The sequence below is a fragment of the Roseateles sp. FW301-B2 genome, from assembly GCF_058788955.1.
The window spans coordinates 53,786-108,720 of record NZ_JBYTBE010000004.1 but is presented as its reverse complement, the minus strand read 5'-3'; the positions used below and the strand labels follow the sequence as shown (position 1 = coordinate 108,720).

Annotated in this window: 50 protein-coding genes (2 of these 50 running past the window's edge); 23 read left to right on the top strand and 27 right to left on the bottom strand. The window is 69.0% G+C overall.

Annotated features, from left to right (window positions below; genetic code table 11):
• Window positions 1-828 carry the 5' portion of a 16S rRNA (cytidine(1402)-2'-O)-methyltransferase gene (gene rsmI / locus AC3WQY_RS04730; protein WP_492706245.1) on the bottom strand. 90 nt of this gene lie to the left of the window's left edge, so only the first 828 of its 918 coding nucleotides appear in the window; it begins with the start codon at window positions 826-828; the stop codon falls past the left edge of the window.
• Between rsmI and AC3WQY_RS04725 the strand changes: the two genes are divergently transcribed.
• The 3 genes from AC3WQY_RS04725 to AC3WQY_RS04715 are packed head-to-tail and all read left to right on the top strand — an operon-like array spanning window position 821 to window position 2,489.
• Window positions 821-1,204 (top strand): YraN family protein, encoded by a 384-nt coding sequence (locus AC3WQY_RS04725; RefSeq protein WP_492706243.1) that lies wholly within the window; start codon window positions 821-823, stop codon window positions 1,202-1,204. The genes rsmI and AC3WQY_RS04725 overlap by 8 nt on opposite strands.
• Before the next feature lie 30 nt (window positions 1,205-1,234).
• A complete protein-coding gene (locus AC3WQY_RS04720; protein WP_285230845.1) occupies window positions 1,235-1,819 on the top strand; it encodes an SIS domain-containing protein in 585 nt (194 codons plus the stop codon).
• A gap of 31 nt (window positions 1,820-1,850) precedes the next feature.
• A complete protein-coding gene (locus AC3WQY_RS04715; RefSeq protein ID WP_492706241.1) occupies window positions 1,851-2,489 on the top strand; it encodes a BON domain-containing protein in 639 nt (212 codons plus the stop codon).
• Between the two features lie 3 nt (window positions 2,490-2,492).
• Here the strand turns inward: AC3WQY_RS04715 and AC3WQY_RS04710 are convergent, their stop codons facing one another.
• The 3 genes from AC3WQY_RS04710 to AC3WQY_RS04700 all read right to left on the bottom strand — a co-directional run bounded on the left by AC3WQY_RS04710 (window position 2,493) and on the right by AC3WQY_RS04700 (window position 5,670).
• The gene (locus tag AC3WQY_RS04710) at window positions 2,493-3,392 is read right to left on the bottom strand and encodes an NAD(P)-dependent oxidoreductase (protein WP_492706239.1); all 900 of its coding nucleotides are present in this window, start codon (window positions 3,390-3,392) and stop codon (window positions 2,493-2,495) included.
• A gap of 10 nt (window positions 3,393-3,402) precedes the next feature.
• The gene (locus AC3WQY_RS04705) at window positions 3,403-4,539 is read right to left on the bottom strand and encodes a PilT/PilU family type 4a pilus ATPase (protein WP_285230842.1); all 1,137 of its coding nucleotides are present in this window, start codon (window positions 4,537-4,539) and stop codon (window positions 3,403-3,405) included.
• 87 nt (window positions 4,540-4,626) lie between these two features.
• Window positions 4,627-5,670, bottom strand: a complete 1,044-nt coding sequence (locus AC3WQY_RS04700; RefSeq protein ID WP_492706236.1) for a type IV pilus twitching motility protein PilT — start codon at window positions 5,668-5,670, stop codon at window positions 4,627-4,629.
• Window positions 5,671-5,696: 26 nt separating this feature from the next.
• Here AC3WQY_RS04700 and AC3WQY_RS04695 point away from each other — a divergent pair, with 26 nt between their 5' ends.
• The 10 genes from AC3WQY_RS04695 to AC3WQY_RS04650 all read left to right on the top strand — a co-directional run bounded on the left by AC3WQY_RS04695 (window position 5,697) and on the right by AC3WQY_RS04650 (window position 19,586).
• A complete protein-coding gene (locus tag AC3WQY_RS04695) occupies window positions 5,697-6,395 on the top strand; it encodes a YggS family pyridoxal phosphate-dependent enzyme (RefSeq protein ID WP_492706234.1) in 699 nt (232 codons plus the stop codon).
• Window positions 6,392-7,813 (top strand): aminotransferase-like domain-containing protein, encoded by a 1,422-nt coding sequence (locus AC3WQY_RS04690; RefSeq protein ID WP_492706232.1) that lies wholly within the window; start codon window positions 6,392-6,394, stop codon window positions 7,811-7,813. The genes AC3WQY_RS04695 and AC3WQY_RS04690 overlap by 4 nt, the downstream gene beginning before the upstream one ends.
• 65 nt (window positions 7,814-7,878) lie before the next feature.
• Window positions 7,879-8,565: a c-type cytochrome gene (locus AC3WQY_RS04685; RefSeq protein WP_492706230.1), complete on the top strand. Its 687-nt coding sequence runs from the start codon at window positions 7,879-7,881 to the stop codon at window positions 8,563-8,565.
• Complete coding sequence (locus tag AC3WQY_RS04680; RefSeq protein WP_492706228.1) at window positions 8,562-9,779, top strand: c-type cytochrome; 1,218 nt, start codon at window positions 8,562-8,564, stop codon at window positions 9,777-9,779. The genes AC3WQY_RS04685 and AC3WQY_RS04680 overlap by 4 nt, the downstream gene beginning before the upstream one ends.
• Window positions 9,780-10,108: 329 nt before the next feature.
• The gene (locus tag AC3WQY_RS04675) at window positions 10,109-11,662 is read left to right on the top strand and encodes a methyl-accepting chemotaxis protein (RefSeq protein ID WP_492706226.1); all 1,554 of its coding nucleotides are present in this window, start codon (window positions 10,109-10,111) and stop codon (window positions 11,660-11,662) included.
• Window positions 11,663-11,704: 42 nt separating this feature from the next.
• The gene (locus tag AC3WQY_RS04670; RefSeq protein WP_492706224.1) at window positions 11,705-12,040 is read left to right on the top strand and encodes a TonB family protein; all 336 of its coding nucleotides are present in this window, start codon (window positions 11,705-11,707) and stop codon (window positions 12,038-12,040) included.
• Window positions 12,041-12,282: 242 nt separating this feature from the next.
• On the top strand, window positions 12,283-13,920 hold the full coding sequence (locus tag AC3WQY_RS04665; protein WP_492706222.1) for a methyl-accepting chemotaxis protein: 1,638 nt from the start codon (window positions 12,283-12,285) through the stop codon (window positions 13,918-13,920).
• A gap of 137 nt (window positions 13,921-14,057) precedes the next feature.
• Window positions 14,058-16,913 carry an ATP-binding protein gene (locus AC3WQY_RS04660; RefSeq protein ID WP_492706220.1) on the top strand — a complete coding sequence of 952 codons (2,856 nt, stop codon included), beginning with the start codon at window positions 14,058-14,060 and terminating at the stop codon, window positions 16,911-16,913.
• Between the two features lie 65 nt (window positions 16,914-16,978).
• Window positions 16,979-17,944 (top strand): ribosome biogenesis GTPase YlqF, encoded by a 966-nt coding sequence (gene ylqF / locus AC3WQY_RS04655; RefSeq protein WP_285230832.1) that lies wholly within the window; start codon window positions 16,979-16,981, stop codon window positions 17,942-17,944.
• 67 nt (window positions 17,945-18,011) lie between these two features.
• Window positions 18,012-19,586: a methyl-accepting chemotaxis protein gene (locus tag AC3WQY_RS04650; protein WP_492706217.1), complete on the top strand. Its 1,575-nt coding sequence runs from the start codon at window positions 18,012-18,014 to the stop codon at window positions 19,584-19,586.
• Between the two features lie 4 nt (window positions 19,587-19,590).
• Here the strand turns inward: AC3WQY_RS04650 and AC3WQY_RS04645 are convergent, their stop codons facing one another.
• The 7 genes from AC3WQY_RS04645 to AC3WQY_RS04615 are packed head-to-tail and all read right to left on the bottom strand — an operon-like array spanning window position 19,591 to window position 26,987.
• Window positions 19,591-20,454 carry a beta-keto acid cleavage family enzyme gene (locus AC3WQY_RS04645; protein ID WP_492706215.1) on the bottom strand — a complete coding sequence of 288 codons (864 nt, stop codon included), beginning with the start codon at window positions 20,452-20,454 and terminating at the stop codon, window positions 19,591-19,593.
• Complete coding sequence (locus AC3WQY_RS04640) at window positions 20,455-22,374, bottom strand: acetyl/propionyl/methylcrotonyl-CoA carboxylase subunit alpha (RefSeq protein WP_492706213.1); 1,920 nt, start codon at window positions 22,372-22,374, stop codon at window positions 20,455-20,457.
• Entirely contained in the window at window positions 22,367-22,519 is a 153-nt protein-coding gene (locus AC3WQY_RS04635; RefSeq protein ID WP_492706211.1) for a hypothetical protein, read from the bottom strand. Before AC3WQY_RS04635 ends, AC3WQY_RS04640 begins: the two co-directional genes overlap by 8 nt.
• Entirely contained in the window at window positions 22,516-23,319 is an 804-nt protein-coding gene (locus AC3WQY_RS04630) for an enoyl-CoA hydratase/isomerase family protein (RefSeq protein ID WP_492706209.1), read from the bottom strand. The genes AC3WQY_RS04635 and AC3WQY_RS04630 overlap by 4 nt, the downstream gene beginning before the upstream one ends.
• Window positions 23,320-23,324: 5 nt before the next feature.
• A complete protein-coding gene (locus AC3WQY_RS04625; protein WP_492706207.1) occupies window positions 23,325-24,473 on the bottom strand; it encodes an acyl-CoA dehydrogenase family protein in 1,149 nt (382 codons plus the stop codon).
• Window positions 24,474-24,492: 19 nt separating this feature from the next.
• Complete coding sequence (locus AC3WQY_RS04620; RefSeq protein WP_492706205.1) at window positions 24,493-26,103, bottom strand: acyl-CoA carboxylase subunit beta; 1,611 nt, start codon at window positions 26,101-26,103, stop codon at window positions 24,493-24,495.
• A complete protein-coding gene (locus AC3WQY_RS04615; RefSeq protein ID WP_492706203.1) occupies window positions 26,100-26,987 on the bottom strand; it encodes an SDR family oxidoreductase in 888 nt (295 codons plus the stop codon). Before AC3WQY_RS04615 ends, AC3WQY_RS04620 begins: the two co-directional genes overlap by 4 nt.
• Window positions 26,988-27,138: 151 nt before the next feature.
• On the opposite strand from AC3WQY_RS04615, the gene AC3WQY_RS04610 reads away from it, so the two are divergent.
• Genes AC3WQY_RS04610 through AC3WQY_RS04590 form a run of 5 tightly spaced genes read left to right on the top strand, consistent with a single transcriptional unit; the run spans window position 27,139 to window position 32,455 of the window.
• Window positions 27,139-27,438: an SCP2 sterol-binding domain-containing protein gene (locus tag AC3WQY_RS04610; RefSeq protein ID WP_285230824.1), complete on the top strand. Its 300-nt coding sequence runs from the start codon at window positions 27,139-27,141 to the stop codon at window positions 27,436-27,438.
• Window positions 27,439-27,449: 11 nt separating this feature from the next.
• Complete coding sequence (locus AC3WQY_RS04605) at window positions 27,450-27,899, top strand: MerR family transcriptional regulator (protein WP_285230823.1); 450 nt, start codon at window positions 27,450-27,452, stop codon at window positions 27,897-27,899.
• Window positions 27,896-29,086, top strand: coding sequence for an acyl-CoA dehydrogenase family protein (locus AC3WQY_RS04600; RefSeq protein WP_492706200.1), 1,191 nt, complete (start codon window positions 27,896-27,898; stop codon window positions 29,084-29,086). Before AC3WQY_RS04605 ends, AC3WQY_RS04600 begins: the two co-directional genes overlap by 4 nt.
• A 19-nt stretch (window positions 29,087-29,105) precedes the next feature.
• Window positions 29,106-30,311, top strand: coding sequence for an acetyl-CoA C-acetyltransferase (locus tag AC3WQY_RS04595; protein ID WP_492706198.1), 1,206 nt, complete (start codon window positions 29,106-29,108; stop codon window positions 30,309-30,311).
• A 5-nt stretch (window positions 30,312-30,316) separates the two neighbouring features.
• Complete coding sequence (locus AC3WQY_RS04590) at window positions 30,317-32,455, top strand: 3-hydroxyacyl-CoA dehydrogenase NAD-binding domain-containing protein (RefSeq protein ID WP_492706196.1); 2,139 nt, start codon at window positions 30,317-30,319, stop codon at window positions 32,453-32,455.
• A gap of 14 nt (window positions 32,456-32,469) precedes the next feature.
• Here the strand turns inward: AC3WQY_RS04590 and AC3WQY_RS04585 are convergent, their stop codons facing one another.
• Both AC3WQY_RS04585 and AC3WQY_RS04580 read right to left on the bottom strand, forming a co-directional pair.
• Window positions 32,470-33,618: a YbfB/YjiJ family MFS transporter gene (locus AC3WQY_RS04585; protein ID WP_492706194.1), complete on the bottom strand. Its 1,149-nt coding sequence runs from the start codon at window positions 33,616-33,618 to the stop codon at window positions 32,470-32,472.
• Between the two features lie 35 nt (window positions 33,619-33,653).
• Window positions 33,654-34,697: an HD domain-containing phosphohydrolase gene (locus tag AC3WQY_RS04580; protein WP_285230818.1), complete on the bottom strand. Its 1,044-nt coding sequence runs from the start codon at window positions 34,695-34,697 to the stop codon at window positions 33,654-33,656.
• A gap of 215 nt (window positions 34,698-34,912) precedes the next feature.
• Here AC3WQY_RS04580 and AC3WQY_RS04575 point away from each other — a divergent pair, with 215 nt between their 5' ends.
• A complete protein-coding gene (locus tag AC3WQY_RS04575) occupies window positions 34,913-35,734 on the top strand; it encodes a M90 family metallopeptidase (RefSeq protein WP_492706192.1) in 822 nt (273 codons plus the stop codon).
• A gap of 14 nt (window positions 35,735-35,748) precedes the next feature.
• On the opposite strand, the gene infA is transcribed toward AC3WQY_RS04575, so the two are convergent.
• The 5 genes from infA to AC3WQY_RS04550 form a co-directional block, all read right to left on the bottom strand.
• On the bottom strand, window positions 35,749-36,009 hold the full coding sequence (infA, locus tag AC3WQY_RS04570) for a translation initiation factor IF-1 (protein ID WP_285230816.1): 261 nt from the start codon (window positions 36,007-36,009) through the stop codon (window positions 35,749-35,751).
• A 199-nt stretch (window positions 36,010-36,208) separates the two neighbouring features.
• The gene (locus tag AC3WQY_RS04565) at window positions 36,209-36,907 is read right to left on the bottom strand and encodes a CBS domain-containing protein (RefSeq protein ID WP_285230815.1); all 699 of its coding nucleotides are present in this window, start codon (window positions 36,905-36,907) and stop codon (window positions 36,209-36,211) included.
• Window positions 36,907-38,076: a GGDEF domain-containing protein gene (locus AC3WQY_RS04560; RefSeq protein ID WP_492706188.1), complete on the bottom strand. Its 1,170-nt coding sequence runs from the start codon at window positions 38,074-38,076 to the stop codon at window positions 36,907-36,909. The genes AC3WQY_RS04565 and AC3WQY_RS04560 overlap by 1 nt, the downstream gene beginning before the upstream one ends.
• Before the next feature lie 92 nt (window positions 38,077-38,168).
• Complete coding sequence (locus AC3WQY_RS04555; RefSeq protein ID WP_492706186.1) at window positions 38,169-38,675, bottom strand: hypothetical protein; 507 nt, start codon at window positions 38,673-38,675, stop codon at window positions 38,169-38,171.
• Between the two features lie 133 nt (window positions 38,676-38,808).
• Window positions 38,809-39,279 (bottom strand): Lrp/AsnC family transcriptional regulator, encoded by a 471-nt coding sequence (locus AC3WQY_RS04550; RefSeq protein WP_285230812.1) that lies wholly within the window; start codon window positions 39,277-39,279, stop codon window positions 38,809-38,811.
• A 121-nt stretch (window positions 39,280-39,400) separates the two neighbouring features.
• Between AC3WQY_RS04550 and AC3WQY_RS04545 the strand changes: the two genes are divergently transcribed.
• Window positions 39,401-42,964 carry an indolepyruvate ferredoxin oxidoreductase family protein gene (locus AC3WQY_RS04545; protein WP_492706182.1) on the top strand — a complete coding sequence of 1,188 codons (3,564 nt, stop codon included), beginning with the start codon at window positions 39,401-39,403 and terminating at the stop codon, window positions 42,962-42,964.
• Here AC3WQY_RS04545 and AC3WQY_RS04540 read toward each other — a convergent pair.
• The gene (locus tag AC3WQY_RS04540) at window positions 42,961-43,959 is read right to left on the bottom strand and encodes a GlxA family transcriptional regulator (RefSeq protein ID WP_492706180.1); all 999 of its coding nucleotides are present in this window, start codon (window positions 43,957-43,959) and stop codon (window positions 42,961-42,963) included. The genes AC3WQY_RS04545 and AC3WQY_RS04540 overlap by 4 nt on opposite strands.
• A gap of 59 nt (window positions 43,960-44,018) precedes the next feature.
• Here AC3WQY_RS04540 and AC3WQY_RS04535 point away from each other — a divergent pair, with 59 nt between their 5' ends.
• Window positions 44,019-45,266: an MFS transporter gene (locus tag AC3WQY_RS04535; protein ID WP_492706175.1), complete on the top strand. Its 1,248-nt coding sequence runs from the start codon at window positions 44,019-44,021 to the stop codon at window positions 45,264-45,266.
• On the opposite strand, the gene AC3WQY_RS04530 is transcribed toward AC3WQY_RS04535, so the two are convergent.
• A complete protein-coding gene (locus tag AC3WQY_RS04530; RefSeq protein WP_492706173.1) occupies window positions 45,253-45,894 on the bottom strand; it encodes a 2-hydroxychromene-2-carboxylate isomerase in 642 nt (213 codons plus the stop codon). The genes AC3WQY_RS04535 and AC3WQY_RS04530 overlap by 14 nt on opposite strands.
• A gap of 181 nt (window positions 45,895-46,075) precedes the next feature.
• Here AC3WQY_RS04530 and AC3WQY_RS04525 point away from each other — a divergent pair, with 181 nt between their 5' ends.
• Window positions 46,076-46,786 (top strand): DVUA0089 family protein, encoded by a 711-nt coding sequence (locus AC3WQY_RS04525; RefSeq protein ID WP_492706171.1) that lies wholly within the window; start codon window positions 46,076-46,078, stop codon window positions 46,784-46,786.
• Window positions 46,783-47,907 carry a DNRLRE domain-containing protein gene (locus AC3WQY_RS04520; protein WP_492706169.1) on the top strand — a complete coding sequence of 375 codons (1,125 nt, stop codon included), beginning with the start codon at window positions 46,783-46,785 and terminating at the stop codon, window positions 47,905-47,907. Before AC3WQY_RS04525 ends, AC3WQY_RS04520 begins: the two co-directional genes overlap by 4 nt.
• Window positions 47,908-47,934: 27 nt before the next feature.
• Here the strand turns inward: AC3WQY_RS04520 and AC3WQY_RS04515 are convergent, their stop codons facing one another.
• The 7 genes in view from AC3WQY_RS04515 to AC3WQY_RS04485 are tightly spaced (at most 43 nt apart) and all read right to left on the bottom strand, a layout consistent with a single transcriptional unit that may run on beyond the window.
• Window positions 47,935-49,065: an acyl-CoA dehydrogenase family protein gene (locus AC3WQY_RS04515; protein ID WP_492706167.1), complete on the bottom strand. Its 1,131-nt coding sequence runs from the start codon at window positions 49,063-49,065 to the stop codon at window positions 47,935-47,937.
• Window positions 49,066-49,074: 9 nt separating this feature from the next.
• Window positions 49,075-49,743 carry an SDR family oxidoreductase gene (locus AC3WQY_RS04510; protein ID WP_492706165.1) on the bottom strand — a complete coding sequence of 223 codons (669 nt, stop codon included), beginning with the start codon at window positions 49,741-49,743 and terminating at the stop codon, window positions 49,075-49,077.
• Window positions 49,744-49,786: 43 nt separating this feature from the next.
• On the bottom strand, window positions 49,787-50,965 hold the full coding sequence (locus tag AC3WQY_RS04505; RefSeq protein WP_492706163.1) for an acetyl-CoA C-acyltransferase: 1,179 nt from the start codon (window positions 50,963-50,965) through the stop codon (window positions 49,787-49,789).
• Between the two features lie 30 nt (window positions 50,966-50,995).
• The gene (aceK, locus tag AC3WQY_RS04500) at window positions 50,996-52,801 is read right to left on the bottom strand and encodes a bifunctional isocitrate dehydrogenase kinase/phosphatase (protein ID WP_492706161.1); all 1,806 of its coding nucleotides are present in this window, start codon (window positions 52,799-52,801) and stop codon (window positions 50,996-50,998) included.
• A gap of 19 nt (window positions 52,802-52,820) precedes the next feature.
• Window positions 52,821-53,501, bottom strand: coding sequence for a carbonate dehydratase (gene can / locus AC3WQY_RS04495; protein ID WP_492706159.1), 681 nt, complete (start codon window positions 53,499-53,501; stop codon window positions 52,821-52,823).
• 35 nt (window positions 53,502-53,536) lie between these two features.
• Window positions 53,537-54,715, bottom strand: coding sequence for an isovaleryl-CoA dehydrogenase (locus tag AC3WQY_RS04490; protein WP_285235503.1), 1,179 nt, complete (start codon window positions 54,713-54,715; stop codon window positions 53,537-53,539).
• Between the two features lie 17 nt (window positions 54,716-54,732).
• Window positions 54,733-54,935 carry the final stretch of a PaaI family thioesterase gene (locus AC3WQY_RS04485; RefSeq protein ID WP_492706157.1) on the bottom strand. It continues 247 nt past the right edge of the window, so 203 of the gene's 450 nt are visible here — the last part of the coding sequence; its start codon lies off the right edge, out of view; the stop codon is at window positions 54,733-54,735.

The window sequence follows — 54,935 nt, the reverse complement described above, 5'->3', positions numbered from 1 at the left end:
CTGCTTGAGCGGCAGCTCGGCGCTCAGCAGCGCCAGCGCGCGCAAGGCCAGCTCGGGCAGCTCGGCATCGCCGGCCACCACCACCGCCGCCGCATGCAACACCAGCACGAATTCGCCGCGCTCGCGCTGCGCGTCCGCCGCCAGCCAGGCCGGCATCTCGCCGGCCTTGGCGGTGTGCACCGTCTCGAACTGCTTGGTGAGCTCCCGGCACAGGGTCAGGTCTTGCCCGGGGCAGAGTTCGGCCAGCAGATCGACCACCGCCCTGATGCGGTGCGGCGCCTCGAACAGCACCTGGCTGTAGGGCTGTCCCGCCAGCGCCTGGGCCGCGCTGCGGCGCTCCTGCGCCTTGGTGGGCAGGAAGCCGACAAAGCGGAATCCGGCCGAGGCCGCATCGCCGCTGGCGCTCAACGCCGTCACCACGCTGCTGGCGCCGGGAATGGGCAGCACGCGCAGGCCGGCGGCGGCCACCGCCGCCACCAGCACCGCGCCGGGGTCCGAGACCGCCGGCGTGCCGGCATCGCTGATATAGGCCAGCCGCTCGCCGCGCCGCAGGCGCGCCACCACCTGGGCCGCGCCCTCATGCTCGTTGTGCTGGTGCACCGCGATCAAGGGCTTGTGCAGGCCCAGATGCCGCATCAGGCCGGCGCTGACGCGCGTGTCCTCGCAGGCCACCGCATCCACCAGCCCCAGCACATGGGCGGCACGGAAGGACATATCCGCCAGATTGCCGATGGGCGTGGCCACCACATACAGCGTGGCGGCGGGATACTGCTGCATGCCAGCCGCCGCAGCGGCGGCCTGCATCAGCAGGGAGGCGTCTATGTTCAAGTGGAGCTCCACGAAAGCGCAGGGCGATGCGGCCGAAGACCGCGCCCTGCATTACCTCCAGCAACAGGGCTTGAGGCTGGTGAGGCGCAATTATCGGGTGGCGCGCGGGCCGCATGCGCGCGGCGGCGAGGTCGACCTGATCATGCTGGACCGCGATGGCACGCTGGTATTCGTGGAGGTGCGGGCACGCGCCAGCGCCAGCCATGGCGGCGCGGCGGCCAGCGTCACCGGCACCAAGCAGCGTCGCATCGTGTTCGCGGCCCGGCATTACCTGCTGCGCCAGGCCACGCCGCCACCCTGCCGTTTCGACGTGCTGGCGCTGGACGGCGAGAGCATCACTTGGTTACCTGCCGCCTTCGACGCCGAGCAAGGGTAGACCCTGCTTGCTCGCTTATGATGCCGCCACATGCTTGAACAACGCATACAGCAACAATTCTTCGAAAGCGCCGACCTGCTCTACCAAGTGGCCGAGGCGCTGTCCCGCCCCGTCGCCACCGCGGCGCAAATGCTGGTGGACGGCATCACCGGCGGCGGTCGCGTGCTGTGCTGCGGCCTCGGCGCCTCGGCGCTGGATGCCAGCTACCTGGCGGCCCTGTTGGTGGGCCGCTTCGAACAAGACCGGCCCGGGCTGGCCGCCTGGAGCCTCGATGCCCAGGCGCAGCTGGGCACCAGCACCCCCGACAGCGCCGCCGCGCTGACGCGCCAGATCCAGACCCTGGGCCATCCCGGCGACCTGCTGCTGCTGTTCGAGGCCCAGGCCGCCAACGCCCATGCGCTCAAGCCGCTGCTGGACGCGGCGCATGCGCAGGACATGAGCGTGATCGCCCTCACCGGCAGCCAGGACGAGGAAATCCGCGGCCTGCTGCTCGACACCGATGTGCAGCTGAAGGTGCCGCACAGCCGCCAGGCCCGCGTGGCCGAGGCGCATCGCCTGCTGGCGCATTGCCTGTGCGACGCCGTCGATCTGCAACTTCTGGGCGCCGGCGAATGAGCCGCGCCCCCACCACCTACCAGAGCCGCCCATGACCCCGTCGAACTCCAGCCCCACCCGCCGCCTGGCCCTGCTTGCCACGCTCGCCGCAGCTCTGCTGGGTAGCGCCTGCGCCCCCCTGGTGGTGGGCGGTGCGATGGTGGGCGGTGCGCTGATGGCCACCGACCGCCGCACCTCGGGCACGCAGGTGGAAGACGAGGGCATCGAGTTCAAGGTCGGCGCCCGCCTGCGCGAGCAACTGGGCGATCGCGTGCACATCAACGTCAACAGCTACAACCGCATGGTGCTGTTGACGGGCGAGACCCGCAACGACGAAGACCGCGCGCGCGCCGAGCAGATCGCCGCCCAGGTGGAGAACGTCAACCGCGTGCTCAACGAGGTGGGCGTGGGCATGCTGAGCTCGATCTCCAGCCGCTCCAACGATGTCTTCATCGCCGGCAAGGTCAAGGCCAGCCTGCTGGATGCACGCGACCTGATGTCCAACGCCTTCTACACCGTGGTGGAGCGCGGCAATGTCTACCTGATGGGTCGCGTCACCGAGCGCGAGGCGCATCGCGCCAGCGAAGTGGCGCGCGGCGTCAGCGGCGTGCAGAAGGTGGTGCGCGCCTTCGAGATCATCAGCGAGGAAGAGCTTGCGCGCATCACGCCCAAGCCCGCACCGACCAAATAGGCCTTACTTCAGCCGCTTGATCAGGCTGGAGGTATCCCAGCGCCCGCCGCCCAGGGCCTGCACATCGGCGTAGAACTGGTCCACTACCGCGGTGACCGGCAGGCGCGCACCGTTGCGGCGCGCCTCGTCCAGCACCAGGCCCAGATCCTTGCGCATCCAGTCCACCGCGAAGCCGAAGTTGAACTGGTCGTCCACCATGGTCTTGCCGCGGTTGTCCATCTGCCAGCTCTGCGCCGCGCCCTTGCCGATCACGTCCAGCACCTGCTTCATGTCCAGGCCCGCCTTCTGACCGAAGGCGATCGCCTCGGCGAGGCCTTGTACCAGCCCGGCGATGCAGATCTGGTTCACCATCTTGGCGAGCTGGCCGGCACCGGGCGCGCCCACCAGGGTGACCGCGCGCGCAAACGCCAGCGCCACCGGCTGGGCCGCCGCGAAGGCTGCGGCATCGCCACCGCACATCACGGTGAGGGCGCCATTCACCGCGCCCGCCTGGCCACCCGACACGGGCGCATCCACGAACTGCAGGCCGCTGGCGCGCGCGGCGGCGTGCAGCTCGCGCGCCACCTCGGCCGAGGCGGTGGTGTGATCGACGAACACCGCGCCGGCTGCCATGCCGGCGAAAGCGCCCTGCTCACCCAGCACCACCGAGCGCAGATCGTCGTCGTTGCCGACGCAGGCAAACACAAACTCGGCGCCGGCCGCCGCTGCCGCGGGCGTGGCCGCGCTCGCGCCGCCATATTCCTTCACCCAGGCCTCGGCCTTGGCCGGCGTGCGGTTGTAGACGGTGACGCGATGGCCGGCGCGCGCCAGGTGGCCGGCCATGGGATAACCCATCACGCCAAGGCCGAGAAACGCCACCTTGCGCGGCGGGATGGGGTCGTAGTTGCGAGTGGGTGCGTTCATGCACCCAACTCTAAACGATCGTCAGGTGCTCGGTGCCGGAGGAGAGGTCGCCGCTGCGCGCGCGTTCGCTGTTCAGCTTGATCTGCAGGCGCAGATCGTTCACCGAGTCGGCGTTGCGCAGCGCGTCTTCGTAGTTGACGCGGCCGAACTCGTAGAGATCGAACAGGGCCTGGTCAAAGGTCTGCATGCCCTGCTCGCGCGAGCGCTTCATGATCTCCTTGATCTCGCCCACCTCGCCCTTGAAGATCAGGTCGGAGATCAGCGGCGTGTTGAGCAGGATCTCCACCGCGGCGACGCGGCCCTTGCCCTCGCGGCGCGGCAGCAGGCGCTGCGAGATGATGGAGCGCAGATTCAGCGACAGATCCATCAGCAGCTGGGCGCGCCGCTCCTCGGGGAAGAAGTTGATGATGCGGTCGAGCGCCTGGTTAGCGCTGTTGGCGTGCAGGGTGGCCATGCAGAGGTGGCCAGTCTCGGCAAAGGCCACCGCATGCTCCATGGTCTCGCGGTCGCGGATCTCGCCCATCAGGATCACGTCGGGCGCCTGCCGCAGCGTGTTCTTCAGCGCCATCTCCCAGTTGTCGGTATCGATGCCCACCTCGCGCTGGGTGACGATGCAGTTCTTGTGCGGATGCACGAACTCGACCGGGTCCTCGATCGTGATGATGTGGCCGTAGGTGCTCTCGTTGCGATGGTCGATCATCGCCGCCAGCGTGGTGCTCTTGCCCGAGCCGGTGGCGCCCACCACGATCACCAGGCCGCGCTTGGTCTGCACCACCTCGTTGAGGATGGGCGGCAGCTCCAGCGAGGCGATCGTCGGCAGCGAGGCCGGGATGGTGCGCAGCACCAGGCCCACATGGCCCTGCTGCATGAAGGCATTGCAGCGGAAGCGCCCCACGCCCTGCGGCGAGATGGCGAAATTGCATTCCTTGGTGCGCTCGAACTCGGCCGCCTGCTTGTCGTTCATGATGGAACGCGCCAGCTGCAGGGTGTGCTGGCCGGTGAGCGGCTGCGGCGAGACCTTGGTGACCTTGCCATCCACCTTGATGGCGGGCGGGAAGTCGGCGGTGAGGAACAGATCCGAGCCCTTGCGCGACACCATCAGGCGCAGCAGATCATTGATGAACTTTGACGCCTGATCGCGTTCCATACGGGTCCTTCAGTTCGGGCTTGCTGGAAAATTTTGCCGTCACTCACATGGCTGATGCCATATGAGTGACGTCGAACTTCCCGGGCCTCAGCCCGGGAAGTTCTCGGGGAACTTGGCCTTGGCGCGCGCCTCGGCGGGCGCGATCACATTGCGCCGCACCAGGTCGGTGAGATTCTGGTCCAGCGTCTGCATGCCCTGCTGGTTGCCGGTCTGGATGGCCGAGTACATCTGTGCCACCTTGTTCTCGCGGATCAGGTTGCGGATCGCCGAGCTGCCCAGCATGATCTCGTGCGCCGCCACGCGGCCGCTGCCGTCCTTGAGCTTGCACAGGCTCTGCGAGATCACCGCCACCAGCGATTCCGACACCATCGCGCGCACCATTTCCTTCTCGGCCGCGGGGAACACGTCGACGATACGGTCCACCGTCTTGGCGGCCGAACTGGTGTGCAGGGTGCCGAACACCAGGTGGCCGGTCTCGGCCGCGGTGAGCGCCAGGCGGATGGTTTCGAGGTCGCGCATTTCACCCACCAGCACCGCATCCGGGTCCTCGCGCAGCGCCGAGCGCAGCGCGTTGGCGAAGCTCAGCGTGTGCGGGCCGACCTCGCGCTGGTTGATCAGGCACTTCTTTGATTCGTGCACGAACTCGATCGGGTCCTCGATCGTCAGCACGTGGCCGTACTCGCTCTCGTTCAGGTGGTTCACCATCGCCGCCAGCGTGGTGGACTTGCCCGAGCCAGTGGGCCCGGTCACCAGCACCAGGCCGCGCGGCTTGAGCGCCAGATCGGCAAACACCTTGGGGCAGTTGAGCTGCTCCAGCGTGAGGATCTTGGACGGGATGGTACGGAACACCGCACCGGCGCCGCGGTTCTGGTTGAAGGCATTGACGCGAAAGCGCGCCAGGCCCTGGATCTCGAAGGAGAAGTCGACCTCCAGCGTTTCCTCATAGGCCTTGCGCTGCGAGTCATTCATGATGTCGTAGACCATGTCGTGCACCTGGCGGTGCTCGAGCGGCTCGACATTGATGCGGCGCACATCACCGTGCACGCGGATCATCGGCGGCAGGCCGGCCGAGAGGTGCAGGTCGGAGGCCTTGTTCTTGACCGAGAATGCCAGCAGTTGGGTAATGTCCATGATTGGGGCAGAAAGCGTGGGCCATTATGGCGACGATCTCCGAGAACATACAAGAACTGCACCAGCGCATTGCCAGGGCCTGCGAGGCCGCCCATCGCCCCGTGCAAAGCGTCACATTGCTCACCGTCAGCAAGACGTTTCCAGGCGACGCCGTGCGCGCCGCCCATGCGGCCGGCGAGCGCTGCTTCGGTGAGAACTATGTGCAGGAGGGGCTCGACAAGATCGCCGAACTCGCCGACCTGCGCGGCGCGCTCGAGTGGCATCTGATCGGGCCGCTGCAAAGCAACAAGACGCGCGTGGTGGCCGAGGCCTTCGACTGGGTGCACAGCGTCGATCGGCTCAAGATCGCGCAGCGCCTGTCCGAGCAACGCCCGGCCGGGCTGGCGCCGCTGCAGATCTGCCTGCAGGTGAACATCAGCGCCGAGGCCAGCAAGAGCGGCATCAGCCTGGCCGAGCTGCCGGCGCTGGCCGCGCAGGTGGCGGCGCTGCCGCGCCTGCGGCTGCGCGGCCTGATGGCCATTCCCGAACCCGCGGGCGATTTCGAGGCGCAGCGCCGGCCGCATCGCGCCCTGGCCCAGGCCCTGGCCGAGCTGAATCGGCAAGGCCTGACCCTCGACACGCTGAGCATGGGCATGAGCGCCGACCTCGAAGCCGCCATCGCCGAGGGCGCCACCATCGTGCGCGTGGGCTCGGCCATCTTCGGCAGCCGCGCCGCCAGGGCGTGAGCACCGGCCCGCGCTACCTGGCCCTGGCCGACGAGCTCGGCGCGCTGATACACAGCGGCGCGCTGCGCGCCGGCGACCGCCTGCCCTCGGTGCGCCAGACCTGCCAGACCCGGCATCTGAGCCCGGCCACGGTGTTCCAGGCCTATTACCTGCTGGAGTCACGCGGCCTCGTCAGCGCCGCGCCGCGCTCGGGCTATTTCGTCAACGCGCTGCCGCTTGGCGCCAGCCCGCGCACCTCGCAGCCCTCGGCGCAGCCCGGGCCGGTGGCGGTGAGCGAGCTGGTGTTCGAGGTGCTGGGCGCCTCCAGCGCCGCCGCGCTGCTGCCGCTGGGCTCGGCCTTCCCGGCGGCCACGCTGTTCCCGCTCGAGCCGCTGCGGCGCGCCCTGCAGGCCGGCATGCGCAAGCTCGAGCCCGCCCAGATCACCGCCGAGCTGCCGCTCGGCCACGAGGGGCTGCGGCGCCAGATCGCGCTGCGCTATCTGCGCCTGGGCATCAGCGTGGCGCCGGACGAGATCGTGCTGACGAATGGTGCGCTGGAAGCCCTCAACCTGTGTCTGCAGGTGCTGACGCGACCGGGCGATGCGGTGCTGATCGAGGCGCCAGGCTTCTACGCCGCGCTGCAGGCGCTCGAGCGCCTGGGCCTGCGCGCCATCGAAGTGCCCACCCATGCCGGCGAGGGTGCCGATCTGGATGCCATGGCCGCGCTCATCGCCGAGCACCGCCCCAAGGCCTGCTGGCTGATGACGAGTTTCCAGAACCCGCTCGGCAGCCTGATGCCGGCCGACAAGAAACGCGCCCTGGTGGCGCTGCTGGCCGGCGCGGGCATCCCGTTGATCGAGGACGATGTCTATGCCGAGCTGCACCACGGCCCCGACGCCGCGCTGCCGGCCAAGGCCTATGCGCCGCAGGGTCAGGTCTTGCATTGCGGCTCCTTCTCCAAATGCCTGGCGCCGGGCTACCGGGTCGGCTGGGCCGCGCCCGGGCCCTATCTGCGCCAGCTGCAACGCCTCAAGCTGATGAGCAGCCTGGGTGTTTCGCTGCCGGCCCAGGCCGGCCTGAACGAGTACCTGCAGGGCGGCGCCTACGATGCACATCTGCGCCGCCTGCGCGCCGCGCTGGCCAGCCAGCAGCAGGCCATGCTGGCCGCCCTGCAAGCGCAGCTGCCGGCGGGCGCGCGCATGACCCGGCCGCGCGGCGGCTACTTCATCTGGGTGGAACTGCCGGCGGCCTGCGACGCGCTGCTGCTGCAACGCCAGCTGCTGGCCGAAGGCATCAGCACGGCGCCGGGGCCGATCTTCTCGGCGCGCGCCGAGTTCCGCCATTGCCTGCGCCTGAACAGCGGCCACCCCTGGGATGCGCGCATGGCGGCCGGCATCGCGCGCCTGGGCGCGCTGGCCAAGGCACAGCTGGCGCACTGATCCGGTCGCGCCGGGCCGGCACTGATCCTGTGCGGGTCGGCCGCCGGCTGGCAAGATGCCGGCCCATGCCCCGACTGATTCTGCTCTGGCTGCTGGCCCTGCTGCCGCCGCTGGCCGGCGCCCAAGCGCCGTTCGAAGACAGCATGGCCCAGCGCATGCAGGCCTGCACCCTCTGCCATGGCAAAGAGGGGCGCGCCGCGCCGGACGGCTACTACCCGCGCATCGCCGGCAAGCCGGCCGGTTATCTTTACCAGCAGCTGCTGGCCTTCCGCGACGGCCGTCGCCACTACGGCCCGATGCGCGAGCTGCTCGCGCCGCTCAGCGACGCCTATCTGCAGGAGATCGCGCAGCACTTCGCGCAACTGGAGCTGCCCTATGCGGCGGCTCAACCCGCCGCCCTGCCGGCGCAAGACCTGGCACGCGGCCAGGCCCTGGTGCGCCAGGGCGACGCGAGCCGCGGCCTGCCCGCCTGCAGCGCCTGCCATGGCGAGGCGCTGTTGGGTGCCCAGGCGCGCATCCCCGGCCTGCTGGGCCTGCCGCGCGACTACCTGAACGGCCAACTCGGCGCCTGGCGGGCCGGCCAGCGCCGCGCCGCCGCGCCCGACTGCATGGCGGAGATCGCCAAGCGCCTGCGCCCCGAGGAGATCAACGCCATCTCGCATTGGCTGGCCGGCCAGACCGTGCCCGTGGGGGGCAAGCCGGCGCCCAGCCCGCCCATGCCCGCGCCGATGCGCTGCGGAGGCCTGCCATGAGCTGGCGCCATGCGCTCGCCGCGCTGGCGCTGTGCCTGCTGGCCGGCCCGGCCAGTGCCGCGCCCGACACGGCACAGATCGAGCAGGGCGCCTACCTGGCACGCGTGGGCAACTGCATGGGCTGCCACACCCAGGCCGGCGGCCAAGCCTATGCGGGCGGGCGCGCCATCCCCACGCCCTTTGGCACGGTGTTCGCCCCCAACCTGACCCCCGACCCGGCCACCGGCCTGGGCCGCTGGAACGCCGAAGATCTCTGGAACGCCCTGCACCATGGCCGCAGCCGGGATGGGCGCCTGCTCAGCCCCGCCTTTCCCTACGACAACTACACCCTGCTGAGCCGCGCCGACAGCGACGCCATCCACGCCTATCTGCGCAGCCTGCCGGCGGTGGTGGCGCCGGCACGCGCCCATGGCTTGCGCTTCCCCTACAACACGCAGGCCGCGCTACGGGTCTGGCGCGCGCTCTTCTTCCGCCCCGGCGAATACCGCCCCGAGCCTGGCCGCGACCCGGCCTGGAACCGCGGCGCCTATCTGAGCCAGGGCCTGGCGCATTGCAGCGCCTGCCACGGCCCGCGCAATGCGCTGGGCGCAAGACCTGGCCCCGCGGACTTCAGCGGTGCCGCCCTGCCCGGCATGGGCTGGTACGCGCCCTCGCTGCACGACCGGCGCGAGGCCGGCGTGGCCGGCTGGGCCGAGGCCGATCTGATGCAATGGCTGAAGACCGGCACGGCCGCGCCCGGCAGCGCCCTCGGGCCGATGGCCGAGGTGGTGCTGGGCAGCACCCGCCACCTCAGCGAGCCGGACCTGCGCGCGATGGCGCGCTATCTGCAATCCCTGCCGCCGCAGGCACGGCCGCGGCCGCCGGCCCAGGCCGCCGCGCCCGCGCTGCGCGCGCAAGGGCGAAGCGCCTACCTCGACCATTGCGCCAGCTGCCATGGCCGCGATGGCGAGGGCCGCCCCGGCGCCTATCCGGCGCTGCGCGGCAATCGCACCGTGCTGATGGAGCCGCCCACCAACCTGCTGCGCGTGATGCTGCAGGGCGGCTTCGCGCCCGCCACGCCGGGCCATCCGCGCCCCTACGGCATGCCGCCCTTTGCGGGCCAGTTGAACGAGGCCGAGCTGGCCGCGATCGCCAGCTATATCCGCCAGGCCTGGGGCAACCAGGCAGGCGCCGTGCAGGCCCTGCAGGTGCTGCAGCACAAGGCCACGCGTTAACCCTTAGACGCGATCAAGCAAGCCCCCGAACGGGGGATCAAGGCTCGGCCGAGCGCGGAAAACGTCACGGCGCCGAATTGTTGCAATGTGTCACGGCGCGGCGCGCGCCGGCACACTCCGGGCTGCTGTTGAGGCGGCCGCCAGGGCGCTCACAACAGCCGTCATGCAACCCGTTTCGCACACGGCCGAAGATTCCGCGACAGATGTCACAGCGCCAGATTCCCTCCCGTGTTTACCCGTATCCAGCAGCCGCACAAGGGCTCCGACAACCGGCTGCAGGCTGATCGCCTGCAGCGAACCTACAAGACTCCGACCTGAGGGAACTTCTGATGAAGCTTCTGTCCCAACTGCGCATCGGGCAACGCCTGGCGCTGAGCTACACCCTGCTGATCCTGCTGCTGATCGCGATCGGCAGCTATGGCGCCTACAGTGCCAACCGCCTGTCCAAGGATCTCGACCGCACCGCCAATTCCAGCCTGGTGAAGATCGCCAGCGCCAACGCCCTGGAAGGCAATGTCAACGTGGTGGCACGCGCCGCCCGCGACCTGCTGCTGCTGGACGAAGCGCGCCAGATCAAGAAGCAGAACGCCGCCATCGAAGCCGCGCTGCAGGACAGCGAGAAGCAGCTCGCCGGCCTGGAAGCCACGCTGGACGGCGCCAAGGAGAAGGACTTGATGGGCCAGGTGCGCGAGCGCCAGGGCAAGTTCTTCGCCGCCGTGGCCAGGTTCCAGAAGGTGCAGAAGGACGCCTCGCCCGATGAGGCGCGCGAAAGCCTGATCACCGATGTGCGCCCGGCCCAGCAGGCCTACCAGGACGGCCTCAAGGGCCTGGTCGATCTGCAGTTCGAAAGCGCCAGCGACCTGGCCAAGTCGGGTGCCGAGATCGCCAGCAACTCCGTCATCGTGACCGCCGTGCTGGTGGTACTGGCGGTGCTGATCGGCGGCGGCGGTGGCATCACCATCGCGCGCTCCATCGTGGTGCCGGCGCGCCAGGCCAAGGACGTGGCCCAGGCCATCAGCGCGGGCGATCTGTCGCAGCACATCGAGGCCGACGGCCAGGACGAACTCAGCCAGATGCTGCACGCCATGCGCGACATGCAGCTGGCGCTCTCGGGCGTGGTCAGCAGCGTCAGCTCGGCCGCCGGCGAGGTGGCACAGAACTCCAGCGAGATCGCCGGCAGCAATGTCGACCTCTCCGACCGCACCGCGCGCTCGGCCGCCAGCCTGCAGAACACCGCCGCCTCGGTGGAGCAGATCGCCTCCAACCTGCACGGCGCCAGCGAACTCACCCGCAAGGCCGCCGGCATCGCCACCAAGGCGCGCCAGTCCGCCTCGGCCGGTGGCCAGGTGGTCTCGCAGGTAGTGGCCACGATGGAAGAGATCAGCAGCAGCTCGCGCAAGATCGGCGACATCATCGGCGTGATCGACGGCATCGCTTTCCAGACCAACATCCTGGCCCTGAACGCCGCGGTGGAAGCGGCGCGCGCCGGCGAGCATGGCCGCGGCTTTGCGGTGGTGGCCTCCGAGGTGCGCGCGCTGGCCTCGCGCTCGGCCGCTGCCGCCAAGGAGATCAAGGTGCTGATCCAGGAATCCTCGGTGAAGGTGGAGAACGGCACGGCGCTGGTCAACAACGCCGGCATCACCATCCGCAGCGTGGTCGACGAGGTCAACAACATGGGCCAGCTGATCGAGGAGATCTCGCATTCGGCCCAGGAGCAGGCCAGCGGCGTGGGCGTGGTGAACCAGGCCATGAACGAGCTGGACCGCACCACGCAGCAGAACACCACCTTGGTGGACGACCTCTCGCGCTCCACCGACGCGCTCAAGAACAGCTCCTCGCGCCTGCTCGAGGCGGTGGGCTTCTTCCGCGCCACCACCGCCTGAAACAGGCCAGACCCTTTCCCTGCCGTAACGAAGAGAACCGATATGAAAGCCTTCCACACCTTGACCCGTTCCGCCGCCGCCTGCTGCGCCCTGCTGGCCCTGGCCATCAGCGCCCATGCCGCGGTGCCGAAGATCGTCAAGAAGGTGCCGCCCGAATTCCCCGCCGAGGCCTCGCGCAAGTCGATCACCACCGGCACCGTGAAGGCCAAGATGGCGATCGATCCGGACGGCAAGGTCTCTTCCGTGGACATCATCGAGGCCGAACCCCGCAAGGTGTTCGACAAGGCCGTCACCGCCGCGCTGATGGACTGGCGCTTCGAAGCCTCGGGCGAGAAGCAGACCCACGAGGTCAAGCTGGTGTTCAAGAACGAGGACTGAGTCAGGACTTCGCACATGCCCTGCGGCATGTGCAAAGCCAGACTCAGGCCCACGAAAGGCCCTGCTCCGCAGGGCCTTCTGCATTTCATCCATCTGCATGACCTAAATCAAGGAATGCACTGACGCGCCAGGCCTCGCTTGCTAGAGTCGGTATAGCGGACACGGTGCCATCAGAGCGCCCCCCATCGCAAGGACAGCCATCGACCCCACAGGGACGGATCGGCGGCACAAGCGGAGGTGTCATGAGAGTCAACACGCCGGTAAGCCAGCGGGAATATCCCTTCCCCAAGGGCGAGACGCTGGTCTCGACCACGGACCTGCAGGGCCGCATCCTGTATTGCAACGAGGCCTTCATCGAGGTCAGCGGCTATACGCGCGAGGAACTGCTGGGTCAGCCCCACAACCTGATACGCCACCCGGACATGCCCAGCGAGGCCTTCCGCGACATGTGGGCCACCATCCAGAGCGGCCAGCCCTGGTCGGCGCTGGTGAAGAACCGCCGCAAGAACGGCGACTACTACTGGGTGCAGGCCAACGTCACGCCGCTGCTGGACGAACGCGGCCGGCCCAACGGCTATATGTCGGTGCGCACCGAGGCCAGCGCCGCGGCCACCGCGGCGGCCGAGCAGCTCTATGCCGGCATGCGGGCGCAGGCCGCCCAGGGCCGGCTCACGCAGGGCCTGCACGAAGGCCTGCTGGTGAACATGACGCCGCTGGGGCAGTTGCGCCGCCGCCTGCAGCCGGGCCTGGCGGGCCGCATGCGCCTGCTGATGGCGCTGCCGGCCCTGCTGGGCTTCGGCCTGGCCAGCCTGCCGCTGCCCGGCGCACCGCGCTGGCTCTGGGGCCTCGCCGTCGCGGCGCTGTGCGCCTGGCTGGGCGGCAGCTATCTGGCCGGCCTGGCGATCGCACCGCTGCGCAAGCTGGTGAGCTTTGCCAACCGCATGGCCGCGGGCGACCTGACCCAGAGCCTCAGCGAGCAACGCCGCGACGAGGTGGGCCAGATCGCGCGCGCGCTGGCCCAGCTGAACGTGAACCTGATGTCCATCGTGCGCGACGCGCGCGTCGGCGTGACCGAGCTGCACCATGGCACGCAGGCGATCTCCGAGGGCAATGCCGATCTGTCGGCGCGCACCGAGACGCAGGCCAGCAATCTGCAGCAGACCGCCTCGTCGATGGAGCAGATCACCAGCACCATACGCGCCAGCACCGAGATGGCGCAGAGCGCGGCCCGGCATGCCGCCGCCGCGCTGGCGGTGAGCAGCAACAGCAACCAGGCGGTGGCCGCGGTGGCGCGCAGCATGGAGAGCATCAGCTCGGCCTCGGCGCGCATCGCCGACATCATCCAGGTGGTCGACAGCATCGCCTTCCAGACCAATATCCTGGCGCTCAATGCCGCGGTGGAAGCGGCGCGCGCCGGCGAGCAGGGGCGTGGCTTTGCGGTAGTGGCCTCCGAGGTGCGCGCGCTGGCCCAGCGCACCAGCACCGCCGCCCGCGAGGTGCGCGGCCTGATCGCCGAGTCCAGCGAGCGCGTCGCCGAGGGTGGCCAGCAGGTCCAGCAGGCCCAGCAGGCGATGGGCGAGATGCAGCATGCGGTGGACGATATGCACCAGCTGATCAGCCGCATCAGCCATGGCATGGGCGAGCAGATGCTGGGCGTGGAGCAGATCAACAGCGCGGTGGCCCAGCTCGACACGCTGACGCAGCAGAACGCCGCGCTGGTGGAGGAGGTGTCGGCCTCGGCCATGGGCCTGAACGAACAGGCCCAGGCGGTGGAGGATTCGGTCAGCGTGTTCAGGTTGCGCGGCCATGAGCAGCGCGCCGCGCCCGACGCGGTGGCCCTGCGGCGTGCCGCCAAGGCGGGCTTGCAGCGCGCCGCCTGAGTGACGCCCGGGCGACGCCGCACGCAATCATGAAATAAGCCACAACCGCGCCCACCGCCGGCAGCGGGCGGGCGGGCTGATCGACGCAGCGCAGCGCTTTGGCCGCATCATGCGTGCTCCACTCCTGCGTATCAGCCATGGATCCCAGCCGCGTGCGCCTGTTCGAGCCGGACGACGAAGTCGCCCGCCTCCAGGCCATGCTGGAGCAGGCGCCCAAGGGCGCGGCCCTGCGCACCGAGCTGATCCTGGCCTGGCAGCTGCGCGAACGCGACACCGCGCGCGCGCGCCAGCTGGCCGATGACATCGCGCACCGGCTCGCCGCCGCCCCCGAGCATGCCGCCGAGCGCGCCGGCCTGCAGCCGCGGCTGCGCCTGCTGCAGGCCGAATGCCTGCGCCTGCAGGCCGAGCTGCCGGCCGCCTTGCTTGAGGCGCAGGCCGCGACGAGCGAATTCAACACGCAGGGCGATCGCTGCGGCATGGTCGATGGCTGCTGGGTGCAGGCCCTGGTGCTGGCCAACCAGGGCCAGACGCAGGCGCGCGATGCCGTGCTCGAGCAGGGCATCGTGCTGGCCCAGGCCGCCGGCGACGAGGAACGCCAGCTCATCCTGGAAGCCACGCTGGGGCGCTACCAGTCCTTCCGCGAGCTGCGCGCCGCCGAGCAGCGCTGGTCCGAACGCTTCACCGCCCTGCTGCCCGGGCTGCGCGCGCCGGCCGCCGCGGGCGTGCACCTGTTCTTCGGCAGCTGCGCCTACCGCGCCAGCGACTATGCCGGCGCGATCCAGCATTTCAACCGCGGCTTCGAGGCGGCCGTCAAGAGCGGCCAGCTGCACAACGCCATCACCGCGGCCGGCAATATCGGCAACGCCTTCACCAGCCTGAACGACCACGACACCGCGCTCGAGTGGGTGCAGCGCGCCCTCGAGCTGGCGCGCCCCACCGGCTGGCCCGCCAGCGTGGGTGCCTGCCTGAGCCAGATGGGCGAGACGCTGCGCCGCCTGCAGCGCCTGGATCTGGCCGAGGCCCTGCTGGAAGAAGCGCTGCAGACGCTCAAGCCGCTGGAGGCCTCGCGCAACTACGCCGTGGCGCTGAAGTACCGCGCCGATCTGGCGCTGGACCGCGGCGCCTACCAGCAGGCGCTGGACTGCTATCTGATGCTGGAGCAGCGCTCCAGCGGCCCGCAGGGCGGCGACCTGCAGCTCGAAATGCAGTGCGGCAAGGCCAAGGCCCTGCTGCAGCTAGGCCAGCTCGAGGCCGCCGGGCGGGTCGCGCAGGAGGCCTTGCAGCAGGCGGTGCAGGCCGGCCTGGACGACCAGCAGGTGGAGGCCCGCCAGGTGCTGGCGGCCATCAGCGGCCAGCTGGCGCGGCAGGGCCGGCAGCCCGAGACCAGCGCGCTCGAGCATCTGGAGCAGGCCCTGCAGGTGGCCGGCCGCATCGCCGGCTACCAGGCCTCGGCCGATCTGCTCAGCGACCTGGGCCACGCCTATGCGCAGGCCGGCCGCCATGCCGAGGCCTACGCCGCCTCCGAACAATCGGTGGCCACGCGCGAGCGCCTGCACAGCCAGGTGGCCCACCAGCGCCTGATGGCCCTGCAGCTGCGCCACATGACCGAGAACGCGCGTGCCGAGGCCGCCCACCACAAGCAGATGGCCGAGGCCGAGGCCAAGCGCGCCGCCCTGCTGCAACGCACCAGCGTGACGCTGGAGCGGCTCGGCGCGATCGGCCAGGAGATCACCGCCCATCTGGACGCCGAATCGGTGTTCCTGACCCTGCACCGCCATGTGCACGCCCTGCTCGATGCCGCGGGTTTCTGCGTCTACCTGATGGATGCCGACGGCCTGGCCCTGACCTCGGTGTTCGACATGGAAAACGGCCAGCGCCTGCCCAGCGAGCGCGTCGCGCTGAACGACCCGCATTCCAACTCGGCGCGCTGCGTGCGCGAGCGGCGCGAGCTTTCGGTGCACCTGGCCGCCGACGGCAGCGACCCCAGCCAGGTGCCCGGCACCATGCGCACCCTCAGCGCCCTGTTCGCGCCGCTGATGGTGGGCGAGCGCGTGCTGGGCGTGATGACGCTGCAGTCGCCGCATGCCAATGCCTATGCCGAACACGAGTGGCTGATCTTCCGCAGCCTGTGCGCCTATACCGCGATCGCGCTGGACAACGCCAGCGCCTACCGGCACCTGAAGGATGCCCAGGCCCAGCTGGTGGCACAGGAGAAGCTGGCGGCGCTGGGCGCCCTGGTGGCCGGCGTGGCGCATGAGCTCAACACGCCGATCGGCAACAGCCTGCTGATGGCCTCCACCCTGCAGCAGCGCAGCGAGGAGATCACCCAGGCCGCACAGGACAACAGCCTGCGGCGCTCGGCCCTGATGAGCTATCTGGCCGATGCCAGCTCCGCCTCGCAGCTGATCGCGCGCGGCCTCAGCACCGCCGCAGCCCTGGTCGCCAGCTTCAAGCAGGTGGCGGCCGACCGCACCACCGAGCAGCGCCGCGTGTTCGACCTCGCGCACACCAGCCAGGACATCGTCGCCACCATGATGGGCGCGATCCGCAAGAGCGGCCATGCGATTGCGCTGGAGCTCCCCGAGGGCATCCGCATGGACGCCTACCCCGGCCCCTTCGGCCAGGTGCTCACCAACCTGATCAACAACGCGCTGCTGCATGCCTTCGAGGGCCGCAGCCGCGGCCGCATGCTGCTGACGGCCGCGCCGGCCAGGCCCGGCTGGGTGGAACTGCGCTTCAGCGACAACGGCCGCGGCATCAGTGCCGAGCATCTGCACCGCATCTTCGAGCCCTTCTTCACCACCAAGCTGGGCCAGGGCGGCAGCGGCCTGGGGCTGTCGATCAGCTACAACATCGTGAAGAGCCTGTTCGGCGGTGAGATCCAGGTCGAGGCCGCCCCCGGCGGCGGCTGCTGCTTCGTGCTGCAGCTGCCGCTGAGCGCGCCCGAACAGCCGCTGGATGCGCGCCTGGCCGCGCCCGAACGCTTTTCCTGAGCCCGGGCGCCCAAGTCCGGGACAATGCGGACTTCGACAGCAGCAGCACAGCGAGCACAGACGAGATGGCGATTCAATGGTTCCCCGGGCATATGAACACGACCCGGAATGCGATCAAGGAGCGCATGAAGGGCGGCATCGACGTGGTGATCGAGCTGCTCGACGCGCGCTGCCCGGGCGCCAGCGCCAACCCCCTGCTGGCCGAGCTGACCGACAGCAAGCCCACCCTCAAGCTGCTCAACAAGCAGGACCTCGCCGACCCGGCGCGCACCGCCTTGTGGCTGGCTCATTACAACGCCCTGCCCGCCACCCGCGCGATCGCGCTGGACACCGCCATGGTGGCGCCCGCCAAGGCGCTGGTGGCCGCCTGCCGCGAGCTGGCGCCGAACCGCGGCGGCATGGCCAAGCCGCTGCGCGTGCTGATCTGCGGCATCCCCAATGTGGGCAAGTCCACCCTCATCAACACCCTGGTGGGCAAGCGCTCGGCCAAGACCGGCGACGAGCCCGGCATCACCAAGGTGGAGCAGAAGATCGTGCTGGACCAGGACGTCTACCTGTTCGACACCCCCGGCATGCTGTGGCCCCGCATCAGCATCGAGCAGGCCGGCTACAACCTCGCCGCCAGCGGTGCGGTGGGCCGCAATGCCTTTGACGAGGCCGAGGTGGCGCTGGAACTGCTGCACTATCTGCGCGCCGAATACGCCGGCCGGGTGGAGGAGCGCTACAAGCTCGCCAGCAGCGTCGACGGCGGCGAACTGGACGACGAGGGCCTGCTCACCGCGATTGGTCGCAAGCGCGGCGCCATGCTGGGCGGCGGGCGCGTCAGCCTGCAAAAGGCCGCCGAGGTGCTGATCTACGAATTCCGCCAGGGCCTGCTGGGCCGCATCACCCTGGAGACGCCGGAGCAGTTCGCCGCCTGGGCGGCCGCCGCGGCACTGGCCGACCAGCAGCGCCTGGAAAAGATCGCCGCGCGCAAGCGCAAGACCAAGACGCCGCAGCGCGGTGGTCCGGTGGCGGAAGACGAGCAATAAGTCACATCCCGGGGCAGACACTGGGGTTTGTCATGAGGCTCACACAGTGGCGCGGCATGGTGCCGGCATGTTCACCCACTTTGCCGACCTCACCACCATGCCCAGCCTCAGCATCCGCAAGCGCCTCATCCTGGCCGCCGCCTTCGTGGGCCTGTGCATGGCCGGCCTGGCGCTCTATGCGCAGCTGAGCCTGCGCGCCAGCGAACAGGCCACCGAGGCCTTCTTCACCCGCCCCCAGGTGCAGGCGCGCCAGGCCGGCGAACTCAAGGCCGCGCTCGGCACGCTCTTCATGCACGAGAAGAACATGCTGATCAGCTACGAGCTGCTCAGCGAGGCGCAGCGTCATGAGCAGCTATGGCGGGCCAGCTGGCGCGAGGCCGAGGGCCTGCTCGCCAGCCTGCGCGCGCTGCGGCCCGATGCGGAAAGCAGCGCCGCGCTGGCCGAGCTGGAGGCCGGCCTGCGCGGCTACCGCAGCGGCTTCGAGCCGGTGATGAAGGAGGTGCTGGAGGAGCGCCTGCTCACCCCGGCCGAGGGCAACCGCGCCATGCAACCGGTGCTGCCCGCGGTGCAGCGCGCCCAGGCCGCGCTGCAGACCCTGGTGCGCGTCAGCGCGGCCCAGGCCGACGAGGCGCGCGCGGCGCTGGAGGCGCGCGCCCGCCACACGCGCTGGGTGCTGACGCTGGGGCTGAGCGTCTGCCTGGCGCTGTGCCTGGCGGTGCTGCTGCTCACCACCCGCTCGGTGGTGCGCGCCATCGGCGCCGCGCGCGCCGCCGCCGAACGCATTGCCGCCGGCGACCTCAGCGTGGCGATCGTGCCGCAGGGCGACGACGAGGCCGCGCAGATGCTGCTGGCGCTGGCGCGCATGCAGCAAAGCCTGGCCGGCCTGGTGGGCGAGGTGCGCGACACCACCGCCGGCCTGCATGCCGCCTCGCAGGACATTGCCAGCGGCAACCAGGACCTGAGCGAACGCAGCGAGCACAGCGCCTCCAGCCTGCAGCAGACCAGCGCCAGCATGGCCCTGCTGAGCGACAAGGTGCAGCGCAGCGCTGCCGATGCGCAAACGGCCCGCGCGCTGGCCAGCGACGCCAGCCGGGTGGCCACGCGCGGCGGCGAGGTGGTGGCCCAGGTGGTGCAGACCATGGACGAGATCCAGGCCAGCTCCAAACGCATCGGCGACATCGTCGGCGTGATCGACGGCCTGGCGTTCCAAACCAATATCCTCGCCCTGAACGCGGCCGTGGAGGCGGCGCGCGCCGGCGAGCAGGGCCGCGGCTTCGCGGTGGTGGCGGCCGAGGTGCGCAGCCTGGCGACGCGCTCGGCCGAGGCCGCCAAGGAGATCAAGCAGCTGATCGGCGCCTCGGTGCACAAGGTGGGCAGCGGCACCGCGCTGGTGGTGGATGCGGGCCAGACCATGCAGGACATCGTGCAATCGGTGCGCAGCGTCAGCGCCACCATCGCCGGCATCAGCGCCTCGGCCCAGCAGCAAAGCCAGGAGCTCGGCGAGGTCAGCAGCGCGGTGGCGCAGCTGGACGAGCTGACGCAGCGCAACGCCGCCCTGGTGGAGCAATCGGCGGCGGCGGCCGAGGGCCTGCGCGAGCGGGCCGAGCGCCTGCAGGGGCTGGTGGCGGGCTTCCGCTGCTGAGCGTTCAGCCCAGGCCCAGCAGCACCCGCGCCTCAGCCGGGCTGGCCACCGCGCGGCCGGCGCGCTCGGCGCATTGCGTCAGCGCCTGGATCAGCACGCCATTGCCGCTGGCGCGCTCGCCATCCGGCAGGTAGAAGGTGTCTTCCAGGCCGGTGCGCAGCATGCCGCCCAGCTCGGCGGTCTTCTGGTGCACCGGCCAGATCTCGCTGCGGCCGATCAGGGTGGTCTGCCAGAGCGCGCCGGGCGGCAGATAGCGCGGCAGCAGGGATAACAGCTCGGCGTCGCAGGGCATGCCCGAGGCCACGCCCATGACGAAGTTGAGGTCGGGCGTGCCGCGGTACATGCCGGCCTTCAGGTACATGCCCACCGCGCGCACGATGCCGACATCGAAGCACTCGAACTCGGGATGCGCGCCGCATTCGGCCATCACGTCCAGAAAGGCCTGCACCTTGGCCACCGGGTTGTCGAACACCATCGGCGGCCAGGCCCAAGTGCCATCGTCCTTGAGCTTGAGGTAGTTGAGGCTGCCGGCATTGCAGGCGGCGATCTCGGGGCGCACGCGGCGTATGCAGGCCGCCGGGCCGGCGATGTCGGGGCCGATCACCCCCGTGGTGAGGTTGATGATGACGCCGGGGCAGGCGGCACGGATGGCCGAGACGACGCTGTCGGCCACCTCCGGGTCCCAGCTGGGCAGATGGCTCAAGCCCTCCTCCTGCATGCGCAGATGCACATGCATCACCGAGGCGCCGGCGTTGAAGGCGTCGCGCGCCTCACTGGCCATCTGCGCCGGCGTCACCGGCACCGGATGCTGCCTGGGGTTGGTGAGCACGCCGGTGAGCGCGCAGGTCAGGATGGCTTTGTTGTCCATTCAGTTGTCCTCGAGTTCAACGAGCAGGGCGCCGGCCGCGACCGATTCGCGCGGGCCCACATGCAGGGTCTTGACGCGCCCGGCGCGCCCGGCGGTGAGCCACATCTCCATCTTCATGGCCTCGACGCTGAGCAAGGCCTGACCCTCGGCAACGCTGTCGCCCTCGGCCACCAGCACCTGCGCCACCAGGCCGGCCACCGGGGCGCGGGCATGGGCGGGGTTGTTGAGATCCCGCGCTTCAGGGAAGGCCGAGGGTTCGTGGAAACGGAACACCGCGGCGCCAGCGGCGAGCTCCAGGCTGCCGGCCTGCTCGTCGCGCAAGGCAATCACGCTGCGCTGCACGCCGTCCAGACTGATGCGCCAGCGCCCCGCGGCGTCCTGGCCCAGCAGGCTGAGTTCATGCACTTGTTCACCGGCTTGCAGGCGCAACTGGCGGCCGCCGACCGTTGCGCGCCATTGCCGGCGCTGCTCTCCCTGCTGCAGGCTGAGATCGAAACTCGCCACGCTGGCGGGCCGCGGCGCGGCGGGCGTCGGCACCATCAAGACCAAGGCCGCGGCGATCAGCCAATCCGACTCGCTGGGCTCGGGGGCAGGCAAATGCCAGCCGTCCAGCGAGGCGGTGTGCAGGCGCGCCTGGCGGAAGTCCGGATGGTCCAGCAGCTCGGCCAGGAAGCAGGCGTTGTTGGCGATGCCCAGCAGGGGCGCATCGGCGAGCGCCGCGCGCAGGCGCCGGATCGCGTCCTCGCGGTCGCGCCCATGGGCGATGAACTTGGCCACCATGGCGTCGTAGTGCGGCCCGACCTCGCCGCCCTCGGCCACGCCGGCGTCGATGCGCACCCCGGGGCGCAGCGCCAGCTCGGGCCGCCACCAGGCGATGCGGCCGGTCTGCGGCCGGAAACCCTCGTAGGGGTTCTCCACGTAGAGCCGCGCCTCGATGGCATGACCCTGGAACTGCACGTCCTGCTGGGCAAGCGGCAGGGGCTCGCCGGCGGCGATGCGCAGCTGCCATTCCACCAGGTCCAGGCCGGTGACGCATTCGGTCACCGGGTGCTCGACCTGCAGCCGCGTGTTCATCTCCAGGAAGTAATGCTTCAGTTCGGCATCGACGATGAACTCGACCGTGCCCGCGCCCACATAGCCCACCGCCTGCGCGGCCGCCACCGCATCGGCTCCCATGGCGGCGCGCATCGCCGGGCTCACCAGCGGCGAGGGCGACTCCTCGATGACCTTCTGGCGGCGGCGCTGCGCGGTGCAGTCGCGCTCGCCGAGGTGGATGCAAGCCCCTCGGGCATCGGCAAACACCTGGATCTCGATGTGGCGGCCTTCGGTGATGAGGCGCTCCAGCATCAGCGTGCCGTCGCCAAAGGCGCTCTCGGCCTCGCGGCGCGCGCTCGCGATGGCGCCCGCCAGTTCAGCGGCCCGATGCACCACCCGCATGCCGCGCCCGCCGCCGCCGGCCACGGCCTTCACCAGCAGCGGGTAACCCAGCTTCATCGCCTCGGCGCTGAGCGTGGCCTCGTCCTGCTGCTCACCCAGATAACCGGGCACGCAGGGCACGCCGGCCGCCAGCATGCGCCGCTTGGCCGCCGACTTGCTGCCCATGGCCGCGATGCTGGCCGCCGGCGGCCCGATGAACACCAGGCCCGCGTCCGCGCAGGCCTGGGCAAAGTCGGCGCGCTCGGAGAGAAAACCGTAGCCCGGATGGATGGCGTCGGCGCCGCTGCGGTGCGCGGCCTCCAGCATCGCCGCGATGTCCAGATAGGACCCAATCTGCAGGGCCTCATCGGCCTGCGCCACATGGGGCGAGCACGCGTCCGGCTCGGTGTAGACGGCCACGCTGCGATAGCCCAGCGTGCGCGCCGTGCGCATCACCCGGCAGGCGATTTCGCCGCGGTTGGCGACAAGAATCTTGCTAAACATGGCTGCTCCGCGGCTCAATCGCCGCTTGCTGCGCGAGCCAGGCGATTTGGTGTTCGCTCACATGCTGCGCATATGAGCGCTCCCCCGCGCCTGCGGCGCGACCGCCGCGGTTGGCGATGAGGATCTTGCTGAAACTGCTGCTCATACGGGCGCCCATGCCGGTTTGCGTTTCTCGAGAAAGGCGCTCACGCCCTCCATGCCCTCGGGCCCCAGCGCCGCGCGGGTAAAGGCCTCGGCCGCCTCGTCCACCAGGCTGGCCGGCGCATGCAGGCGCGCGCGCGCCATCAGCTGCTTGGTGGCGGCCAGCGCGGCCGGTGCGCATTGCAGGATCTCGCCCAGCACGCGCTGCAGGGCCGCATCCAGCTCGGCGCCAACGCCGTGCAGCTCGTGCAGCAGGCCCAGGGCCAGGGCCGCGCGCCCATCGAGCTTGCCGCCGGTAACGGCAAGGCGGCGTGCCTGCGAGTAGCCCAGGCGCTCCACCAGAAAGGGCGCGATCTGCGCCGGCACCACGCCCAGCGAGGTCTCGGGCAGACGGAAGCTCACCGTCTCGCCGCCCAGGGCCACGTCGGCCACGCAGGCCAGGCCGAAGCCGCCGCCCATCACCACGCCCTCCAGCAGCGCCACGGTGGCCAGCCTGCTGGCCGCGAAGGCGCCGCAGAGATGGCCGAAGGCGGCATTCATCTCGGCCAGCACGGAAGGGCCTTCGTCGGCCAGGCGCATGCGCGCGCCGGCCATGTCCTTGAGGTCGCCGCCGGCGCAGAAATGCCCGCCCGCACCGCGCAGCACGATCACGCGCACCGTGGCATCGGCCTCGGCCGCCGCGAGCGCGGCGCGCAGCTCGGCCACCATGGCCATCGAGAGCGCGTTGCGCAGCTCGGGGCGATTCAGCGTCAGGTGCAACACGCCGCCCTCTTGGCGCAGCAGCAGGGTCTGGTAGTCGGCCATATCGCTCAGCCCTTCGGCAGCGTGCCTTCGAGCTTGCAGATGATGGACAGCATCACCTCGTCGGCGCCGCCGCCGATCGAGACCAGGCGGCCATCGCGGTAGGACTGGCTGATGGGGTTGTCCCAGGTGAAGCCCATGCCGCCCCAGTACTGCAGGCAGGAATCGGACACCTCGCGGATCAGGCGGCCGCATTTGAGCTTGGCCATCGAGGCCAGCTTGGTGACGTCCTTGCCCGCCACATATTGATCCACCGCCGCGTAGGTGAGCGCGCGCAGCGCCTCCACCTCGGTGCGCAGCTCGGCCAGGCGGAAATGCACCACCTGGTTGTCGAGGATGGACTTGCCGAAGGCCTTGCGTTCGCGCGTGTAGCCGATCGTCAGGTCGATCAGCCGGTCCAGGTTCTTCAGCGAGCTGGCCGCGCCCCAGAGCCGCTCCTCCTGGAACTGCATCATCTGGAACATGAAGCCCATGCCCTCCTGGCCGATCAGGTTGCGCTGCGGCACGCGCACGTTGTCGAAGAAGAGCTGGGCGGTGTCGGAGGCGTCCATGCCGATCTTGTGGATCTTCTGGCGCGTGATGCCGGGCAGGTCCATGGGCACGACGATCAGGCTCTTGTTCTTGTGCACCGGGCCATCGCTGGTGTTGACCAGCAGACAGCACCAATCGGCCTGCATGCCGTTGGTGATCCACATCTTGCTGCCGTTGATCACATAGTCGCCGCCCTCCTTCTTCGCGCTGGTCTTGATGGCGGCCACGTCCGAGCCGCCGCCGGCCTCGGAGACGCCCAGGCAACCGACCAGATCGCCGGCGATCGAGGGCGCGAGGAATTCGCGCCGCAGTTCGTCCGAGCCGAAGCGCGCCAGCGCCGGCGTGCACATATCGGTGTGCACGCCGATGCCCATCGGCACGCCGGCGCAGTAGCAGGTGCCCAGGGCCTCGGCCATCACCATCGAGTAGCTGAAGTCCAGGCCCGCACCGCCGAATTCCTCGGGGTATTTCAGGCCCAGCAGGCCCAGCTTGCCCAGCTTCTTGAAGACCTCGTGGGCCGGGAACTGCTCGGCCTTCTCCCACGCGGGCACATGGGGGTTGAGCTCCTTCTCGACAAACTTCGTGACCGTGTCGGACAGGGCACGGTGTTCTGCGCTGAATTGCATCTCGGGTCTCCTCTGTTGTTCAGAATCGGGCCACGCCAAAGGCGTTTGGCCGCAAGGGGTGCGCCTCGGCCTCGCGCGCCAGCGCCAGGCCCAGGGCCAGCACGCGGCGCGTGTCACGCGGGTCGATCACGCCGTCGTCCCACAGGCGTGCGGTGCCGAACAGCACGCTGGATTCGCGCTCGATGCGCTGGCGCAGCTGGTCGCTCATGGCGGCCAGGGCTTCGTCGTTGACCGGCGCGCCCATGCGCTCGAGCTTGGCGCGGTTGATGATGTCCATCACCTTGGCGGCCTGGGCCCCGCCCATCACCGAGGTGCGCGCGCTGGGCCAGCTGAAGATGAAGCGCGGGTCGAAGCCGCGCCCGCACATGCCGTAGTTGCCGGCGCCGAACGAGCCGCCCAACAGAAAAGTGAACTTCGGCACGCGCGCATTCGCCACCGCCTGGATCATCTTGGAACCATGCTTGATGGCGCCCTGGCGCTCGGCCTCGCGGCCCACCATATAGCCGGTGGTGTTCTGCAGAAACACCAGCGGCGTACCGCTCTGGTCGCACAGCTGGATGAACTGCGCCGCCTTGGTGGAACCCTGCGGCTGGATCGCCCCGTTGTTGGCCAGGATGCCCACCAGCTGGCCCTCGATGCGGGCATGGCCGCACAGGGTCTCGCTGCCGTACGCGGCCTTGAACTCGAGGAAGTCCGAGCCGTCGACGATGCGCGCGATCACCTCGCGCGCATCGTAGGGCTCGCGCTCGTCGGCCGGCACCACGCCCAGCAGCTCCTCGGCGTCATGCAAGGGCGCGGGGCCGGGAGCCTGCACCGGCACGCTGGGCCAGTTGAGCTTGTCCATCAGCTCGCGCGTCAGCGCCAGCGCATGGGCGTCGTGCTCGGTCAGGTACTCGCCCAGGCCGGTGACGCTGGCATGCAGCTCGCTGCCGCCCAGCTCCTCGTCGGTGGCGTCTTCGCCGATGGCGGCCTTCACCAGCGGCGGACCGGCCAGGTAGATGCTGGAGCGCTCGCGCACCAGCACCACATAGTCCGCCAGGCCCGGCAGATAGGCGCCGCCCGCGGTGGACGAGCCATGCACCACCGCGATCTGCGGAATGCCGGCGGCCGAGAGCCGCGCCTGGTTGGCAAAGCTGCGCCCGCCCTCCACGAACATCTCGCTCTGGTACATCAGGTTGGCGCCGCCGCTCTCCACCAGATAGATCAGCGGCAGCTTGTTCTCGCGCGCGATCTCCTGGGCACGCAAGGCCTTCTTCAGGCCCATCGGTGCGACGGTCCCGCCCTTGATGGCGCTGTCGCTGGCCGAGATCAGCACGCGCTTGCCGGCCACCACGCCGATGCCGACGATGGAGCCGCCGCCCAGCACGCTCTTCTTGCCGTCGTCGTCGTGCAGCCCCAAGCCCGCCAGCGACGAGAGCTCCAGAAAGCCCGAGCCCCGGTCCAGCAAGCGCGCCACGCGCTCGCGCGGCAGGAGCTGACCCCGCGCCTCGAACTTGTCGCGCTTGGACGCCGATTCGGCGATCACCTTGGCCTCCAGCGCGCGCAGCTCGGCAAGCTTGCCCTGCATGGCCTCGGCGTTGGCGGCAAAGGCCTTGGACTTGGGGTTGAGGCGGCTCGCGAGCACGCTCACTTCAGCACCTCGGGGGTGGCGGCACGGTGGAAACCGTTGAACGGCTGGGTGCCAGCATGGTCCAGATTCGGGAACATCGGATTGCCCAGCGAGGCCGCGCCATCGATCTGCAGGGTCACGCCGGTGATGAAGGCAGCGGCCGGCGAGAGCAGGAACACGATGGCCGCCGAGATCTCGGCCTCGCTGGCCAAACGGCGCAGCGGCACATGGTTCTTGAGCTGGCGGATCAGCGGCTGGATCGCCGGCCCGTAGCTGTCCATGCCGCTGGAGGCCACCCAGCCGGGCGCCACCGCGTTGACGCGCACGCCGGCATGGGCCCATTCGAAGGCGGCGCTCATGGTGAGGTTGCTCATGCCCGCGCGCGCCGCGCCGCTGTGCGCCATGCCGGGCATGCCGTTGCGGAAGTCCGCCGTCATATTGACCACCGCGCCGCCATGCTGCTGCAGGCTCTGGTTGAACAGTTCGCGCATCATCAGAAAGCCGCCGGTGAGGTTGTTGCCCACCACGGCCTCGAAACCGCGCTTGGAGATGGCCATCAGCGGCGCGGGAAACTGGCCGCCGGCGTTGTTCACCAGGCCGGTGACCGGGCCATGCTGGGCCAGCATCGCGGCGATGTTGGCCTTGACGGCCTCCTCCTCGCGGATGTCGAAGGCGCGCCAGTCGCATTGGCCGCCGTCCTCGCGTATCTCGGCCGCCACGCGCTCGAGCTTGTCGGCGCTGCGGCCCGAGAGGATCACGGTGGCCCCCAGCGCCGCCAGCTCATGGGCGGTGCAGCGGCCGATGCCCGAGCCGGCGCCGGTGACCCAGATGCGCTGCCCCTTGAACAAGCCCGGACGGAACACGCTGTCGTAGCGCCCCGCCCCCGTTCCATCTGCCTGACTCATGCCGCTTCCTCACCATCCGTTGCTCATCACGCGAATGACCGACAGCTTCCGTTAACGTCACCCTGCTTTCATATTGGTGATTACCATCAGGCGAACGGCAGGCAATCGGCCTAGCATGCTGAACATCCCAATTCGACCCGGAGTCTTGACCATGGATCTGCAAGCCATCACCGAAGCCCTGCGCGGCAAAGTAGGCGCCGAAAGCGGCCTCAATGCCGTCCTCAAGTTCGACCTGGGCGCCGATGGCGTGGCCGTGATCGACGGCAAGAGCATCCCCAACAGCGTCAGCAACGAGGATCGCGAGGCCGACTGCACCGTGGCCATCACGCGCGAGAACCTGATCGCCCTGCTGAGCGGCGAACTCAACCCCATGAATGCCTTCATGATGGGCAAGATCAAGGTCAGCGGCGACATGGGCGTGGCGATGAAGCTGCAGCGCGTGGTCGGCTGAGGCCCGCGCTGATGATGAATTCGCGCGCCAAGGCCGCCGCGCTGGAGATGCTGGAAAGCAGCAACAGCGCGCCGCAGGAGCAGCTCTATGGCATCACCCAGCTTTGCGACGAGTTCGAGCTGACGCCGCGGGCGATACGCTTCTACGAAGACAAGGGCCTGCTGGCGCCGCGGCGCGTCAATGGCGCGCGCGTCTACACCCAGCGTGACCGCGCGCGGCTGAAGATCATCCTGCGCGCCAAGGCCATCGGCTCCTCGCTGGAGGAGATCAAGCATTACCTGGACCTCTATGGTTCGCATGGCGAGGGCCGCGCCAAGCAATTGCAGTGGACGCTGGAGCGCACCGGCGCGGCGATTGCCGAGCTGGAGCAAAAGCGCGCGCACATCGACGCCACCCTGGCCGAGCTGCGCCTGATCAACGAGACGGTGCGCGCCCAGCTCACCGCGGAGAAATCGACATGAGTCTGCCCCTCTTCCCCTCCAGTTGGATGAACGACGAGCACCGCATGCTGCAGGACAGCGTGGCGCGCTTCTTCAAGGAGCGCTGGGTGCCGCGCGCGGCCGAATGGCGCGAGGGCGGCATGATGGGCCGCGACACCTGGCTGGAAGCGGGCGCCAACGGCCTGCTGTGCACCGGCATCCCCGAGGCCTATGGCGGCGGCGGTGGCGACTTCGGCCACGAGGCGGTGATCCTGCTGGAACAGGCCAAGGCCAATCTGAGCGGCTTCGGCGGCGGCCTGCACTCGGCCATCGTCGGCCCCTACATCCTGCATTACGGCAACGAGGAGCAAAAGGCACGCTGGTTGCCGCGCATGGCCCGCGGCGAGCTGGTCGGCGCGATCGCGATGACCGAACCCGGCACCGGATCCGACCTGCAGAGCGTGCGCACGGTGGCGCGCCGCGAAGGCGATGAGTACGTGCTGTCGGGCCAGAAGGTCTTCATCACGAATGGCCAGAACGCCAATCTGGTGGTGGTGGTCTGCAAGACCGACAAGAGCGCCGCGGCCAAGGGCATCTCGCTGCTGGTGGTTGAGGTCGAGAACGAGGACGGCAGCCTGGTGCCCGGCTACCGCCGCGGCCGCAACCTCGACAAGATCGGCATGAAGGCGCAGGACACCTCGGAGCTGTTCTTCGACGAGGTGCGCGTGCCGGTGGCCAATCTGCTGGGCGGCGCCAATGCCGCACCCGGCGAGGGCGAGGGCCAGGGCTTCATCCAGCTGATGCAGGAGCTGCCGCAGGAGCGCCTCATCATCGCGGTGACCGCGGTCGGCGCGATGGAGCGCGCGCTCAGCGAGACCCTGGCCTATACCAAGGAGCGCAAGGCCTTCGGCAAGTCGGTCTGGGATTTCCAGAACACCCGCTTCAAGCTGGCCGAGGTGCAGAGCCAGGTGTTGGCCGCGCGCGCCTTTGTGGACGCCTGCATGGACGCGCATCTGAAGGGCGAGCTCGACGCCGCGCGCGCCGCCCTGGCCAAGGCCTGGAGCACCGACCTGGCCTGCAAGGTGATGGACGAATGCCTGCAGCTTTTCGGCGGCTATGGCTACATGATGGAGTACCCGATCGCCGAGCTGTACGCCGACGCCCGCGTGGCGCGCATCTATGGCGGCACCAACGAGATCATGAAAGAGCTCGCGTCCCGCTTCATGTGAGTGGCGCCAGGAGACAACAATGTTCGACGCATACCTGTTTGATCACGTGCGCACCCCGCGCGGCAAGGGCAAGAAGGACGGCCGGCTGCACCAGGTGAGCCCGGTATGGCTGCTGCGCGGCCTGCTGCAGGCCCTGCAGCAGCGCCAGCACCTGGACACCGCCCTGGTGGACGATGTGGTGCTGGGCTGCGTGACCCCGGTGGGCGAGCAGGGCGCCGACATCGCGCGCACCGCGGTGCTGGACGCCGGCTGGGCCGAGAACGTGGCCGGCGTGACGCAGTCGCGCTTCTGCGCCTCGGGGCTGGAAAGCATCAACCTCGCCGCCGCCAAGGTGGCGAGCGGCTTTGAGCAGCTGGTGGTGGCGGGCGGCGTGGAATCGATGAGCCGCTGGACCATGGGCAGCGATGGCGGCGCCTGGTTCATGGACCCGCGCGTCAATGAAGCCCTGGGCTTCATCCCGCAGGGCATCAGCGCCGATCTGATCGCGGCGCTGGAAGGCTATAGCCGCGCCGATGTGGACGCCTTCGCGGTGCAGTCGCACCAGCGCGCCGCGGCCGCACGCGCGGCCGGGCACTTTGCGCGCTCCATCGTGCCGGTGCGCGACATCGCCGGCCTGACCCTGCTGGAGCATGACGAAACCATACGCCCGGCCACCACGCTGGAGACCCTGGCCAAGCTGGACCCCTCCTTCGCCATGATGGGGCAGATGGGTTTCGACGCCACCGCGCTGCGCAAATACACCACGCTGGAGCGCATCCCGCATATCCACCATGCCGGCAATTCCTCGGGCATCGTCGATGGCGCCGCGCTGATGCTGGTGGGCAGCCAGGCCGGCGGTGCGGCCGCCGGGCTGAAGCCGCGCGCGCGCATACGCGCCGCCGCGGTGATCGGCTCCGAGCCCACCATCATGCTCACCGGGCCCACGCCCGCCTGCCGCAAGGCGCTCAAGCAGGCCGGCATGCAGGCTGCCGACATCGACCTGTGGGAAATCAACGAGGCCTTTGCGGTGGTGCCGATGAAGACGGCGCGCGACCTGGGCGTCTCGCTGGAGCGCGTGAACGTGAACGGCGGTTCGATCGCCATGGGCCACCCGCTGGGCGCCACCGGCTGCATCATCCTCGGCGCCCTGCTGGACGAGCTCGAAAGCCGCAACCTCAGCACCGGCTGCGCCACCCTGTGTGTGGGCGGCGGCATGGGCATCGCCACCATCATCGAGAGGGTTTGAACATCATGACGACAGCCTTGCGCATTGAAAAGGGCGACGACGGCGTGGTGCTCGCCACCATGGATCTGCCCGGCCATTCGATGAATGTGCTGAACGAGGCACTGGCCCAGCCGCTGGCGGGCCTGGCCGATCTGCTGGAACAGGACGCCTCGGTCACCGGTCTGATCCTGGCCTCGGGCAAGCGCGATTTTTTGGCCGGCGCCGATGTCGACCGGCTGCGCGCGCTCGCAAACGCGCAGGAGGCCTTCGACGCGTCGATGCAGCTCAAGGGCTTCATCCGCCGGCTGGAGCGCTGCGGCAAGCCGGTGGTGGCCGTGATCAACGGCATGTGCCTGGGCGGCGGGCTGGAGATCGCGATGGGCTGCCATTGGCGCATCGTCATCGATGACGGCAAGGCCAAGCTGGGCCTGCCCGAGGTGAAGCTGGGCCTGCTGCCGGGCGGTGGCGGCACGCAGCGCCTGCCGCGCCTGGTGGGCATGCAGCAGGCCCTGCAGTGGATGGGCGAAGGCAGCGAGGTGCGCGCGCCCCAAGCCCTCGCCAGCGGCCTGGTGAACGAACTCGCCGCCAGCCGCGACGAGGCCCTGGCCAAGGCGCGCGCCTGGATCGCGGCCAACAAGAAGCCGGTGCAGCCCTGGGACGCGCCCAAGTTCCGTTATCCGGGCGGCGACTCGCGCTCGCCCGCCACCGCCCAGCTGTTCTCGATCGCGCCCTCGATGGCCTCGGCCAAGAGCTACGGCAACTACCCGGCGCTGACCCACATCATGTCCAGCGTGTTCGAGGGCGGGCTCACCGACATCGACCGCGCGCTGGAGATCGAGTCGCGCTACTTTGCCGCCTGCGTGACCAGCCAGGCCTCGAAGAACATGATCGGTACGCTCTGGTACCAGCTGAACGCGATCAAGAAGGGCGCATCCAGGCCCGCCGGCGTGCTACAGAGCAAGGTGAAGAAGCTGGGCATCCTGGGCGCGGGCATGATGGGCTCGGGTATTGCCTATGTCTCGGCCAAGGCCGGCATGCAGGTGCTGCTGCTGGACAGCACGCAGGAGGCCGCCGAGAAGGGCAAGCGCTATGCGCAGGAGCTGCTGGACAAGGCGGTGAAGAAGGGCCGCAGCACGGCCGAGCAGCGCGAGGCGCTGCTGGCGCTGATCCAGCCGACCACCGACTACCAGGACCTGGCCGGCTGCGATCTGGTGATCGAGGCGGTGTTCGAGGACCGCGCCATCAAGGCCGATGTGACGCGCAAGGCCGAGGCCGTGATCGGCAGCGGTGCCGTGTTCGCCTCCAACACCTCCACATTACCCATCACCGGCCTGGCCCAGGCCAGCGTGCGGCCGGCGCAGTTCCTGGGCCTGCACTTCTTCTCACCGGTGGACAAGATGCCGCTGGTGGAAATCATCGTCGGCAAGGAGACCTCGCCGGAGACGCTGGCGCGCGGCTTCGACTATGTGCAGCAGATTGCCAAGACCCCCATCGTGGTGAACGACTCGCGCGGCTTCTACACCAGCCGTGTGTTCGCCACCTATGTGATGGAGGGCATCGCCCTGCTCAAGGAGGGCGTGCATCCGCGTTCCATCGAGGTGGCCGGCCTGCAGGCCGGCATGCCGATGCCGCCGCTGGCACTGCAGGACGAGGTCAGCCTGAGCCTGGGCGTGCATGTGGCCGACCAGACCCGCAAGGATCTGGCGGCCGAGGGCAAGCCCTACCACGAGCATCCGGGCGAAGCGGTGCTGCGCCAGCTGTGCGAGCTGGGGCGCGTGGGCAAGAAGGTCGGCAAGGGCTTTTACGACTGGGCCGACGGAGACAAGCAGCTCTGGCCCGGACTCGCCCAGCTCCACCCCGTGGCCGCGCAGCAGCCCGCCCAGCGCGAGCTCATCGACCGGCTGATGTTCGCCCAGGCCAACGAGGCCGCGCGCTGCCTGCAGGAGGGCGTGTTGCGTTCGGTGGCCGACGCCAATATCGGCTCCATCTTCGGCTGGGGCTTTGCGCCCTTCCAGGGCGGTGCGCTGCAATTCATCAACGCCTATGGGCTGCCCGCCTTTGTCGCCCGCGCGCGCGCACTGGCCGCGGCCCATGGCGAGCGTTTTGCGCCGGCGCAGATCCTGGTGGAGATGGCCGAGCGCGGCGAGCGCTTCGCGGAGCAGTAGAACCTAGGCAGCGCTCAGTCGCGCAGCAAGGCCCCCAGCAGCGCCATGCCCAGCAGCAGCACCGCGGCCGTCAGGAGCAGGGGCGTCTTGAAGCTGCCGGTGGCCTGCACCATCAGGCCGCTGAGCGCCGGCGCGCTGATCTGCGCCACCCCGTAGCTGAGCGTCAATCTCGCCATCGCCTTGCCGGGGTTGGCCGGCGCGCGGCGCCCCACCACCGCGAGCGTGAGGCTGACGATGCCGATGAAGGTGGCGCCGTAGAGCAAGGCACCGGCCAGAGCGGCGGGCAGGCCGTCGGAGAGCGCGGGCAGCAGCACCGATATCACCTGCAGGCCCAGGGCCAACAGCAGGGCCGGCAGCTCGGAGATGCGCCGCGCGACGCGGTCCCACAGGAACACTGCGGGCACCGCGGCCAGGCCCACCAGCAGCCAGGCGAGCGGCCCGCGTCCGGCCAGCAGCGGTTGGCGCTCGACGATGGCGACGGTGAAGGTGGCGCTGATCACAAAGCCCCAGCCGGCGCAGAAATACATGGCCATCATGAGCAGGGCCCAACGCCGTGGTGGCGCGGCCGTGGCGGCCTGGTGGGCCGGCGCGGCCGGCGGCACCGGTGGCCGCCAGCGCCAGGCCGGCCACAGAAAGGGCAGGCACAGCAGGCTCATGCCCCACCATTGTTGCGCCCAATCGAGTTGCAGGGCCGACAGCAACATCGCCCCCAGGGCCGACACCACGATGCCCAGGCCCAGGCCGATGAAGTGCACGCCCAGTTCGGGCCGGTGGCCGGCACGCATCAGCCAGTTCAGCACCAGGCCGGTACCCAGCAGCATGCCGGCCGCGCCGCTCAGGCCGCCCAGAAAGCGCAGCAAGGCCCAGGCCCACCATTGCTGCGTCCAGGCCATCGCCACGGCGCTGAGGATGGCCAGCGGCAAGCCGGCGCTGAAGAGGCGGTGGCGCCAGCGCGCATCGTCCATCCAGGAGGCCAGCAACGCGCCGGCCATATAGCCCATGTAGTTGAAGGCCGCCAGGCCGCCGGCCGCGGCATCGCTGAGGCCGGCCTGGGCCTGCATCAGGGGCAGCAAGGGGGTGTAGGCAAAGCGCGCCAGGCCGATGCAGAGCACCAGGGAGCAAATGCCGGCGACGGAGACCTGCCAGGGCTGAAGAGGACGCATGGCCGCCAGACTAGCAGCCCTGCCCCCTGCCGCGCTTACACCTGGGCGACAGGCTGGAAGCGTTCGTGGATCGCCAGCACCTCGTCCCAGGCACCCAGGAAGGCATCCACGCAGTCCGGATCGAAATGCGAGCCGGAGGATTCCTCCAGATAGCCGCGCGCCTTCTCCAGGCTCCAGGGGCGCTTGTAGGGGCGCTCGGTGGTGAGGGCATCGAAGACATCGGCCACCGCGACGATGCGGCCCTGCAGCGGGATCTTCTTGCCCGCCAGGCCATGGGGGTAGCCGCTGCCGTCGAACTTCTCGTGGTGGCTCAGCGCCACCACCGCGGCCTGCTGCAGCACCGGCGAGGGGCTGCCCTGCAGGATCTCGTGGCCGATGCGAGCATGGTCGCGCATCACCTCGAGCTCGGGCTGATCGAGCCGGCCGGGCTTGAGCAGCACCTGGTCGGGGATGCCCACCTTGCCAATGTCGTGCATGGGCGCGGCGCGGAACAAGATGTCCTGGTCGTCGCTGGTGAGGCCCAGGCGGCGCGCGATCAGCTTGGAGTAATGCGCCATGCGCATCACATGGCTGCCGGTGTCGGGGTCGCGGTATTCGGCGGCACGCGAGAGGCGGAAGATGGTGTCGCGCTCGCGCTCGACGATCTCCTGCGTGGCACGCCGCACCTCCTCGGCCAGCCAGCTCGCGCGCATCGCCAGGGCCAGCTGGCCGCGCCGCAGCGCCAGCATATTGCGCGAGCGGGCCAGGAACTCGACCGGGTCCAGCGGCTTGGTGAGAAAGTCGTTGGCGCCCGACTGCAGCGCGTCGTAGCGCACCTGCACCTCGGCATTGGCGGTCACCATCAGGAGCGGCACGTCGGCGCGCGAGGATTCGGCGCGCAGCCGCTTGATGAATTCCAGGCCATTCAGGCCGGGCATCATGTAGTCGACGATGACGAGATCAGGGTCCTGCTGCAGGCACCACTGCAGGGCGGCGTCGGCATCGCTGAAGGCATGCGCCTGACCCGCATCGAGCTGCTTGACCAGCTCGCCCAGCAGGGCCAGATTGACCGGATTGTCATCAACGAGAACGATATTCAAACGAATGATTCCGACGCAAGTCTTGAGCCGCTGACGCACCACGATCCGGCACGGTGGTACGGGTCGGCGCTGACGCCGACGCGGTCTGGATGGCCCGTGTAACTGATTGTGCGTTTGCTGGCCGCACAAAGGCATCCCTTGGGCGAGGGGGCTGGGCTTGAATTACGGCGCTGTGCGCACATCTGCCCCACCTGACCTCAACGAAAGGCAAGCGCATGGCCTTGTTCCTGGTATTCGTGCTGGCCATGCTGCTGATTGCCGGCATCGTGCTGGCGCCGCGCTGGCAGGCCCGCCGCCGCGCCCGTCTGGCACGGCAGAGCTTTCCCGCCGCCTGGCGGCGCATCCTGCGCCGGCGCGTGCCCTACGTGCAGCGCCTGCCGGCCGATCTGCAGCTCAGGCTCAAGGGGCTGATGCAGGTCTTTCTGGCCGAGAAGCAGTTCATCGGCTGCGCCGGCTTCGTCATCAGCGACGAGGTGCGCGTCACCATCGCGGCCCAGGCCTGCCTGCCACTGCTGGGGGCGGAGCGCGGCTTCTACCCGCGGCTCTCGCAGATCCTGGTCTATCCGGGCGCCTTTGCGGTGCAGCGGGTGCACACCGGTGCCGCGGGCGTGCAGATGGAGCAGCGCCAGGTGCTGTCGGGGGAATCATGGAGCCAGGGGCAGGTGGTGCTGTCCTGGCAGGATGTGGTGGCCGGCGCGGCCGAGCCGGGCGACGGGCAGAACGTGGTGATCCACGAATTCGCCCACCAGCTGGACCAGGAAAAAGGCCATGCCAATGGCGCGCCCCTGCTGGCCAGCAAGGCGGCCTATGCGCGCTGGTCGGCGGTGATGCAGGGGGAGTTTGATGCCTTGCGCGCACGCGCCGAGGCCGGGGTCCCGAGCCTGATGAGCGACTATGGCGCCACCGATCCGGCCGAGTTCTTCGCTGTGGCCAGCGAGGTCTTCTTCGAGCGGCCGGCCGAGCTGGCCGGCTGGCATCCCGCGCTGTACGCGGAGCTGAGCCGCTATTACCGGCTCAATCCGCTCAGCTGGCAGTAAAGATCAAAAAACGATCAGCGACGCTGCGGACGCGGCGCACCGCCGCCACCCGAACGCTCGATGTGACGGAAGGTGATGCGGCCCTTGCTGAGGTCGTAGGGCGAGAGTTCCAGCGACACCTTGTCACCCGCGAGGATCCGGATGTGGTGCTTCTTCATCTTGCCGGCGGTGTAGGCAACCAGTTGGTGGCCGTTGTCCAGGGTGACGCGGAAACGCGTGTCCGGCAGGACCTCGTCCACCATGCCTTGCATTTCAATCAGTTCTTCTTTGGCCATGGTGTAACTCCGGTATCGCCCTGTACCCGCGATCTGCAGGCTGGGCTGGGTGATAAGACGCTGTCCATCCGGGCACAACCAGAGTGAAGCGCGCAAAACAAAACCGCTGCAACACAGAATGTCCACAGCGGCAGCACCCTAATGTAAGGGAAATCGCGCTTGAAAGCAAGGTTTATGCCTTATATGGCGGGCGACCAGCTCAGCTCCACAGGTCCAGCGGCGGCTGGCGCGTGATGGCGCGCAGCAGATCGCTGCGCGACAGAAAGCCCTCCACGCCGCCGCCCTCGCCCACCACCGGCAGGCCCGGCAGGCGCAGGTCCAGCAGCAGCTGCGCCACCTCGCGCAAGGGCGTGTCGAGATGGGCGCTGGGGATGGGCGTCCACATCAGCGCCGCTACCGGCAGCGCGAGGCGATCCTTCCACAGCTGCGGCTCGAACACCTCGGGGGTGTCGAAGGCGCGCAGCGGCAGCAGATCGGCGCGCGAAATCAGCCCCACCAGACGCTGGCGCGCATCCAGCACCGGCGCCTGCCCGTAGCCGCGCTGGGCCAGCAGGCTCCAGGCCTCGGCCACGCTCGCCCCCACCGGCACCGACAGCACCTCGCGGCTCATCAATTCCTGCACCAGGCTGAGGGCCTGGCGCTCGGCCTGCCCCTGCTGCGTCTGGGCATAGGCGGCCAGGGCCTGGCGCGGCGCGCGCTCGCCGCCGCGACCAAGCCGGCCGTAGTCGTTGCCGGGCACCGGCAGGCCGCGCACGATGGAGGGCAGCAAGGCCTGCTCGTTGCGCCCGATCGCCGCCGCCGCGCGCACCCGCGCCACCGCCTGCACCGGCGCCAGCTCGCGCACGCCATCCAGGCTGCCGCTATAGACGCGTCCGTTGAGGCCGTAGACCGTGAACATCAGCCCGCCTCGCTTTCTTCGCCCACCTGCTCCACGCGGTTGCGGCCCAGGCGCTTGGCCTGGTACATGGCGCGGTCGGCCGCCGCGATGAGTGACTCTGGGCTGTCCGCCTCGCTCAGCGGATGGCCACAGACACCGACGCTGATGGTGACGGCGATCTGCTGGCCGCCCCATGGGGTGGAGGTCTGCTGCACCGCCTGACGCAGCGCATCGGCCAGCACGCGGGCGCCCTCGGCCTGCGTGTCGGGCAGCAGCACGAGGAATTCCTCGCCGCCGAAGCGGCCGATCTGGTCCTGCGCGCGCAGCCGGCCGGCCAGGGTCTGCGCCACCTGGCGCAGCACCGCGTCGCCGGCCTGGTGGCCATGGTTGTCGTTGACGGCCTTGAAGTGATCAATGTCCACCATCAGCACCGAGAGCCATTGCCCCTGGCGCCGCGCCCGCGCCACGCTGCTGCGCAGCAGGTCCAGGATGGCGCGCCGGTTCGCCAGCCCGGTGAGCACATCGCGCATCGCGAGTTCGAAGCTGCGCCGCTCGGCGCGCTCAAGATTCATGTAGACAAAGCCCAGGCCGAAGCTCAGCACCGCCACCATCGCGACCAGCACCAGCATGGCCTGCCAGCGGTAGTTGGCGAGCGCATCGCCGGCATCCAGCCAGCCCAGCAGCATGCCCAGGGCGCGCAACAGCAGGATGGCGCCCAGCACCGCCGCACCCGTCACCAGCATCCAGCGCCCGCGCCCCAGCACGGGCCGGCGACGACTTAGCAAGACCTGCAGCACCAGGCCCAGCTGCGCGGGAAATAGCGTGCCGCCCACGATCACGCGAATCCGGTAGGCATCGATGAACAAGGCATACAGACCCAGCGCCAGCAGCACCGGCAAGCCCATCAGCAGCGGCCTGGGCCGGATGCCCTGGAAGCGCCACAGCGACAGCAGCATGAGCGCGAAGGCCAGCGAGAGTACGCCGTTGCCCAGCACCACCGACCAGAAGTCGCCGATCACGCCGCGAAAGCCGTAGAGCACATTGCTGACGGCAAAGGCGCACATGACGGCGGCCCAGGACCACAGCGCCTCGCTGCGGCGTTGCCCCCAGGCCATGACGCCTACCCACCCCGCCATCACGAAGGCCACGACGGTCACCACCAGGAAGAGGGTCGGCATGTCCAAGGGCATGGCCCATTCTATGCACGTGACATCGGCGGCTCATGTCACGGCATGGGCGCCATCGGCGCCGGTGTCGGCGCGCTCAGCGCGTGTTTACGCTCTCAGGCGCTGCGGCCCGAACGCGCCACTTCCTCGTAGGCCTTGAGGCCGGCGCTCAGGCCATTCGCGGCGGCGGCCTTTTCCTCGGCGATCAGCTCGGCCAGGGACTTGGGATGCTTGAAGTCGTAGGCCTGCTGCTCGAACTCGGTGACGCGGCCGTCCTTGTTGCCATCGGCGGGCTCGAAGGCGGCCTCGGGCTTGTTGCTGCTGCTGGCCTGCGCGGCCGTGCCGTTCACCCCGGTGGCGCCGGTCGCGCCGGTCGTGCCGGTTTCGGCGGCGGGCTGGGCCGGGGCGGTCTTGGCGGGCTGGCCGGCCACGGCCTGCTCGGCCAGCTTGGCACCCTGCTGGGAGATCTGCACCACCGTGGTGTCATCCTCGGTGGCGGGCTTGTTGTGGGTCGCGGCTTCCTGACGCTTCAGGGCCTCGTCGGCATGAGGACGCTGGGTCGGTGCGCTGGCGGCGGCGGCGGCTGGGTTCGCGGCGCTGGTACTCGGAATGGAAGTGACCATGATGAGCTCCTCAAATAGGAGGCTGCGGGGCGGGAAGTCCGGGGTGCGATACAGGCACCAGCGGTATTGAGGCCCCGCCCATACGCAGGTTTTCGGCAAGACCGGAGCGGACTTTAACCGCTATGCGCCTTTATCAATCAACCGGCAGGGCGGTCTCGTACTTCACCTCGCGCAACACCACGTTGCTGCGCACGCTGGCCACGCCCGGCACCTTGAAGATACGGCTCTGCAGAAACTGGTCGTAGGCCTTCATATCGGGCACCACCACCTTGATGACATAGTCGGCCTCTCCGGTGATGCCGTGGCATTCGATGATTTCACGGCTGCTCTGCACCAACTGCTCGAACTGCTCCACCGCGCCCTCGCTGTGCCGCACCAGGCTCACGTTCGCCAGCACGCAGATCGACAGGCCCAGCTTCTCGCGGTCCACCAGGGCCACGTGGCGGCGTATCACCCCGCTCTCTTCCAGCTCCTTGATGCGCCGCCACACCGGCGTGGCCGAGAGGCCGACCTTGTCGGCCAGCTGCTGGGTGCTCTGGCGCCCGTCGGCCTGCAGGGCCTCGAGGATGAGGCGCGTGGCTCGATCAAAACGTTCATTTTCCATTTCAACCACCTTTGAGAGGAATTCTCTCATTAGCAGCCTTGACAGTAGCGATGCAAGTAACAAACTCTCGGCTGCCTGACCAAGAATCTGCCCCCTGAACAGAACATCAGGAGACCGGCCCATGTCCACCCTCGAGCAAGCCAGCCCCGCGCTGCGCGACTACAAGCTCTCCGACAACCTGGGCGCGCGCTCGGGCCAGGTCTTCCTCACCGGCACCCAGGCCCTGGTGCGCCTGCTGCTGGCGCAAAAAGCGCTGGACGAGCGCGCCGGGCTGAAGACGGCCGGTTTCGTCTCCGGCTACCGCGGTTCGCCACTGGGCATGGTGGACCAGCAACTCTGGAAGGCCAAGAAGTTCCTGGACGCGGCGCAGATCAACTTCCTGCCCGCCATCAACGAAGACCTGGCCGCCACCGCCTGCCTGGGCGTGCAGCGCGTGGCGCTGGACCCCAAGCGCACCGTCGACGGCGTGTTTGCCATGTGGTACGGCAAGGGCCCGGGCGTGGACCGCTCGGGCGATGCGCTCAAGCATGGCAATGTCTATGGCACGTCCACCCAGGGTGGCGTGCTGGTGGTGTGCGGCGACGACCATGGCTGCGTCTCCTCCTCCACGCCGCACCAGAGCGACCAGGCCCTGCAGGCCTGGAGCATGCCCATCGTGCACCCTGCCAATGTGGCCGAGTACCTGGAGTTCGGCCTCTACGGCTGGGCGCTGAGCCGCTTCTCCGGCGCCTGGGTCGGCTTCAAGGCGATCTCCGAGGTGGTGGAGTCGGGCATGACGGTGGACCTGGACAGCGTGCCGCTGGACTTCGAGCTGCCGGTCGACCACGTGCCCCCCACCAACCTGCACATCCGCACGGTGGACCTGCCCTCGCTGGAGCTGGAGACCCGGCTGGCGCACAAGCTCGACGCGGTGCGCGCCTTCGCCAAGCTCAACAGCATCGACAAGCACATCGTGGTGAGCCCGCGAGCCAGCCTGGGCATCGTCACCGTCGGCAAGGCGCATTACGACTTCATGGAAGTGCTGCGCCGCCTCGACCTGGACCCCAACGCCCTGGCCGCCGCCGGCGTGCGCGTCTACAAGGTGGGCCTGGTGTTCCCGCTGGAGAGCAGCCGCATGGCCGAGTTCGCCCAAGGGCTCACCGACATGCTGGTGATCGAGGAGAAAGGCCCGGTGGTGGAGCGCCAGATCAAGGAGCTGCTCTACCACCTGCCCGACGCCCAGCGCCCGCGCGTGATCGGCAAGACCGATGAACATGGCGCCGCGGTGCTCTCGGCACTTGGTGAGCTGCGCCCCTCGCGCATCATGAACACGGTGGCCGACTGGCTGGCCCGCCTCAATCCGGCGCTGGACCGCCGCCACCTGGTGGTGGACTTCCTCACCCCCTGCCTGCTCTCCAACGAGGCCGACGGCGTGCGTCGCCAGCCCTATTTCTGCTCGGGCTGCCCGCACAACACCTCCACCAAGCTGCCCGAGGGCTCGCGGGCACTCGCCGGCATCGGCTGCCACTTCATGGCCAGCTGGATGGAGCGCGGCACCTCGGGCCTGATCCAGATGGGCGCCGAGGGCGTGGACTGGGCCGCGCACAGCCGCTTCACCACCGAGAAGCATGTGTTCCAGAACCTCGGCGACGGCACCTACTACCACAGCGGTTATCTGGCGATCCGCCAGGCCATCGCCGCCAAGACCAATATCACCTACAAGATCCTCTACAACGACGCCGTGGCGATGACCGGTGGCCAGCCGGTGGACGGCTCGACCAGCGTGCCGCAGATCGCGCGCCAGGTGGAGGCCGAGGGCGTGAAGCGCCTGGTGGTGCTCTCCGACGAGATCGGCAAGTACGACGGCCACCACGGCCTCTTCCCTGCCGGCACCACCTTCCACGACCGCAGCGAGCTTGACCAGGTGCAGCGCGAGCTGCGCGAGATCGAGGGCGTGACGGTACTGATCTACGACCAGACCTGCGCCGCCGAGAAGCGCCGCCGGCGGAAGAAGAAAGAGTTCTACGACCCGCCCAAGCGCATCTTCATCAACGAGGCGGTGTGCGAGGGTTGCGGCGATTGCGGCCAGGCCAGCAACTGCCTCTCGGTGGTGCCGGTGGAGACCGACTGGGGCCGCAAGCGCGCCATCGAGCAGAGCTCGTGCAACAAGGATTTCTCCTGCGTCAACGGCTTCTGCCCCAGCTTCGTCTCGGTGCATGGTGCCCAGCTGAAGAAGCGCGCCGGCGCCAGCTACAGCCCGCAAGACCTGGCACGCGAACTCGCCGCCATCGGCAGCCCCGCCGCCTGGGACTGGACCGGCCCCTTCGACCTGCTGGTGACCGGCGTGGGCGGCACCGGCGTGGTGACGGTGGGCGCACTCGTCTCGATGGCCGCGCATCTGGAAGGCAAGCAGGCCTCGGTGCTGGACTTCATGGGCTTTGCGCAAAAGGGCGGCTCGGTGCTGTCCTTCGTGCGCGTGGCGCCGACGCAGGACCTGCTCAACCAGGTGCGCATCGACACCCAGCAGGCCGATGTGCTCTTGGCCTGCGACATGGTGGTGGGCGCCTCGCCCGACGCGCTGGGCACCGTCAAGCCCGGCCGCACCGTGATCCTGGCCAACACGCATGAGCTGCCCACGGCCGGCTTTGTGCGCAACCCCGATGCCAGCCTGCATGCCGGCGGCCTCTTGGCCAAGATGCAGCACGCGGTGGGCGGCCAGGCCGAGCTGCTCGCCACCGTGGATGCCCAGGCGATTGCCCAGCAATTGATGGGCGACACCATGCCCAGCAACATCATCATGCTGGGCGCCTGCTGGCAGCGTGGCCTGATCCCCCTGAGCGAGGCCGCGCTGATGCGCGCCGTCGAACTCAACGGCGTGGCCGTCGAGGGCAACAAGACCGCCTTCGCGCTGGGCCGCCTAGCCATCGCCGCACCCGAGGCCTTGCGTCGCCTGGCCGGCACACCGCAGGGCCTGGTGCAGGTGCTGAACTTCGACAAGCTCGACGGCGAGGACGGCCTGATCGCGCGCCGCGCCGCCTTCCTCAGCGACTACCAGGACCGCGCCTATGCCGAGCGCTACCTGCGCCTGGTGGAACGCGTGCGCAAGGCCGAAGCCGAACTGGGCGAAGCCGGCAAGGCCGAACGCCTCAGCAAGGCGGTGGCACGCTACTACGCCAAGCTGCTGGCCATCAAGGACGAGTACGAGGTGGCGCGCCTCTACACCGATGGCAAGTTCGAGAAGGCGATGAAGGAACAGTTCGAGAACTGGGATTCGCTGTCCTTCCACATGGCCCCTCCCCTGCTGTCAAAACCTGGCCCCGATGGCAAGGCCAAGAAGCTGGAACTGGGCAGCTGGACCTTCAAGGCCTTCCAGGTGCTGGCCAAGCTGAAGGGCCTGCGCGGTGGCATGCTCGATATCTTCGGCAAGACCGAGGAGCGCCGCATGGAACGCCAGCTGATTGCCGACTACGAAGCCCTGGTCGATGATCTGCTCCAGCACCTCAGCGCGGACAGGCTGGAGCTGGCCGTCAAGCTCGCCCGCCTGCCCGAAACCATCCGCGGCTACGGCCATGTCAAGCTTGCCAATGTGGTGACGGTGCGCGCGCAATGGAAGGACCTGCTGGACCGCTTCCATGGCCGCGCGGCCGAACCGGTGGCGCAGGTGGTGGCGATGCCGCAGCGCGTGAAGGGCGTGGCGGAGCTCTAAGCCCCCTGCCTCGAGAACCGCTGCCGATACTGCTCCGGCGTGATGCCCGCATGCCGGCGCAGGCTGCGCTGCAGGCTGTCCACCGAGCCGAAGCCGGCTTTTTGCGCGATGCGCTCGAGCGGCCAGGCGCTGCGCTCCAGATGGGTCTTGGCGCGCTCCAGCCGCAGGGCCTCGACAAAACGCGCCGGGGTCTGGCCGGTCTCGGCCAGGAACAGGCGGGCGAAGTGGCGCTCGCTCATGCTGGCGCGTTCGGCCAGGGCCGCCACGCTGAGGTCGCGCTCGGGGTGCTCCACCATCCACAGCAGCAGCTCGGCCAGGCGGTCACCGCCGGCCTGCGCCTGGGCCTGTAGGCCGGCGGAGTACTGCGACTGGCCACCCGGGCGGCGCAGATAAAGCACCAGATGGCGCGCCACCGCGAGCGCGATCGGCTGGCCCAGATCGGCCTCCACCAGGGCCAGGGCCAGGTCGATGCCGGCCGAGATGCCGGCCGAGCTGTAGAAGGGCGGGTCGGCCACGAAGATGGCATCGGGCTCCAGGCGCAGGCGCGGGTACATGCGCGCCAGCTGCTCGCAGAACCGCCAGTGCGTGGTGACGCGGCGCTCGTCGAAGAGCCCCGCCGCCGCGAGCGCAAACGCCCCCGTGCAGACACTGCCCATGCGCCGCACCTGCGGCGCCTTTTTGCGCAGCCAGGGCAGCAGGCTGGCGGCCCAATCGCGCCCCTCCAGATCACCATCGTTGCCGCCCACCACCAGCACGGTGTCGAGCGGGCCGCGCAGCGCGGCCAGCGCGGTGCTGGGGCCCAGCTGCAGGCCGGAATTGCAGCGCACCATGCCACCCTCGGGCGAAGCCAACACGACGCGATAGGGCGGCGCTGCCTGCCCGGCCACCTGGGCAAATTGATTGGCCTTGCTGAAGACCTCCCAGGGCCCGGTCACGTCCAGCGACTGGCAGCCCTCGTAGGCCACCAGCAGCACCGTCTTGGTTTTCTCTGGCATGGCAGTTTTTGCGGTCATTGCGTCAGTTCTGCCAGCATAGCCCCAACTAAGCTGGGCGCATGAAAACCCCCAATGCCTTCCGCTTCACCCTGTTGCAAGCCAGCGAACGCCGTGTCGCCCTGCTGGTGCTGTGCCAGGCCCTGTTCGTGTGCGCCTCGGCCATCGGCCTCACGCTCACCGGCCTGGTGGGCAGCATGCTGGCACCGAGCCGCGCGCTGGCCACCCTGCCCTATGCGCTGGTGACGGTGGCCACGGCGCTGAGCACCGTCCCGGTCTCGCTGCTAGCACGGCGCTGGGGCCGGCCGCGCGTGTTCCAGCTGGGGGCCTTGGCCGGCGCCTGCGGCGGTGCCCTGGCCAGTTGGGCCATCGTGCGCAATGACTTCCTGCTGTTCTGCACCGCGAATCTGGCACTCGGCGCTTTTGCGGCCAGCGCGCAGTTCTACCGCTTCGCGGCCACCGAGGCGGCAAGCGCCACTTTCAAGGCCCAGGCCATCGGCTGGGTGACCGGCGGCGGCGTGCTGGCGGCCGTGCTGGGCCCCACCCTGGCGGCGCTGGCACGCGAGGCGGTGCCGGGCCACAGCTTTGCCGGCTCGTATCTCGCGGTGGTGGCGCTGGCCCTGCTCTCCATCCTGGTGCTGAGCCGGCTGCGCGGCGGCACGGCGGCCCCGGTGCTCGCCGCGGGCGCGCCCACACCGCTGCTGCAACTGCTGCGCCGCCCGGCCTTTCTGGTGGCGGCATGCGGCTGCGCCGTGGGTGCCGCCAGCATGATGTTCGTGATGACGGCAACGCCATTGGCGGTGGTGGGCTGTGGGCTGCCGGTGACGGTGGCCGCCGGCGTGATCCAGTGGCATTTGATGAGCATGTACGCGCCCGGCTTCTTCAGCGGCCGATTGATCGCCCGCTGGGGTGTGACGCGGGTGCTGTGGCTGGGTAGCGCGGCCATGGCCGGTGGCAGCCTAGTGGCCTTGAGCGGCCAGAGCGCCTGGCAGTTCGGCCTGGCCCTGATGCTCAATGGCGCCGGCTGGAACTTCATGTTCGTGGGCGGCAGTGCACTGCTGGCCGAGACCTTTGCACACGACAGCCTGGCCGACCGCGCACGCGCCCAGGCCGCCAACGAGTTCCTGGTCGCCGCCATCGTCGCCATCGCTGCGATGGCCTCGGGCTGGGTCTTCGACGGCTGGGGCTGGGGCCATGTCAACGGCCTGATCTGGCCCCTGCTGGCCCTGGCCGCGGGCAGCGCGCTGTGGCTGCAGCGGCGGCAAGACCTGACCCTGGACCTGACGAAGACGCGTCTCAGACGCGCTTGAACGGCCCGCTGGCCAGCCAGCGCTCGATCTGCGCCTGGCGGTCCTGGCCCCAGAAGGGCTCGCCGTCGACGATGAAGTAGGGTGCGCCGAACACGCCGGCCGCCAGCGCGGCCTCGTTCTCGGCCTTGAGCCGCAGCTTCCAGCGCTCATCGCCCCAGGCCGCCTCGGCGGCAGCGGCATCCAGCCCGCTCTCGCCCACCAGCGCCTTGAGCGCCACCACGTCGTTGAGCGCCACGCCGCGCGTGAAATAGGCGCGCAGCCCGGCATGGGCCCAGGCCACCGCGGCATCGTGCCCCTGGCTCTCGTGCAGCCACCAGAACACGCGGGCGGCATGCTGCGTGGCAATCGGGAAGGCGCCGGGCTGCCGATAGGGCAGGCCGGCGAAATGCGCCGAACGCTCGAAGTCGCGCAGCGCGTAGTCGCGCTTGAGCGGATAGGCGACCGGCGGTTTCAACTCCGCCGCCTGGAACAGCACGCCCAGCAGGATGGCGTGCCATTGCACGCGCCGGCCATGGCGCGCCGCCACGGCGTCGATCCACTCCGACGCGATGTAGGAATAGGGCGAGGAAAAGTCGAAGTAGAACTGGATCGGCGCATGCTGTCGGGCGAGCCCGGACGATGCTGACAAGGCGGCTTCTGGCAAGGCGTGACCTACGCTGGCTGGCGGCGCACAAGGCCGCGATGAGCCCCAACTCTACGCCCATTGCCGGCCGCCACCATGCAAGTTAGCGGTATCCAGCCGGCGCGCGAAGTGCCACATTGCGCCACCTGTGTCGGCCTCGGCACGGGGCAGCGAGGAGATGGACGCCATGTACAAGCCACGCAGACCTTCCGCCACCGCGGCCTTGGGGGCCATGAGCGCCCTGCTGCTGAGCCTGGCCTTGCTCGCCGGGCCGGCGCGGGCCACCAGCTTCTCCTTCAGCGGCAGCTTCAGCAGCGACGATCAGCTGGCGGTCTTCAACATCCTGCTGCCCGCGCCGGGCGAGCTCCAGTTGCTGACCCTGTCCTACTCGGGCGGCAACAACGCCGCCGGTGAGACGATCGCGCCGGGCGGCTTTGCGCCGGTGCTGACGCTGTTCGACGCCGCGGGCAGCCAGATCGGCGGCAATGTCGGCTCGTCCAATACCTGCGGCATCAGCTTCTGCTGGGATGCGAGCTACAGCCTACCGGGTGCGCCGGCCGGGCAATACCTGTTGGTGCTCTCGCAGGATGGCAACAACCCGGTCGGGCAGTTGGCCGACGGCTTCTCGATGAGCGGGCAGCCGCATTACACGGCGCTGTACGCGGGTCTGCCGGACGACCCGAGCCTGCACTTCATCCAGGTCGACGGCACGCAGCGCAGCGGCCACTGGGCGCTGGACCTGCGCCTGGATGGCGAGGTCAGCGCCGTGCCCGAACCGGGCGCCGGCGCCTTGCTGGCGGCCGGCCTGGCGCTGCTGGCGGCGCTGCGGCGTCGCCGGCGCGGCCGAGCCGCAGGATCCACCCCCGCCCTCGCCCTTCTTCACCAGGAGTTGTCATGAGCACCACCTGCAAGCCCCTGCCCAGCCCGATCGCCGCCGCGATCGCATGCGCCCTGTTCAGCCTCAGCGCCCACGCGCTCGACGCCCCGCTGGCCGCGGACGCGCACATCAGCAGCGCCATGCCGGCGGCCAATTTCGGTGCCGTGACGACGCTCAACGTCGGGGCAGGCGCGCTGGGCCTGCTGCGCTTCGACCTCTCGACGCTGCCGGCCGCCACCACCGCGGCCAAGGTGGTGTCGGCCCGCCTGCTGCTCTACGTCAACCGCGTCGGCAGCGCCGGCGCGATCGACGTGACACCGGCCTTCTCGGCCTGGAGCGAGGCCACCGTGACCAGCGCAACGGCCCCGGTGCTGGGCGCGCCGACGGCATCCGGCGTGCCGGTCTCCACGGCCAACCAGTTCATCAACGTGGACCTCACGGCCCTGGTCAAGCAATGGGTCAACAACCCGGGCTCCAACTACGGCCTGGCCCTGACGCCCGCGCTCGCGGCACCGGCCACGGTGGCCTTCTTCGACAGCAAGGAGAACACCGCCACGGCGCATGTGGCGCGGCTGGACATCACGCTGTCCGACCAGGGGCCGATCGGCCCGATGGGTCCGGCCGGTGCGACGGGGCCGCAGGGGCCCATGGGCCTGCCGGGGCCGACCGGTGCCACCGGCGCGCAGGGGCCGGCCGGCGCGCAGGGCCCGGCAGGCGCCACCGGGCCGCAGGGGCCCACGGGCGTGGTCAGCATCGGCGCCTGGAACGGCCAGACGACGCAGACCGTGCTCAGCAACACGGCCTATTCCGCCATCGGACCGAACGTCAGCTTGACGACGACGGCCGGCCAGCGCATCTCCGCCAGCGGCTCATGGACCTTCATGCCGACCGCCAGCAACAGCGTGCGCGTCGACATCTGCTACCGATCCAGCGGCAGCACAACCGTGCAGTCACCCGGCATCGGCTACAAGGTGATTCCGGTGACAGCGAACGTGCACGCGCTGGCGGCCGTCAGCACCAGCTTTGTGCCCGGCGCAGGTAGCTGGGTGATCGGCCCCTGCGTGCGCCAGAACAGCGGCGCCAACACGCTCAACACCACCACCGACGACTGGAGCACCGGCTGGGCCATGGTCAGCAACTGAGCGCCACGGCCCCGCCCCTGAAGCCCTTCAGCCCAGGGCGCGGCCGATGAGGATCTTCTGCACTTCGGAGGTGCCCTCGTAGATCTGGCACACGCGTACATCGCGGTAGATGCGCTCGACCGGGAAGTCGCTCACATAGCCGTAGCCGCCGTGCACCTGGATGGCGTCCGAGCAGACGCGCTCGGCCATCTCGGTGGCAAAGAGCTTGGCCATCGCCGCCTGCTTGAGGCAGGGCTGGCCGGCGTCCTTGAGGCTGGCGGCATGCCAGATCAACTGGCGCGCGGCCTCGATCTGGGTGGCCATGTCGGCGAGCTTGAACTGGATCGCCTGGTGGTTGAAGATGGGCTGGCCGAAGGAGCTGCGCTCCTTGCTGTACTTGAGCGCCGCCTCGAAGGCCGCGCGCGCCATGCCCACCGCCTGCGAGGCAATGCCGATGCGGCCGCCCTCCAGACCCGAGAGCGCGATCTTCAGGCCCTGGCCCTCCTCGCCCAGCAGATTGGCGGCCGGGATGCGGCAGTTCTCGAACAGGATCTGCGCCGTGTCGCTGGCATGCTGGCCCATCTTGTCCTCGATGCGCGCCACCACATAACCGGGCGTGTTGGTGGGCACGAGGAAGGCGCTGATGCCCTTCTTGCCGGCGGCCTTGTCGGTGACGGCCATCACGATGGCCAAGTCGCCGTTCTTGCCGCTGGTGATGAACTGCTTGACGCCGTTGAGCACATAGTGATCGCCGTCACGCACCGCGGTGGTCTTGAGCCCGCCCGCCTCCGAACCCACATGCGGCTCGGTGAGGCAGAAGGCGCCCAGCATCTCGCCGCGCGCCAGGGGCTTGAGGAAACGCTGCTTCTGTTCCTCGTTGGCGAAGGCCATCAGGATCGAACAGACCGGGCAGTTGTTGACGCTCACCACGGTGGAGGTGGCGCCGTCGCCGGCACCGATCTCTTCCAGGATGATGGCAAGCGCCAGATAGTCCAGGCCCGCGCCGTCGTACTCGGTGGGCACGGCCACGCCATAGCAACCCAGCTCCGCCAGGCCCTTGAGTTCGGCGGCCGGGAAATGGTGGCTCTTGTCCCATTCGGCTGCCTTGGGGGCAATCTGGTCCTGCACAAAGGCGCGCACGGCGTCTTGCACCGCGCGATGGTCGTCACTCAAAAGCATAGGGTCGTCTCACCAGGCCAGGGCTTGGCCGTCGTAATTGAAAAAGCCGCCGTTGTGGGCGGGCTTGAGGGTGGCCAGCACGGTGCGCATGCCGGCCACGCTGGTGGTCACGTCGATGTCGGCGCCTTCGCCGCCCATCTCGGTGCGCACCCAGCCGGGGTGCAGGCTGATGCAGATGGCCTGCTCCTGCAGCAGCAGCGAGGCATCCTTGAGCACCGAATTCACCGCCGCCTTGGAGGCACGGTAAAGCCAGCCGCTGCCGCTGCTGCGCAGGCCGATGGAGCCCATGCGCGAGGAGATGATGGCCAGCCTGGCGCCCGGCGCGAGCGCCTCGCTCAGCTGCGGCAGCACGCGCATAGGCCCCAGCACATTGGTGTGCATCACCGCATCGAAATCGGCCTCGCTGGGCGTCTGCAGGCCGGCGATGCGCGGCCCGTAGACACCGGCCACGATGACGACCTCGTCGAACTGCTGGCCGTCGATCTGCCAGGCCAGGCCGGCAGCGCTGGCCGTGTCGGCCACATCGAGCCTGAGCGCGCTGGCGCCCAGCTCGCGCAGGCGCGCCAGGCCCTCCTCGCTGCGGGCCGTGGCCACCACCTGGGCACCGGCGGCGCGGTACTGGCGCACGAACTCGAGGCCGATGCCCCGCGAGGCGCCGATGACCAGGGCCTTGCTCATCAGAGCAGTTCCACGCCGACCGCCGACTGCCTTGCGCGGAGCTTCACAGGAGCTCCACGCCAACGGCAGTCGCTTCGCCGCCGCCGATGCACAGCGCTGCCACGCCGCGCTTCAGGCCGCGGTGCTTCAGCGCGCCCAGCAGGGTGACGATGATGCGGGCGCCCGAGGCGCCGATCGGGTGGCCCAGCGCGCAGGCGCCACCGTTCACGTTGACGATCTCGTGCGGCAGCTTGAACTCGGCCATCGCCGCCATGGTGACGGCGGCAAACGCTTCGTTGACTTCCCACAGATCCACGCTCTTGGCATCCCAGCCGTTCTTGGCCAGCAGCTTCTGGATCGCACCCACCGGGGCGGTGGTGAACCATTCCGGCGCATTCGCGTGCACGGCCGTACCGACGATGCGTGCCACCGGGGCCAGGCCCAGCTTGGCGGCGGTGCTCTCGCGCATCAGCACCATCGCGGCGGCGCCGTCGGAGATGCTGGACGAGGTGGCGGCGGTGATGGTGCCGTCCTTCTTGAAGGCGGGCTTGAGGCCGGCGATCTTGTCAAGCTTGGCCTTGAAGGGCTGCTCGTCCTTGTCGAACACGGTGTCACCGGCACGGCCGGCCACCGTCACCGGGGCGATTTCCCAGGCGAAGCTGCCGTCGGTGTTGGCGCGCTTGGCACGCTCGGTGGACGCGATCGCGAAGGCGTCCTGCGCCTCGCGCGTGAACGCGTACTTGGCCACGCATTGCTCGGCGAACACGCCCATGGCCTTGCCGCGCTCGTAAGCGTCTTCCAGGCCGTCCAGGGCCATGTGGTCATACATCTGCGCGGCGCCGTACTTCACGCCCTTGCGCGCGAACATCAGGTGGGGCGCATTGGTCATCGATTCCATGCCGCCGGCGATCAGGATGTCGGCGCTCTCGGCCTTCAGGGTGTCGTGCGCAAACATGGTGGCGCGCATGCCGGCGCCGCACATCTTGGACAGCGTCACCGCGCCCACCGATTGCGGCAGGCCGGCCTTGAGCACCGCCTGGCGCGCCGGGGCCTGGCCCTGGCCGGCCATCAGGCAGTTGCCGATGAAGGCTTCCTGGATGGCGTCGCCGGGCACGCCGGCGCGTTCGACCGCGGCCTTGATGGCCACGGCGGCCAGCTCCCAGGCCTGCAGGCCCGAGAAATCACCCAGCAGGCCACCGATGGGCGTGCGGGCGGCGGAGACGATGACGATGGAGTCGGACATGAGAGTTCTCCTTCAAAAAAGACTGACTACCTACTGGATCGGCAGTTCGCGATGCTCGGGCTCGGCCAGCAGCGGCGCTGCCTTGCCATACCTGGCATAGAAGCGCTTGTGCGCCTCATAGGGGAAGACGTCGTGCACATGGCCGGCCAGGATGCGCTGCTTGTGGCCCTGCCAGAACTCGGCGTCGAGAAGATCGGCGTGGTGGCGCATGAAGACCTCGCGCACACCCGGATGGCCCAAGAGAAAGGGGCCGAAGGTTTCGGGGAAGACGTCGCGCGGCCCGACGCGGTACCAGATCTCGCCCGACATCTCTTCCTCTTCATTGCGCGGCGCGGGCACGCGGCGGAAGTTGCAGTCGGTCAGGTATTCGATCTCGTCATAGTCGTAGAACACGACCTTGCCGTGGCGCGTCACGCCGAAGTTCTTCCACAGCATGTCGCCCGGGAAGATATTGGCGGCCACCAGATCCTTGATGGCATTGCCGTACTCGATCACCGCATGCTCGAGCTGCTGCGGCGTGGCTTCCTGCAGGTAGATATTGAGCGGCACCATGCGGCGCTCGATATAGACATGCTTGAGCACCAGGTCCTCGCCCTGCTCTTCCAGCAGGCTGGGGCAGAAGTGCCGGAGCTCGGCGATCAGCTCTTCATCAAAGCGGTAGCGCGGGAAGGCGACATTGCTGTACTCCAGCGTGTCGGCCATGCGGCCGACGCGGTCGTGCTGCTTCACCAGCAGGTACTTGCTCTGGATGAGCTCGCGCGAGGTCTCCTTCTGTGCCGGGAAGAAGTCCTTGATGAGCTTGAAGACGAAGGGGTAGCTGGGCAGGTCGAACACCAGCATCACCATGCCCTTGATGCCGGGCGCGATGCGGAACTTGTCGCTGCTGTGGCGCAGGTGGTAGAGGAAGTCGCGGTAGAACAGGTTCTTGCCGTGCTTCTGCAGGCCGATCGCGCTGTAGAGCTCGGCGCGCGGCTTGCGGGGCATCATCGAGCGCAGGAACTGCACGTAGGCGCTGGGCACCTCCATGTCCACCATGAAGTAGGCACGCGCAAAGCTGAACAGCATCAGCAACTCGTCCTCGCCGAACAGCGCCGCATCGATCTGCAGCAGACCGCGCTCGTTGTGCAGGATCGGCAGGGCAAACGGCGTCTCGGTGAAGCCGTTGATGATCTTGCCCACCAGGTAGGCGCCCTTGTTGCGATAGAACAGCGACGAGAGCACCTGGATCTGGAAATTGGTGCGCCAGCGGAACAGGCCCAGCTCGCGCTGCACCGCGCTCAGCACATGGTCGGCGTCGCGGCCCAGGTCCTCGAACTCGCGCTCGAGCTGGAAGTTGTTGACGATGCGCACCATGGTCTCGTGCATGGTCTCGCGCGTCGGGTAGTAGCAACGGAAGGTGGGCTTGGCAGCGGGCTCTTCGTTCTCGATGTATTCGGTGGAGACGGCCGGCCGCACAAAGATGAAATCGTTGTGGAAATAGCTGTGGTGCAGGATGCGCGTGCACACCGAGTTGAAGAAGGTCTCGGCCAGCTCGGGCTGGTGATGGTTGGTGAGCAGGCCGATGTAGTGCAGCTTGACCTGCTGCCAGACCTCCATCTCCAGCCGACTGGCCTGGAAGCGCTCCTCCAGCAGCGCGATGCCCTCGTCCACGCGCTTGTCGTAGAACTCGATGCGCTCGCGCTGGGCCCGCTGCTGGCCATGCCAGTCGCCGCGCTCGAAGCGCTGCTTGGCCTCGGCCGAGGTGGCGCGGAACAGGCGGTAATGACGATTGAAGCCACCGAGCATGGTCTGCGCGATCTCGAAGGCGCGCGAGTCGGTGAGCTTCTGGGGGAACATCGCGGCTCTGTGCTGAGGGTCAGTCTGCCGAGCTTATCCGGGCCCGCTCGTAGCGGGCCTTGACGGCGCTCAAGGCTTTCTGGAAGGCCGCGGCCAATTGGTCCGCGGCGGCCACCGTGATGCGCAGATCCTCCAGCAGGCCGTTGTGCAGGCCATAGACCCAGCCATGCACCACCACCTCCTGGCCGCGCGCCCAGGCATCCTGCACCACGGTGGTCTGGCAGGCGTTGCGGGCCTGCTCCAGCACGTTCAGCTCGCACAGGGCGTTGACGCGCTGGTTGGCGTCGATGCTGTCCAGCCATTCGTGATGGTGGTTGCGCACGTCCTGCACATGGCGCAGCCAGTTGTCCACCAGGCCGGTGCGCACGTCCAGCAGCGCCGCCTTCACGCCGCCGCAGTTGGAATGGCCGACGACGATGATGTGCTTGACCTTCAGCGCATCCACCGCGAACTGCATCACCGAGAGGCAGTTGAGGTCCGAGTGCACCACCACATTGGCGACATTGCGGTGCACGAACAGCTCGCCCGGCAGCAGGTTCACCAGCTCGTTCGCCGGCACCCGGCTGTCGGCGCAGCCTATCCACAGGTATTGCGGCGTCTGCTGCTTGAGCAGGCGCGAGAAAAACCCGGGTTCGCGCGCCTCGGTCTCGGCGGCCCATTGCTTGTTGCTGTCCAGCAGTTCTTGAAGTTCAGTACTCATGGCGGCATTGTCGCGGTGGCGGCGGGTCGCTGTGCTTACATGGTCTCCGCGAACAGCTCGCGGCCGATCAGCATGCGGCGGATCTCCGAGGTGCCGGCGCCGATTTCATACAGCTTGGCATCGCGCCACAGACGGCCCAGCGGGTATTCGTTGATATAGCCGTTGCCACCAAAGATCTGCACGCCCTCGCCGGCCATCCAGGTGGCCTTTTCGGCGGTCCAGAGGATCACCGAGGCGCAGTCCTTGCGCACCTGGCGCACATGCTCGCTGCCCAGCAGGTCGAGGTTCTTGGCCACCGTGTAGGCAAAGCTGCGGCCGGCCTGCAGCACGGTGTACATGTCCGCCACCTTGCCCTGGATGAGCTGAAACTCGCCGATGCTCTGGCCGAACTGCTTGCGGTCGTGGATGTAGGGGATGACGTTGTCCATCACGCTTTGCATGATGCCCAGCGGGCCGCCGGTGAGCACGGCGCGCTCATAGTCCAGGCCCGACATCAGCACCTTGGCGCCGCCGTTCACCGCACCCAGCACGTTCTCGGCCGGCACCTCGACGTTCTGGAACACCAGCTCGCCGGTATGGCTGCCGCGCATGCCCAGCTTGTCGAGCTTCTGTGCGATTGAGAAACCCTTCATGCCCTTTTCGATCAGGAAGGCGGTGACGCCGCGCGCGCCCAGCTCGGGCTCGGTCTTGGCGTAGACCACCAGGGTGTCGGCATCGGGGCCGTTGGTGATCCACATCTTGTTGCCGTTGAGCAGGTAAACCCCACCCTTGTCCTCGGCCTTGAGCTTCATGCTGATGACGTCGGAGCCGGCGCCCGGCTCGCTCATCGCCAGCGCCCCGACATGCTCGCCGCTGATCAGCTTGGGCAGGTACTTGGCCTTCTGCGCCGCGTTGCCGTTGCGGTTGATCTGGTTCACGCAGAGGTTGCTGTGCGCGCCGTAGGACAGGCCCACCGAGGCCGAACCGCGGCTGATCTCCTCCATCGCCACCATATGCGCCAGATAGCCCATATTGGCGCCGCCGTATTCCTCGGACACGGTCACGCCCAGGATGCCCAGCTCGCCCATCTTGCGCCACAGATCCATGGGGAACTGGTCGCTGTGGTCGATCGCCGCGGCACGCGGGGCGATCTCGGCGTCGGCAAAGGCGCGCACGGTGTCGCGCAGCGCGTCGATGTCTTCGCCGAGTTGGAAGTTCAGGCCGGGCAGATTCATGGTTTGTCTCCTACTTTTCAATGTTTGAGGCCGTCGCGGCCCAGAACCGTCATCACGGTGGCGCTCATGGTCGCCACCAATTTTTCTTCGCCGCCGGCCTCGAACCCGTAGGCACGGCCCTCGACCACGCTGATGGTACGACCGGCCTTGGCCACCTGGCCCTCGAAGCGGAACAGCGGCCCGCGCGCCGGCGCAAGCAGATTGATCTTGAATTCGATCG

Excerpts from the sequence above, each read along its gene's own strand:
- AC3WQY_RS04555 (WP_492706186.1), bottom strand. The coding sequence starts at position 38,675 with ATGGTCACTTCCATTCCGAGTACCAGCGCCGCGAACCCAGCCGCCGCC.
- AC3WQY_RS04550 (WP_285230812.1), bottom strand. The coding sequence starts at position 39,279 with ATGGAAAATGAACGTTTTGATCGAGCCACGCGCCTCATCCTCGAGGCC.
- AC3WQY_RS04630 (WP_492706209.1), bottom strand. The coding sequence starts at position 23,319 with ATGGCCGACTACCAGACCCTGCTGCTGCGCCAAGAGGGCGGCGTGTTG.
- AC3WQY_RS04660 (WP_492706220.1), top strand. The coding sequence starts at position 14,058 with ATGGATCCCAGCCGCGTGCGCCTGTTCGAGCCGGACGACGAAGTCGCC.
- can (WP_492706159.1), bottom strand. The coding sequence starts at position 53,501 with ATGAGTACTGAACTTCAAGAACTGCTGGACAGCAACAAGCAATGGGCC.
- AC3WQY_RS04565 (WP_285230815.1), bottom strand. The coding sequence starts at position 36,907 with ATGTTCACGGTCTACGGCCTCAACGGACGCGTCTATAGCGGCAGCCTG.
- AC3WQY_RS04595 (WP_492706198.1), top strand. The coding sequence starts at position 29,106 with ATGTTCGACGCATACCTGTTTGATCACGTGCGCACCCCGCGCGGCAAG.
- AC3WQY_RS04605 (WP_285230823.1), top strand. The coding sequence starts at position 27,450 with ATGATGAATTCGCGCGCCAAGGCCGCCGCGCTGGAGATGCTGGAAAGC.
- AC3WQY_RS04490 (WP_285235503.1), bottom strand. The coding sequence starts at position 54,715 with ATGAATCTGCCCGGCCTGAACTTCCAACTCGGCGAAGACATCGACGCG.
- infA (WP_285230816.1), bottom strand. The coding sequence starts at position 36,009 with ATGGCCAAAGAAGAACTGATTGAAATGCAAGGCATGGTGGACGAGGTC.
- AC3WQY_RS04650 (WP_492706217.1), top strand. The coding sequence starts at position 18,012 with ATGTTCACCCACTTTGCCGACCTCACCACCATGCCCAGCCTCAGCATC.
- AC3WQY_RS04575 (WP_492706192.1), top strand. The coding sequence starts at position 34,913 with ATGGCCTTGTTCCTGGTATTCGTGCTGGCCATGCTGCTGATTGCCGGC.
- AC3WQY_RS04590 (WP_492706196.1), top strand. The coding sequence starts at position 30,317 with ATGACGACAGCCTTGCGCATTGAAAAGGGCGACGACGGCGTGGTGCTC.
- AC3WQY_RS04640 (WP_492706213.1), bottom strand. The coding sequence starts at position 22,374 with ATGTTTAGCAAGATTCTTGTCGCCAACCGCGGCGAAATCGCCTGCCGG.
- AC3WQY_RS04545 (WP_492706182.1), top strand. The coding sequence starts at position 39,401 with ATGTCCACCCTCGAGCAAGCCAGCCCCGCGCTGCGCGACTACAAGCTC.
- AC3WQY_RS04680 (WP_492706228.1), top strand. The coding sequence starts at position 8,562 with ATGAGCTGGCGCCATGCGCTCGCCGCGCTGGCGCTGTGCCTGCTGGCC.
- AC3WQY_RS04560 (WP_492706188.1), bottom strand. The coding sequence starts at position 38,076 with ATGCCCTTGGACATGCCGACCCTCTTCCTGGTGGTGACCGTCGTGGCC.
- AC3WQY_RS04505 (WP_492706163.1), bottom strand. The coding sequence starts at position 50,965 with ATGTCCGACTCCATCGTCATCGTCTCCGCCGCCCGCACGCCCATCGGT.
- AC3WQY_RS04710 (WP_492706239.1), bottom strand. The coding sequence starts at position 3,392 with ATGAACGCACCCACTCGCAACTACGACCCCATCCCGCCGCGCAAGGTG.
- AC3WQY_RS04610 (WP_285230824.1), top strand. The coding sequence starts at position 27,139 with ATGGATCTGCAAGCCATCACCGAAGCCCTGCGCGGCAAAGTAGGCGCC.
- aceK (WP_492706161.1), bottom strand. The coding sequence starts at position 52,801 with ATGTTCCCCCAGAAGCTCACCGACTCGCGCGCCTTCGAGATCGCGCAG.
- AC3WQY_RS04725 (WP_492706243.1), top strand. The coding sequence starts at position 821 with ATGTTCAAGTGGAGCTCCACGAAAGCGCAGGGCGATGCGGCCGAAGAC.
- AC3WQY_RS04625 (WP_492706207.1), bottom strand. The coding sequence starts at position 24,473 with ATGCAATTCAGCGCAGAACACCGTGCCCTGTCCGACACGGTCACGAAG.
- AC3WQY_RS04515 (WP_492706167.1), bottom strand. The coding sequence starts at position 49,065 with ATGCTTTTGAGTGACGACCATCGCGCGGTGCAAGACGCCGTGCGCGCC.
- AC3WQY_RS04520 (WP_492706169.1), top strand. The coding sequence starts at position 46,783 with ATGAGCACCACCTGCAAGCCCCTGCCCAGCCCGATCGCCGCCGCGATC.
- ylqF (WP_285230832.1), top strand. The coding sequence starts at position 16,979 with ATGGCGATTCAATGGTTCCCCGGGCATATGAACACGACCCGGAATGCG.
- AC3WQY_RS04635 (WP_492706211.1), bottom strand. The coding sequence starts at position 22,519 with ATGAGCAGCAGTTTCAGCAAGATCCTCATCGCCAACCGCGGCGGTCGC.
- AC3WQY_RS04720 (WP_285230845.1), top strand. The coding sequence starts at position 1,235 with ATGCTTGAACAACGCATACAGCAACAATTCTTCGAAAGCGCCGACCTG.
- AC3WQY_RS04585 (WP_492706194.1), bottom strand. The coding sequence starts at position 33,618 with ATGCGTCCTCTTCAGCCCTGGCAGGTCTCCGTCGCCGGCATTTGCTCC.
- AC3WQY_RS04535 (WP_492706175.1), top strand. The coding sequence starts at position 44,019 with ATGAAAACCCCCAATGCCTTCCGCTTCACCCTGTTGCAAGCCAGCGAA.
- AC3WQY_RS04525 (WP_492706171.1), top strand. The coding sequence starts at position 46,076 with ATGTACAAGCCACGCAGACCTTCCGCCACCGCGGCCTTGGGGGCCATG.
- AC3WQY_RS04600 (WP_492706200.1), top strand. The coding sequence starts at position 27,896 with ATGAGTCTGCCCCTCTTCCCCTCCAGTTGGATGAACGACGAGCACCGC.
- AC3WQY_RS04645 (WP_492706215.1), bottom strand. The coding sequence starts at position 20,454 with ATGGACAACAAAGCCATCCTGACCTGCGCGCTCACCGGCGTGCTCACC.
- AC3WQY_RS04715 (WP_492706241.1), top strand. The coding sequence starts at position 1,851 with ATGACCCCGTCGAACTCCAGCCCCACCCGCCGCCTGGCCCTGCTTGCC.
- AC3WQY_RS04540 (WP_492706180.1), bottom strand. The coding sequence starts at position 43,959 with ATGCCAGAGAAAACCAAGACGGTGCTGCTGGTGGCCTACGAGGGCTGC.
- AC3WQY_RS04510 (WP_492706165.1), bottom strand. The coding sequence starts at position 49,743 with ATGAGCAAGGCCCTGGTCATCGGCGCCTCGCGGGGCATCGGCCTCGAG.
- AC3WQY_RS04700 (WP_492706236.1), bottom strand. The coding sequence starts at position 5,670 with ATGGACATTACCCAACTGCTGGCATTCTCGGTCAAGAACAAGGCCTCC.
- AC3WQY_RS04670 (WP_492706224.1), top strand. The coding sequence starts at position 11,705 with ATGAAAGCCTTCCACACCTTGACCCGTTCCGCCGCCGCCTGCTGCGCC.
- AC3WQY_RS04675 (WP_492706226.1), top strand. The coding sequence starts at position 10,109 with ATGAAGCTTCTGTCCCAACTGCGCATCGGGCAACGCCTGGCGCTGAGC.
- AC3WQY_RS04685 (WP_492706230.1), top strand. The coding sequence starts at position 7,879 with ATGCCCCGACTGATTCTGCTCTGGCTGCTGGCCCTGCTGCCGCCGCTG.
- AC3WQY_RS04615 (WP_492706203.1), bottom strand. The coding sequence starts at position 26,987 with ATGAGTCAGGCAGATGGAACGGGGGCGGGGCGCTACGACAGCGTGTTC.
- AC3WQY_RS04665 (WP_492706222.1), top strand. The coding sequence starts at position 12,283 with ATGAGAGTCAACACGCCGGTAAGCCAGCGGGAATATCCCTTCCCCAAG.
- AC3WQY_RS04705 (WP_285230842.1), bottom strand. The coding sequence starts at position 4,539 with ATGGAACGCGATCAGGCGTCAAAGTTCATCAATGATCTGCTGCGCCTG.
- AC3WQY_RS04695 (WP_492706234.1), top strand. The coding sequence starts at position 5,697 with ATGGCGACGATCTCCGAGAACATACAAGAACTGCACCAGCGCATTGCC.